The organism is Flavihumibacter stibioxidans (assembly GCF_014332695.1).
GTDB classification, from domain to species: Bacteria; Bacteroidota; Bacteroidia; order Chitinophagales; family Chitinophagaceae; genus Flavihumibacter; species Flavihumibacter stibioxidans.
Genome location: NZ_MBUA01000012.1, coordinates 922,927 through 980,597, shown reverse-complemented (window position 1 = coordinate 980,597; position 57,671 = coordinate 922,927). Strand labels below are relative to the sequence as shown.

Sequence of the window (57,671 nt, the reverse complement as noted above, 5' to 3'; positions counted from 1 at the left end):
GGTTTTCAGTGAAAAACTCGTGACTGAACCGTAGTTTTTGAGAGCCTGCATCCCATATACAGCGACATTCCCAATTCTTGTGTACATGGCCGGATAATACCAGGTCTGCCGCCCGCGGACTGTTCTCCACTCCGGTGATCATCTTCAGGAAATTTAACTGTCCGTTGCGCATCACGCCATAATCCAGCAGGTCGCCACCGTTTCCTTCATGAAACCAGAAACTATTCGTGCGGGACCATCCCGGGTGAACATTCCTGGTGAGGTCAATTGCCCCGGTAGACGATGTTGCAAAAGCGTTGGGATCTATCCTGAACAGGTATTTACGCATTTCGTTCGCATAGGGTGCAGGGTTGGCGCTGCGCACATATTCGCGTAGGAACCAGGAAAAGTCGTTGTGTTTGGGATTGATAACCGGAGCGTGCATGCCAATGATGACCAGTCCGTTTTTCTGTAAAGCCCGGCTTACCATGCTTAATTCCTGCCCGTTGAATCCCTCGGCATCCGGGGAACCGCTGGCGAAATTGTCGGTGGCTTCGCCCTTGCGCCCCAGTTTATACAGGATAACATCCGTATCGCTTTCCAGTGGCTCCGCATCCCATTTGCCATCGATCATGATTACCTGGTGTTCACCCAGTTCCACGGTATAAGATGTTTCCCTGCAGATATGCCGGAAATAATGATCCAGGTTTCCTTTATTGTTGTCGCGGTCAGGCGCAATCATGGCATAGGCCTGGTCGCGATCCACCTTTGCACCGGGTAATCCCAGGTGCTGGCGGGTTGTGATATCAGCTTCACTTTTCGTCAGGTTCATGGAACTATATTGTTCCATCGTTTTATCGGAAGCCGCAGGAATATCGATGGTAAAGAGGGGGTAATAAGGATCCACCCGGTAATCGTGGTTGCCCAGGCTGGTGAGGATAGGAACAGTCAGCTCCTGGTTGTCTACCTGGTCTGGCTTGCCGGTGAGGCCCCGCACGATGTTTTCGAAATAAACAAAATTGTCCTGGTGGTAACCCCGTCCCGCTTCAAAACAGTAGTCCACAACATCACCGGTCAGCATGATGAAATCGAGGTTGCCGGCGCGATGCATCCTGTTGGCATACTGTATGAATTCGCGGAAGTTGTCGTTGAAATTATTGAAATTGCGAACCGCGTCCTCCATGGTCTTATCCCGGAAAAATTTCCGGAACCCATCAACCCTGCGGCTGATATGCGTATCTGTTATGTGCGCAAAACGAAAATCATTCCATTGCTCCCTGAAGTATATCGCATGGGGTGCAATGATATGGGTACGGTTGGGAAACTTCAGGATGATATCATACAACTGTTTATTTTTTACCTGTCCGCCTAGCTGCATGGGACTGCTGTACGTGTGTACATCCGGCAGGCTTGCTACCTCTTTTACTTTGGTGAAGTCGAAGCTGATGGGTATTTCGGCCGTGCCTGCCGTTTCTTTCAGGAATATGCGTCCGTTAAAAAGGGTTTCCAGCAAATGACCGGCAATATTAGGATTGATAAGTGCGCGGAAAAAGTTGAACCTGATGACATCATTGTCCGGAAACTGTCCTGCGTTTATCATCCAGGGATGACCCAATAGCGGAAACTGGAATCTCATTTCCAATACCTGTCCATGACTTTTATCCCCTACATACAGGAGGCCGTATTCGAAGAAAGACACCATACCCTGCGGCAATAAAACGGGATCAGCGATTGGATAACCCATGATGCTTTTTTCCTCGCCCAACTGCTGGTATTTTTTGTAAATGTCGCCGTACACCACTACTCCGCCATGTGTCCAGTAAATAGCGCCCCATTCAAAACGACTGACGCGGCATCGGTAATTTTTGGAATCCATCTCATCCGTAAGCGGGAAGCCAAGTGGCCGGTTTCCTGTTGCCGGGTTAATTTCATGTCCGCCCAGGGATAAATATTTTGTGCGGATGCCTCCATGCACTTCATGGGCAGCATTACCCATGACAGCGTGATAATAAATGGTGGCGTTACTGAATTGTTGTTGCCGGCCTCCGTAGCCGCAATCTGTTTCATTGGTGATTTGGTTACCAAGGTCGAAGCCAGCATGCTGCAACTGCTGCACCTTGGTTTGAATAGGTGTAGGCATTTGGATAAGGTTTGAGAAAAGGAATTTACGAAATATTCGAATGGCCTGCCATACCCTCTTAGTGGTATAGGTAGGGTGTCTGACATGTTTGACATGTTTGAACCTGAAAAGGGGTTTAAAAACGGTTTTCCCTTTTAGGTTTTGATAGTAATATGCTTTGAAATATTCAAATATGGAAATCAGGCAGATACAGAGCAGGATTTATGAAATCCGCGGCCAAAAGGTTATGCTGGATTTTGATCTGGCGGAATTGTATGGTGTGGAAACAAAACGATTGAATGAACAGGTTCGTAGGAATCTGGATAGGTTTCCCCCTGATTTTATGTTTGTTATGACTTTAGAGGAGTGGGAATCGAACTGGTCGCAATTTGCGACCGGTTCCAAAAAATCGGTATTGACAGGGCGACATAGGAATAAGAGTTACCTCCCATATGCTTTCACCGAACATGGAGTAACAATGTTAGCCAGTGTATTGCGAAGTCAGAAAGCTATTCAAATGAGTATTGAGGTTGTTAGAGCTTTTATTTCTTTGAAGCAAATTGTAATGGATATTAGCAGGTTCTCAGACCAACTAATTCAGATTAAAGAAGAGTTTGCAAAAAGAATTAATGAACATGATATCCAGTTAGCTCATATTTATGAAGCAATCGAAAATATGCTCGAAGAAAAAGCCAACCAAATTGTTTGGGAAAACAGGGAAAGAATTGGTTTCGCTGTAAAAATTTGATTCAATTTGTCTCTGATTTGGATCAAACACACCACCATCAATCAATCACCTCATACAGCGTCTGCTCGGCTGATTTATTCTTCAATGAAAACAGGCCGATTCTTTTGCAATTGAACGACTGTTTTATCTTCTCATAACAATCTTCATTGATAACAACCTGTCCGTTTCCTGCGGCGCTCTGCAGGCGCTGTGCAGTATTGACCGTATCGCCAATAACGGTATAGTCTAAACGTTTCAGCGTGGCAGAGCCAATATTTCCCGAAATCATTTCGCCACTGTTTATTCCAATCGATACTTTGGGGAAAAAACCATGTTCAGAGGGGAGGGCATTAATCCTGTCCCGAATAGCCAGGCAGGCTTCAATAGCACGATCCAGGTGAAAATCGCCCTTGAATACGGCCATCACACAGTCGCCCATGAATTTATCGATCACGCCTTTCTGCGCAATCACTTCTTTTACGATCAGGTCGAAATACTGGTTCAGCATTTTAACCACCGTGTCTGGTATTTCTTTTTCACTGATGGCGGTGAAGCTGCAGATATCAATAAAGGCTACGGATCCTTCTACGGTTTCATTGGCCGTTAAAGAATTTTCATATTCCCTGGTGCCCATAAAATTCAGCACATTGGCATCCACATACATTTTAAGGATATTATTTTCTTTGATGGCCTGGAGGGTTTCTTTTAGTTGCTGCACATAACGGATGGTTTTCTCCATGGTTAATTCCAGGTCTTCAAAGTTCACCGGCTTGGTTATGAAATCAAAAGCGCCACGGTTCATGGCTGTCCGGATATTGTCCATATCGCCATAGGCTGAAACAATCACCGATTTTATCAGGGGACTGGATTCGCCCAGTTTATTCAACAGGGTAAGTCCATCCATTTCCGGCATATTGATGTCGCTTAGCAGGATCTCAATATCCGGGTGCTGCCTGATTTTTTCCAATGCTTCGTTTCCATTGGCGGCAAAAACAAATTCATAACGCTGGTCCCTTATTTTCTGGCGGAATTTTTGTTTGATCAGTGTTTCCAGGTCTGCCTCGTCATCGGCCACTAATATTTTTACCATTAGTTGATTGTTTTTAGTTTTTCCCTTAATTGGTTAAAGTCCACCGGTTTGGTTAAAAAATCGTCTGCACCGAGTTCTTTCGCAGTATTGAAATTTTCAGCATCGCCATAGGCCGTTATCATCATCACCAGGGGAGGTGGTTTATGATATTTCTGTTTGATATGGTCCAGCAGTTCCAATCCGCTCATGCCGGGCATGTTGATATCAGATAATATAAGAACCGCTTCCTGCTCATGTGCATTCAAATACGTTAATGCCTCCTCTCCGGAAAAAGCAAATACAAACTGCATTTCCCCGCTTTTGATTTCTTTTCTAAAGCGTTGTTCAAATAAAACCTGCACATCTGTTTCGTCGTCTACTACCAGAATTTTCATTGGTTTACTTTTTAAGCGGGCAAGCTGATGATGAAGGTGGCACCTTCATTTTCTTTGGTTTCTACTTTCAATTCACCGCCATGTCCTTTGGTAACTATATCATAGCTCATACTTAAGCCTAATCCTGTTCCCTGTCCGGTTGGTTTGGTGGTGAAGAAGGGCTGAAAGATTTTCTCTATAACTTTTTTTGGGATGCCATTTCCATTATCGGTTACACTTATCATTACTTTCCCCTCCTTTCTTTTGGTGCTGACTGTAACAGCCGGCTCGTAAACTGCTGAGGTTGTTGCGGTCAGAGTCTTCTTCTTTTCATTTACTGCATAAAAAGCATTGGTGATTAAATTTAAAATCACCCTGCCCATATCCTGCGGCAGAATATTAATATTGCCGATGCTGTCATCAAAATCTGTTTTCATGGCGGCATTGAATGATTTGTCTTTTGCCCTCAGGCCATGATAGGCCAATCGCAGGTATTCGTCGGCTAAAGCATTGATATTGGTGGGTTCTTTGATGCCGCTTCCACTGCGACTGTGTTGCAGCATTCCTTTTACTATGCCATCTGCCCGTTTGCCGTGATGGTTTATTTTTTCCAGGTTTTGTACGAGGTCGTTGGCGATTGCTTTTACTTCGTCCTTATTTCCCTTATCCATTTCTTCCACCATTTCTTTTACCAATTCCGCACTCACTTCTGAAAAATTATTCACGAAGTTTAATGGGTTCTGTATTTCATGGGCAATGCCGGCGGTGAGTTCCCCCAGTGAAGCCATTTTTTCGGATTGTACCAGTTGCGACTGGGTTGATTTTAAGTTATCAAGGGTGGCTTCCAGGATTTTATTAGCTTTTTGTTTCTGCCTGTTGTTTTGATACAGGATTAAACCGATTATCAGGAAAACTCCGATGGCAGCCAGCAGCAGGTTTGTTCTGATCTTATTCTGATAGTTGATTTTTTCGGCAGCGATATCGCGCTGCCGCTGGTCTTCCTCAAAGGTCATCATCTGCAATTGCTGGTTGGCCCTTGTATTGTTTAAGGAATCGTTTGCCGCCTTGTAAATTTTCAGGTATTTTATCGTGCTATCGGCATTACTGTTTTCATAAATATCTGTGAGTAGTTTGGAAGGTTTTATGGCCAGGTAACTAAATACGCTGTTGTGCACTACGTCTATTGCTTTTTTTGCATAAAGGATGCAGGAGTCTGTTTGCCTGGATCTTTGAAAATGTTCTGCAAATGCCTGGTAAGCCATTGCCCTGTACCGGACCGAGTGATTTTCATCTGCTGAATTAATTGCCTTGTTGTAATATTCCAAAGCCTTTGGATTATCACCCATTTTACTGTATGCGCCTGCAATATTTGAAAAAATATAGCTCGACTGTGTGGCAAAACCTCTCAGGGCTACTGTTTTTTCATAGGCTAGTTTGCCATAAAACAGGGAAGAGTCCAATTGATTGGTTGCCAGGAAAACCGCGGCAAGGTTCATCATTGGCCAGACTTCCAGAATTTTAACTTTACCGGCACTGGCATTTTGTTTGGCGGCCGTATATAGATTGAGGGCTTTTTCATTTTCTCCCCGATCCTTATAAATATGCCCGATTTGGTTTTGGGCCCAGGAAAGAACAGATATATTCCTGCTTTTTTCTGCCAGTACAATGGCTTTATGATGATAATCCAGGCCCTTTATATGATCACCCGATAAACGATATCCCTGTCCCGCCAGACTATACGCGTTTGATTCTGCGATAATGTCCTTAGATTTTTGGGCAATAAGCAATAGTTTTTGAAAAGTTTCCAGAATCAGTAAAGGGTATCCTTCCACTCTTGTATCATAGATATCCAGGATTAATTCAAACCGTTTGGCAGGATCCTTTTCTGCCTCAACTAATTGCAGAATTGAATCGACTTCCTGCCTGGTTGATTGAATGATCTCATCCTGGCCAAAGCCTGAAAAAAAACATAACAGGAAACAAATATGGATACCCAGTTTTTTCATGGCGGTTATAAGGTATTTAATTGAATGATAAACTCACTTCCTTCTCCCTCCTTTGTTTCCACCCTCAATTCTCCGCCATGTGCTTTTACAATATCATAACTCAGACTCAATCCCAGGCCCGTTCCCTGCCCGGTTGGTTTGGTGGTGAAGAAGGGCTGAAAGATTTTGTCCAGTATTTTGGGAGGAATGCCATTGCCGTTGTCGGTGATGGTTATAAAAACATGATCGCCTTCTTTTTTCGTGCTTACTGAAACAGTTGGATGATATCCTGTGATATTTTCCTTCTTTTTTTCACCCACTACATAAAACGCATTGGTAATTAAATTCAGAATAACCCGGCCAATATCCTGTGGAATAATGCTGATTTTACCAATACTGTTATCATAATCCGTTTTTAAGGTGGCATTAAAACTTTTGTCCTTTGCCCTCAATCCGTGATATGCCAATCGCAGGTACTCATCCGCCAGTGCATTAATATCAGTTGGTTCTTTTTGACCACTGCTGCTGCGGCTGTGTAACAACATCCCCTTCACAATGCCATCTGCCCGTTTGCCATGATGGTTTATTTTTTCCAGGTTCTGTTTTACATCTTTCAGCAATTCTTTTACTTCCCCATAATTTCCTTTTTCTGCTTCCTCCATCATTTCATCCAGTAACTCATTGCTTACTTCTGAAAAATTATTGACGAAGTTTAAAGGGTTCTGGATTTCATGGGCAATGCCAGCGGTGAGTTCACCCAGCGATGCCATTTTTTCGGCCTGGATCAGTTGCTTCTGTGTAATCTGTAATTCACTCAGGGCGTCTTCAGCCCTTTTCTTTTCAGTTTGCAGTTTTAGCAGGTCCTCTTCTGCCTGTAAGGCCTGTGCTTCTGCTTTTTGCAGATCAAGGAATCTTGTATAGGTCTGTTCGAAAACCTTGGCGAAGCGAATAAAAATGTCATGTGCCCCGGGAGCCGGTTCATACGTAATGAAAAGTATATAGCCATATCTGAAATAGGCTACATGGTCAATTTGTGAAGCAGGAAAGGGTAAGCCCTTTTTTTTCATGATGAGCAATTGATCGCCTACACCGGGCAGGCTGCATAAATACTCGTAGTGGGCGGGACATTCATTTTCCCCGATTTCATTGATCAGCAGTGTTTCTCCTCTTTGGCCGGCTTCGTAATAACGAAGAAATATGCCTTCTCTCGGGGTTCTGTATCTGTTAAATACGCCTTCGCCATTACTACCCCATTCGGTTGAGTACTGTTGGTTGTCATCATAAATATTAAATGCGCAAAACCAGGTGGCCACTCCCAGAATCTGCACCTGCTTAACCAATTCAAGGGAGAGATCGGCCAGTTCTTCACTGTTGCGCATGGCCATAGATCTGGCTCTTACTCTTTCAAGCGCCAGTTCAATCCGGGCATTTCTTGCCTGTTCTTCCACTTTTTGCAGATCGAGAAACCGGGTATAAGTCTGTTCAAATAACCTGGCGAAACGAATAAAAATGTCATAGGATTCCTGGCAATGTTTGTAGGTGATAAACATAAGATAACCCTGGGAAAAGAAAGTGCAATGCATAATTTGGAAAGAAGGCGCTGAAAGTCCCTTTGATTCCGCATCATCCAGGATCTTCCTGAAGGTGGGAATAGAAGCCATGTACTTGTAATGGGCTATGAGTTCCTTACCAGACTGTTCCTCCATAAATATGGTTTCCCCCCGCTGTTCTGCATTATAGATACGTTGAAAGATATCCTTTGAACTGTCGGTTTTGAAAGGCGGCTGAAGCCGGTCCATGCCACTCATCCAGGCTGTAGCGGCTTTGCGGTCCTCGTCCCAAATATTAAATCCGCAGCCCATCAGGTTAACATCCAGGGCAGCAATCTGCTGGAACATAACGGCGGCGGACTCCTGCAATTCCTCGCTTCGCTGCATGGCCATTGTGCGGGAGCGAACCCGTTCCAAAGCCGCTTCTATCTGCGATTCCCGGGCCATGGCTTCGGCCGTTTTGATATCCACATATTTTTTATAAGCCAGGTCAAATGTGTTTTTGAAACGTTCCAGTACATACAATTTTTCAGCAGTGATGGCACGGTATGTTGAAATGCCAATGCCGCTTTCCCCTACTGAATAATTATAATAATGCAGGGACTTAATATGGTTAAGCCGCGGGTCATCGTATTCCTTGTTGGCTATCCTGAAGGCTTTCCAGTCCTTCAGTTCCTTTCCGGATATGACGATTTCTGAAAATGAATCTTTTTCCTTCCGGATGTCTTTGATGAACTTTTCAATGAGCTGATTTCCACTGTAAGGGATGCTGGATAAACTTTCCCCGGTAGCATCGGAATAATCGTAGTTCAGAAAATAATTCCGGTCATCAAAAAAAGTATGGATCATGGTATTCCTGCATTCATCAAATCCCAGTAACCGCAACTCAGTATAAAGCTGTTTGCATATACCCATCAGGTCGTTGGGTGTTTTCATGCCCATGGCCACGGTCCTTACCCTTTCGAGTGAAGCTTCAATCTCCAGTTCACGGGTCTTGTTTTCCAATTCGGCAGTGCGGCGTTTTACTGCTTCTTTTAATTCAAGATTCTCTTTTGTTATCTGGGTGAAGGCAAAGGTTTCTCCTTCTTCCGTTTTTGAATCAGGATAGGAACCGTGCTGGTGAAGGATTTTCCATCCGCTGCTTGTTTTTTCCAACAGGGACGACAATCTCAGTTTTGCATAAAAGACCCAGCTTTCTCCGGGTTTAATATACATGTCGCCAAATTCATGAACCATGATATAAGGGTCGTAAACGATGAGCTGCGTTTTCTTTTGTCGCAATTCTGCCATGCCCTTCAACTGGTGAGCCACCTTGTTGGAGTAGTCTGTTATTTCTTTTTTGTTATTCCATATCTCTTCCCGGGTGGTACCGATATTTTTGTATTCCCTGTGTAAAAAGGAGGCCCATTGTTTCAGGTCACCCTTCAGGTAGCTATCCCAGTAGGTGTCCATTACCTGTTTTATTTCGGATTCCAGTTTTTTGGTCAGTTTCATACCTTGGGGTTAACTGCTGATGGCAATAGTTAAATAGCGAAAAGCGACAGGATGCCTTTCAATAGGTATGGTTGATGTCAATATTATTTGTAATATAAGCTACAATTCTAAGTTTTAATCTGCAATGACCATTGTTTCGGGAACAGCAGTGCAAAAAATTACGGTGGTAGTTAAGAGAGGGGGCACCTTCTTATCCACCACCGTAGCCACGGCAGATGCTTCGGGCAGCTTTTCCAAATCTGCACCGGTAGTTATTTATCCTAACACCCGGGCCTTACTACATTCACCAGGTTTTTGCCGTCGAATTTGAATAGTCCGTATCCTTCCGTTCCAAACCAGAGATGCCCGGATTTGTCTTCATAGATATTCCTGATGGCGGTGCGGATCGGAACGGCTTTTTCTTTCCGGGGTTCCTGGTACATGGGCAGGGTGGTAAATGCCTCCTGGTCGAATCTCGCCAGTCCGGATCTGGTTCCGGCCCAGAGCCTGCCTTTACTGTCGATATGCAGGGTCAGCACTTCATTATCCGGCAATCCGTTTTCACGGGTAAAATTGGTAAAGCCATTGGCATTGCGGCGCGATACCCCGCCATTGGTAGCCATCCATACCTGTCCGGCTGCATCCTGGACAATGGTTCGTACCGAATTTCCGGCCAGGCCGTTTTCGGTCCGGATGGAATGGTAATCCCGGCCATCAAAAAACACCACGCCTTCTTCACCGGTGGCAATCCAGAGATGCCCGGATTTGTCCTCCAGCACCTGTTGCACGGAGGTACTGATCTGGAGATTTTCCGGTCCCTGGTTCTGGCTTTGGAGGAAGGCCTGCGGGCCGGGCCATAGCCGGATGGTTCCGGACGGCAGGGTGGCCTGGGTTTTTTGGAGCGGCAGGCTGTCGGTGCCGGCAGCGGAAGAAGTAACCGGTTCGGTGACGGCTCCATCAAGGCTGATAAGCCAAATCAGTAAAAGCAAATGTGTGGTCATGGGAGGAAGTTTTAAATGATAAAAAAGAAGTTGACACCAAATTAAAACTTGCCTTTCCCTTTCTGGTAAAACCCTTGTAAAATGGTTGTAAACAGTTTGTAAATTGATGATTTTACGCCGTGGTGGTCTGCCTTTACAGTTATATTTGGGTCATGAAATGGAAGCTGTATCTGCCTTTTCTGGTGATTGTTCCGGTAGTTGTCCTGGCGGCTTTTATTAGCAGCCGGCCAGCGGAGCCGGAATTTGAATCGGCGCGGGAGATGATCGTGTTGCGAAAAATTGCCCACGAAGTGCTGCGGTCGGCAGGCGACAGCATTTCCAGGATACCTTCTATTCAACGGATATCCGATACGGAATTCCGGATTCCATTTGAGCGTCGTTTCACCTTTGAGCCCGACTCGCTGGTGAAGACCATCCACCAGGTGATGCATGCCAATGCCCTGGGCGACAGGTATATTGTAAATGTGCTGGAGCCATCCACCGGAGAAGTGGTGTTTGGATATGCCATGCTGGGGGCAGGGCAGGACGATATCGTACCCTGCCTGGGCCGGGAACAACAGGCAAGAAACTACACCATTGTGATTACGCTGGCAAAGGGGAAAGCATTCCCAACCAATTGGATGCTTTGGGTGACAGGGAGTTTGGTGGCAGCTATATTGTTCTACTTGTTCTGGATGAATAGCAGGAGACCAGGGGCTGGTTCAGGGAACATTCCTCTTGTTTCTGAAGAAGTTGGGAGGGAAGAACCGGGAGTAGTTGAGCCGGATGCAGCGGAGCCCGGTGTTTCTGAAGCTGGTGTTTCTGGGCCGGACGGAAAAGGTGTGCCGATTGGGTTATACCGGTTTATGCCGGAGGAGCGGATGCTGTATTTTGAAGAGGAAAAAACAGAGTTGACCGCCAAGGAAGCACGTTTGCTGGGGATTTTTATCCGGCAGCTCAACCAGGTAATTGATCGCAAACAACTTCAGAAAGAAGTGTGGGAAGATGAAGGCATTATTGTTGGCCGCAGCCTGGACATGTTTATATCGCGCATCCGGAAAAAGCTCGACCGTGATCCGGCCTTGAAATTAATCAATATTCATGGCAAGGGGTATAAGCTGGAACTGAACGGAAGCTTATAACCTACCCCTTTGCAAATAGATGGCAATCCACCATCTTACCATTGCACAAAACACTACTCATGATCTCCAACTCACAGCATCTTTCTGCCGCCGTATGGGGTTTTGTTATAGGCGATGCGCTGGGCGTACCCGTTGAATTCAACCACCGTGATGCCCTGAAAGACAGGCCGGTTACCGATATGATGGGTTGGGGAACCTATCACCAGCCTCCGGGTACCTGGAGCGATGACAGCTCCATGATGCTTTGTACCCTGGAAAATCTACGGGAACAAGGCAGTATGACAACATTGGCCGATAAGTTTGTTCGCTGGTACCGCGATGCTTACATGACCCCGCACAACGAGGTCTTCGATATCGGGAATACCACCCGTGCAGCCATCCAGCAACTGATCAATGGCACCCCCTGGCAGCAGTCCGGCATCACTGAAGAACGCATCGCCTGCGGAAATGGCACCCTGATGAGATCCCTGCCATTCGCTTTTTTTGATGCCTACATCCAATTACCTGCCGCAGCCGAAAAATACAATCTGCTCTCCCGGGCGGGATCTATCACCCATGCTCACCCGCTGCCCAATACCTGCTGTTTTTTCTATGTGGAACTCCTGGTTGCCCTAAGCAGGGGACTGTCGCCTGAAAAAGCGCTGAACATCTCACGGCAACAGACCCGCGAACTGGTAAGACTGCAGCCCGATTCCGGCGATTCACTGTTACAGAAAATGCATCGCATCCTGGAAGCCGACTTCACCACCATCCCGGAATCCGATATCCGTTCCGGGGGATATGTGATCCATACCCTCGAAGCCGTGCTCTGGTGCTGGCTCCATGGCAAGGGTTTTCGCGATACGATACTGATGGCGGTGAACCTCGGCGATGATACGGATACCGTGGCTGCCCTAACTGGTGGCATAGCCGGGCTCCTTTACGGGGTGGATGAAGAATGGAAGGCAGGAATCGCGAACCCTGCACTGGTAGAGCAGTTACTGAAGTTTTAATACTTAAAACCTTCCGCTATGTATATACTGTATTCCCTTGCCGCCACCCTGGTTTGTATGATCATATACCGGACAGCCCATCGTTCCATTGACTCGATGGTGGCAGGTATTGAACGGCCCTGGCTGAAACGATCCCTCGGTTTTACACTGAAAACGCTGGCCTTGCTCACGACGGTGTCGGTTGCCTTGCTGAGCATATTTGTTTTTGCCATGCTGGCGAATGGAAAGAAAGGCAATAACAAAGGGGCATAAAGCCCCTTTGTTGTAATCACCCGGGAAGATTCCTCTTTTAAAAAATATTCTTAATAGTTATCTGCCGCGATAATTGCTCCCGTTGCTATCAATGCGCCTGCGCCGATTCCGGCCAGTATGGCGGCACCCTTTCTTTTCTTTTTCACCGGCACGGGATCAACGATGACAGGTTTCTGCATAATGGTTGGCCGGATGAGGGTGGTATCGGCAGCGGTCATTTTCCTGAAATTTTTGTAGTTGGCGGGCCATCCGGTAACGGTAACGGTTACCCGACTGCCTTCGGTGTCGATCTGGTAAGCGGGCTCAATCAGTACATCGGCATTACCTGATTTTAGGGCGGCGGCGATGGCTTCCATTTTCATCAGGTCAAGGGATGTGCTGATAGTGCCCGCTTTGGTGCCGCTGACTTTGGTTTCACGTACATCGAGGTCGGCTACTACCGGAAAATGCAAGACCCCGGCACCCACAATATCCAGGGTTTTGGCAGTGCTGGTTTTCTGAAGGCTGCTGCAGGAGAATAAGGTGGTGCAGGTGAGGGCCATGACTATGAGTTTTTTCATTGCTGCGATCGGAGGGTTTTATAACTCCGGATCGCAAGATTAAACCGCAGCCTTGCAGCCTATTTGCAATGAACGGATAAGGGCCTGGACATTCACTTTCGATTTGCAACCGATCAGGGAATCCTGAAGAGGGAGAAAATTTGCCTATAAAATGTGACATGAATCTTAAAAAAATGCCTATAAATTGTGACATATTTATGGTGAAAATGCCCTAATTTTGTGACATGTTTCAAAGAAACGTGTTGGCAGAACTGGATAAATGGCGCCTTTCAGATAAGCGTAAACCACTGGTAATCAGAGGTGCAAGACAGGTAGGAAAGACAACCCTGGTGCATCGCTTCGCAGAAAGGTTTGAGCAGTACATCTACCTGAACCTGGAGTTGTCGGCGGACCGTAAGCCTTTTGAACAGTTTACCACGGTTGACCAATTTTTGGAAGCGGTGTTCTTTCTGAAAAATAGAAGCTACCGGAACCGAAAAAACACGCTCTTATTCATTGACGAGATCCAGGAATTACCTGAGGCAATGAATATGCTGAGGTACCTGTATGAAGAAGCGCCGGACCTGCCCGTTATTGCGGCCGGCAGTTTACTTGAAACTATTTTTAATCAAAAGCTTCATTTCCCGGTGGGGAGGGTGGATTACCTGGTGGTAAGGCCCGCAGGCTTCTCTGAATTCCTGGAAGCATTGGGCGAAGTGCAGGCCCTGGAGCAATGGAACAAACTGCCCCTGGCTGATTTTGCTGTTGAAAGACTTTTTCAGCTATTCCACCAGTATGCGATCATTGGCGGAATGCCGGCTATCGTACAACAATATGCCGATCACCGCGATCTTACCTCGCTGAAGAATCTGTATGAAAGCCTGATTGCCGGCTACCTGGACGATGTGGAAAAATATGCGGGATCACAGAGCCATGTACAGCATATCCGCCATGCTATTCGTGCTTCCTATGCAGAGGCCGGTAAACGCATCAAATTCCATGGCTTCGGAAAATCTGTCTATGGAAGTCGTGAGATGGGGGAGGCTTTACGTACCCTGGAAAAAGCCATGCTGCTGCACCTGGTGTATCCCAATACCAGCGCGGTTCTGCCGCTACTGCCCGATACACGCAAGTCGCCCCGCCTTCAGGTGCTGGATACCGGGCTGTTAAACTATTCCCTGGGGATTCAAAAAGAGATTATCGGCACGGCTGACCTACAGGATGTGTATGGTGGCACCATGATCGAACACCTTGTTGGACAGGAAATGCTATCCACTATGTATGGTGCATTGAGCGGTTTGCATTTCTGGACGCGTGATAAGGCCGGTTCTTCCGCGGAACTGGATTGGCTCTATCCCTGGGAGGGTAAATTAATTCCGGTTGAAGTGAAGTCGGGAGCCACAGGAAAGCTCAGGTCCCTGCATGTTTTTATGGAGGATGCTCCGCACCGGATGGCTGTTCGATTCTATGCTGGTGGCATCCAGATCAATGAAGCAAAGACGATGAGTGGCAAGACCTATTTCCTGCTCAATCTCCCCTATTTTCTGGCAGCAAAGCTGGAGAATTATTTACCCTGGTTTAATGACCAGGTATCAGGAATCACCAACGCCTGAAATTCAACCAGCATACTAAAAGTAGACCCCGATTTCAGGCATAGAACTTAAAGCAGAAACGGCTGGCTGCCCAAATCTTTCCTGTCGCCGTGGAAATCAGCCGGGACGCCACGATTTATATTAAGTGATAAAAATCGCTCCACATCATACCAGGCACTCTGCGCGGAAGGGGAGATAACTGGCAATATCAGATCAAAAGCGTGATCGGTTTGGGGAAGGAGATGCATGACAACGGGTATTTTCAATGCTTCCAGCTTTTCCCTGAGTCGATGCATGGGTTCTTCCGGGGCCAGGATATCCTGCCGGCCATGGATGATCAGGGTAGGCGGAGAGCTGCTGTTTACATAGTTCAGTGGTGAATACTGGGCATAGGTTTCGGGCTTTTCCTCCGGACTTCCACCCAGCATCGGCGCCAGCATACCGGGTTCCACTTCCTTGTCAAAGCCAAGCCGGTGAAAGGAATCGCCCATCCCTTTTCGCAACCATTCCGGCATACCGCCTTCCTTTCCTTTTTTGTTTTTACCCAGTGCCGAACGACTGGTCAGGTGCTGGCAGGTATGGTAGTAGGTGGCGGACAGGTCTGATTGTCCGTATAAAGAAATAACTGCGCTTACACGCAGGTCTGTTCCTTCGAGGTCCGCGGGTCTTAATTGCGCTTGTTCATGTCCGTAAGCTGCCAGCAGGGCGATGTGCGCGCCGGAGGATCCGCCACCAATGGTGATCTTATCCAGGTCAACACCATATTCCGCTGCATGTGCTTTCATCCAGGCAATTGCATGAAAGGCATCTTCTAACATGCCCTTCATATCTGTTTCCGGGAAAAGGCGGTGGGCAAGATCCATGACCAGGTGTCCCTCCGCCGCGAGATGGCGAAAGAATTTCCTTGTTCCATAATCCTTGTCGAGCACGGTCCACGCACTTCCATGCAGGTAGATAAATGCATGTCCGGATTTTTCCACTCCTTTGGGCGGCTGCCAGATATCGCACAGAATGGCACGGCCGGTGGTGGAGATGGTATGACAAACAATGTTTTGCTGCCATTGTGGTTCCGGACTTGATGGCAACCGGAATACATATCTCGCAGGCAGAAATCCTGCTTTAACGGAAGGCGGAATCCGGTTGTACCAATCCTTCCCGAAAGCCTGTTCAAAAGCGGTGGATACATCCGGGCCGCGGGTGATAGAATAGATATGGATCAGGTACAGGAGTGCGCCAATGGTTCCCATCACAAACACTACAGGCGAGTGAAAGAACATACCGGAAACGGCAATCAGTAGTCCGATCAGGAATAATAAAGGTGAAAGGGCCGATACAAATACTTTTATCATCCACAGGAACAGGGTGGTCGGCTGGTGCAATCTCAACAGGGCAAAGCGGACCAGCGCCAGGTGGATGGTGCCGGTCACGATGAATAATATTTCGGTAAAGGAGGTCACGACTTCTGTTCATGCCAAGGTAATAAAGTGCCTGCGGTTAAAAAATGATTTAGGTCCCCCAACCCATGCATTTCGTCAAATAAATCTGACCGATGGTCAAACCGATTTGACCTGCCGCAAGTGCCGGTATAGGTTTGTGGAATAAATATGCATTATGTCTCTCAGTCCATCTGCTTCGTTGACCACCCCAAAACTTCGCATCAGTTATATCGACTGGCTTCGCTTTCTGGCCATCCTGGGCGTATTGCTTTACCACAGTGGGCGCCCCTTTATTGTCGAGGATCCCTGGCATATCAACGACCCGGTAAAAAGTGACCTGCTCACCGAATTCAATTTTTTCCTGAGCCGCTTCAGGATGCCCCTCTTGTTTTTCATCTCCGGCGCCGTTACCTGGCTCATGATGCAAAACCGCACCGCTGGGGGCTTTGTGAAACTCCGCCTGAAAAGGTTGTTCATCCCATTGCTGGCAGGCGTGTTACTGGTCATCCCTCCCCAGGTATATTTCGAACGCCTCCACCAGGGATATACCGGTTCCTTCCTGGATTTTTATCCCACCATTTTCAGTTCCGGTCCCTATCCCGAAGGCAATTTCAGTTGGCACCATCTCTGGTTCATCGCCTATCTCTTTGTATATGATATCCTGCTTGCGCCTTTCTTCGGCTGGTGCCGCAAACCCGCTGCAACCGCTTTTATCAGGCGACTTGGTTCACTGTCCAAGGGATACCGCGTGTACTGGCTGATGCTTCCTTCGGTTTTGATCTATTCTTTTTTTGTGGTGAAATATCCTTCTACCAATGACCTCATACACGACCCGTTGTATTTTTTCTATTGGATGCTTTTCCTGCTGGCGGGTTATCTCTGCCTGCTGCAACCCGCGCTGATGGAAAGCCTGGAGCGAAACCGAAGACTCTCGTTGTCCCTGGCTTTCCTGCTACTGCTCCTGATCAATGGCCTTCGATGGAACGATTACAACTGGTTTGATGGAACCTATCCCATAGATTCGTGGCAGACCTATATCTATCTCGCCCGCGAGCCACTGCACACCTGGCTCTGGGTATTCGCAATAGTGGGCTACGGAAAAAAATACCTGGATCGCCCGCATCCCGCGCTCAACTATATCAACCAGTCGCTTTATCCATTTTATATCCTGCACCAGACTATTATTGTGATCATCGCTTATTATGTGGTGCAGATCTCTGATCCGGTTAGCTTGAAATGGATATTTATTGTGCTGACAACTTTTACAGTGTCTATGCTGACCTTTCATCTGTTCATCCGGCCATTCTATATTACCAGACTGCTTTTCGGCATGAAGAAAAAGGCCGGGAAAACTATAGTACCTTAACAATAATTTTTTTAACAGCGCATTTTCCGGCAATCATGATCAGAGTTGCACATTTCAGACAGGCATTGAAATTGCCCTGGACCGCCAGGCGCGCATTCTTTGTGGTCTCTTTCGGCCTGCTCGTGTATGTTTTTTTCCGCCTGCTCAATGATGTGATCACCGGCACCAAATTCTGGTTGCGTGCCATCGAAACGAACGCCGCTGAAATCATTGGCTGTGCGCTGATCAGTTTCGTGTTTGAATGGGTGGTGAATAGTTTCCTGCTGGCAGCTGAGAAAGAGGATTTTTCAGGTAGCAATAAACCCAGGAATCTCTTTATTTTCCTGGTCGTATGCCTGCAACTGGTGGTGGTGCTCTTCATTTTCCCTCTTGCGGAATTTACCGATGATGGATTACAATGGTACGATGTGATCATCCTGAGTTTTGTGCCGCAGAGTGCCTGGCTGATTTATTTCTTTGTACGGCTGAGCCAGTTGCAAAGCAGGAAGACGCATGAAAAACATCTGCTGGTGGAACAGATCAGTAAAGACAAACTTACTGCTGAACTGGATTACCTGAAAGCGCAATTCCATCCGCATTTTTTGTTCAATGCTTTGAATACGGTGTATTTCCAGATACACGAGGATAATGTGGCGGCCCGGCAAACCATCGAGAACCTGGCTGCACTGCTGCGTTACCAGTTATATGACCAGGAGGATAGGGTTCCTTTGCAGGAGGAGTTTAATCACCTCGATAATTATATTGCCCTGCAGCGGCAGCGATCCAGTGAAGCATTGCAGCTGGATGTCAGTTGGCCGGCAGTTGCTGATGGTGTGAATGGTGCAACCATCTATCCCCTGCTGCTGCTTCCCCTGGTAGAAAATGCCTTCAAGTTTACCGGCGGGGATCAGTGGATCAGGATTCGATCTGAGCTGCACCAACACCAATTGCGCGTGCAGGTGGAGAATTCCATTCCTTCCATTGCGCATGACCGTGAGAAGGGCGGAATTGGGCTGGTGAACCTGCGCAAACGGCTCGATCTGCTCTATCCGGGCCGCTATTCCCTGAACATGGAGAAGAGTAATCATTCTTACTCCGCCAACCTGCAAATCGATCTATGAAAATATCCTGTATCATAACCGACGATGAACCATTGGCGCGGAAGGGGCTGAGCAGCTATGTGGGAAGGATCGATTTTTTGGAACTGGTGGCCGAATGTGGTGATGCGGTTTCGCTGAACAATGCGTTGGCTGCTGCAACGGTGAACCTGGTTTTCCTGGATATTGAAATGCCTTATATCAGTGGCATCGAACTGCTGACATCCCTGGCCAATCCGCCGAAAATTATTTTTACTACTGCCTATGAAAAATACGCACTCAGGGGGTACGAGCTGGATGTGCTCGATTACCTGCTGAAGCCGATTTCATTTGACCGGTTCCTGCGGTCAGCGAACAAGGCCTATGAATATTTTGCGGAGCGAAAGCAACTGTCGGATGCCGAACCATTTTTCATAAAAACCGAGGGGCGTTACCTCAGGCTTGACTGGAAAGATATTGTGTTGATTGAGGCCATGGAGAATTATATGTGTATCCATGCCGCCGGAGAAAAACACCTGGTGCACATCACTATGAAACAGTTGCTGGAAAGAATGCCTTCCAGCTTTTTGCAGGTACATAAATCAAGCATTATCAATATGGATCGGGTCACTGGCATCCAGGGCAATATCATCGAGCTGGGCGGCCTGCAGGCCGCGATCTCCCGTGGTCTGAAGGATTCGGTGATGGAAAAAATCCTGCAAAACCGATTATAGGCGTCTGACGCGCGTCTGACGTACGTCAGACGCACGTCAGACGCGTTTGGTCCGGCTCACCCAATCCGGAGCATCGTTTATTTCTTGCCGCAGGGAAAGATTTATTTGTGCTGGAGTTTTTTCCCAAACCGGTTGTTTAAGGATAAATGATCATGAATATGAATGCTGCTAAATTCATTAATAACACTACTCCATACACTATATTACTTCTGCCGCTGCTTAACGAGAGCATCACGGTGAACACGGATAATCCCAACAGGATGATGGATTTAATATCCAGTCCCAGTATGATTTTCATGTCATAAATGCTGGAGACCACCGCCACGCAGGGAATGGTCAACCCGATACTGGTCAGTGCGGATCCCAGGGCCAGGTTCAGACTTGACTGGAGTTTGTTTTTCCTGGCAGCGATAATGGCTGCAAGGCCTTCAGGTAATAAAATAATGGCAGCGATGATCACCCCCACGAGTGTTTTTGGGAGGTTGTAACTGGTAACTATAGTTTCGATAGTAGGAGAAAGGGTTTTCGCCAGCAGAACGACAATACCCAGACTGGCGACCAGGAATACCAGGCTGATGTAAAATACCCCATTGGAGATCTTTCCGGAATGTTCATTTTTCTCTTCACCTTCGGAAAGAAAGTATTCCCTGTGCCTGGTTGTTTGTGCGAACAAAAAGAAAGAATAGATAATTAAACAGGTTATGGAAACAAAAATCAGCTGGGGAGTGGTGTAAAATGGTCCCTCTATGCTTTTTGTGAATGTTGGAAATACCAGGGTAAAGATCACGATGGAAACAAGTGATACCAGCGCGATGGTGACTGAATGTTTGGAGAAGGTTTGTTCATGGTGTTTTAATCCGCCGATAAAAAGACATGCTCCCACAATTCCGTTCAGGATGAGCATGGTGGCGGAGTACACCGTATCTCTTGCCAGTGAAACGGAATCATCGCCCCCCGACACCATTAAGGAGATGATGATCGACACCTCTATAACGGTGATGGATATGGCCAGGATGATTGTTCCAAAAGGTTCGCCCACCCGGTGGGCGATAATCTCAGAGTGATGTACAGAGGACATAACACTAAGGATCAGCAGAATGCTGGCCACGATCTGAAAAATATCGCTGGTCTGTATAAGTCCGGAAAAATACAGCAACCAGGCGAGTGCCGGGATGATGGACGTCCATTGAATAAGTAATCTCATGAATCGGTGTTTCTGCAGCAGAATGGAAGTATTCTGTCTTTATAGATACAAAAAAACGCCGGAAATGTTCCTAACGCGTCAGACGCGCGTCAGACGCGAAAATTTTGCATTGATCCCGGCAAAATGGTAAATTGAAGGTATACACTATGCGCACATCTATAATTTTCCTGGCATGCCTGTTTTCCTTTAACGGCGGCCTTCCCCTTGCGGCACAGATGCAACCTGCCCCCAAAAGACTGGAGGGCGATGGCCCCTGGCAGCAATTGATCATCCGCGGCGTTACACTGATCAACGGTACTTTATCCCCCCCGATAGGGCCGGTGGATATTGTGGTGGAAGGAAACCGGATCAGGGAGATCAGGTCCGTGGGTGAACCGGGCGCTATCTACCCGGCCAGCCGCCGTCCACAACTTAAAGCCGGCGGCAAGGAATTGCAGGCAGAGGGCATGTACCTGCTGCCAGGATTTGTTGACACCCACGCGCATATCGGTGGTGTACAGGCGCCGAATGCAGAATACGTGTTCAAGCTCTGGATGGCCCATGGGGTTACCACGATTCTTGATCCAGGCAGTTCCAATGGGCTGAGCTGGACTCTCGAGCACAAACGGAAAAGCGAGCGCAACGAGATTACTGCCCCCCGGATCCGGGCGTACACATCTTTCGGCCAGGGCGCTAAATCGCCCATCAGCACGCCGGAGGAGGCTGTTGAATGGACCAGGCAGAATGCCAAAAATGGTGCCGACGGGATCAAGTTCTTTGGTTCCGCTCCCGCCATCATGGAAGCAGCCCTGAAGGAAAACAGACAACTGGGATTGCGGTCAAAAATGCACCACAGCCAAACTATGGTGGGCCGCTGGAACGCTTTGCAAAGCGCCCGCGCCGGCCTTACTTCCATGGAACACTGGTATGGCCTGCCCGAAGCTTTGTTCAGCGATCGCACCGTTCAGGATTATCCCCTCAATTATAATTACAACAATGAATTTGATCGCTTTTCCGAGGCGGGCAGGTTGTGGAAGCAGGCCGCAGCCCCTTATTCCGACCACTGGAACAAGGTGATGGATGAAATGATCAGGCTGGATTTTACCATTAGTCCCACCCTGGTAATTTATTCCGCCAACCGCGACCTGATGCGGGCAAGAAGGGCAGAGTGGCACGACAAATATACCCTGCCCGTGCTGTGGGATTTTTATGCACCAGGTCCCGGTAAACATGGATCCTACTGGTTTTCGTGGGGAACCGAGCAGGAGATTGAGTGGAAGAAGAATTATACCCTCTGGATGACTTTCCTGCGCGAATATAAAAACCGCGGCGGAAGGGTAACGGTGGGCACGGATGCCGGATTTATTTACCAGCTCTATGGCTTTGCCTACCCGACCGAACTGGAGTTGTTGCGGGAAGCGGGTTTCCATCCCCTGGAAGTGATCAAGGCTGCTACGCTTAACGGTGCTGAGGCACTGGGAATGGACAAGGAAATCGGCACCGTGGAAGTGGGGAAGCTGGCCGATTTTGTGGTGATTGAACAGAACCCACTGATGAATTTCCAGCTCCTGTATGGTACCGGCGCCATCGCACTGGATGACAAACACGAGCCCGTTCGCCTCGGTGGCGTAAAATATACCATCAAGGACGGCATCGTTTACGACGCGAAGAAATTACTCGCCGATGTAGAACAGATTGTGAAGCAAGAGAAGGAGCGAACCAATTATAAAATGGTGCAACCCGGAATTAAAAAATAATCAGCTCAACAGTGCCGGCTGCGCAACAGCATCAACCCGGCTGGCTTTATAATTTTATTACCTTATAACTCTTACGTTCACCCGCACCCTGGCTTATTTCCAACTGGTATAAGCCGGAGGGTACTTCCTGTACATCGAGGTGTAACAAGCCACTGGTGCCAGGAAAATTCCAGTTTTTGATAATCCTGCCCTGGAGGTCAACCAGGCGGATACCTGTTGAACCCGTTCGGTGCAACGGCATTTGCACCGTCAGGGTGCTGCCTACCGGGTTGGGATAAACGCTGATGGCAGCAGTTCCCTCCAATGCCACCCGGCGAACCGGACTATAGGTATAACGGTGATCGATATCCACCATCCTCAACCTGTAATAAATAGTATTTCCTGCGGCCAGGTTGATGGCGTTCAGATCTGAATAGCGATAGTTCTGGTCGCCCGTAACATTCAGCGCAGGAACCTGGCCCACAGGTAAAAATTTATGTCCATCAACACTGCGTTCAATTTCGAAATGGCTCACCCCTGTTTCAGCGGTAGTGCGCCAGTTCAGCACCACATTCTGTTGCAGCCTGGCAGCCTGGAAAGACAATAAGCGAAGAGGCAGCGGAGCAAGGCTGCCGTGTACGATAAACCCACTGAATCCGGTTACATCCACACTCACTTCCCAACGGTTGAAGGTGCTGTTCCAGATAATGTCGGAATCGGCTGGATCCAATATAACTGGTGCACCTGTATAAGTGGAAGGCAGTCCCGTTCCATCGTTACTGCTGCCGGGATGTTTTTCAATCCGAAGGTTGGCAATACCCGGGGCATCGGCGGCACCGGAAGGCATTTTGGCATAACTGTTCGGGGCGGCATTATAGGCATCAAATTCCGCCTGGGTAAAAAATATTGTGTTACGCGTCCGGTTGCGGCTGCAGCATTTACGGCGGGTGTGATTTCATAATGCCTGGCTACGTATGGAAGTCCGGCATAGGTGGGAACAATTGGTTCAATCCAAACTTTCGCATCTACCACACCGCTGACGGGGCTGGCGCCGTTAGGTAATAAAGCGCCTAAGAGTCCGCAGGTGGCACTGCGCAGCATGGTTGCGCCAGCACCGCTGATGTTGACCGTTGCCTGTTCTGCTGCCGTTGGAAGTTGCACAACAGGACATTCCTCCGGAAAGTAAACGGCAAAATCCCTTACGCTGGCGTTGTCGGGAATAGTACAGCCATTGGACAGGGGCAGTCCGCAGGGAATGGTCATAAAGCGCAGCCGCAGCCAGGCGCCCTTCACCGGTGGATTGGCGGGAGTGGTAAAGCTATTGGTGGAGGTACCCTGCACGCAGCCGGCAGAGAAATACACAGATTCATTGGCATCTGAAAAATCGCCATCGTTGTTGTAGTCGATAAACAACTGAACGTTGTTGGTAATACCAGCGGCACTGTATCCAGTATTGGAAATAAAACTATAGTTCGTGGCCGGTTGGAGCCGGGTATTGTTGGTGCAGGCCAGGTCTTCGAAGTACCTACCTATGTAATAAGTATTAGTACTGTATTGTATATCCCTCAGGGAAAAAGAAAATAAAGCACTCATTGTTCCATTACCTGCGGTGTTTTGAGAGCAGGCAACTCCCGGGGCATCCGCAACAAATATCTCCTTGGTCTTACTGCTGGTTCCATTGGCATTGGATACAGTGAGGGTAATGGTTTTAGTACCGCTGGTGCTGTAGCTGACAACAGGGTTGGCATTGGTTGAACTGGCCGGATTTCCACCCGGGAAGCTCCAACTGTAACTGAGGTTTTCCCCCACACTGGCATTGGTGAAATTGATGCTGTTGCCGGTGCAGATGTTGCTGGAGGACATATTGAAGAGGGCAATGGTGGGTGCCGGAACGCAGCCAGACAGGCAGGTAACGAATGGGTCGCCCAGGTAGTTGTTCATGGAGGTCAGGCTGGCCGGACTGAAAGATGTTGCATAACCGGTGGGACTGGTGCTTGGGGCCATGATATAAGGAGCACCTGAAGCATCATGGTTGGCACTCAGGTTGTGGCCGGTTTCGTGCGCTGCCACTACGGCCTGCGCCATGCTGGAAGAATAGACATCCTCCAATAACTGGTGCTTGAACCGGGCATTGCAAACAGTACCTACCCAGGCCAGCCCGATGGTGCCATAGGAATAATTGCCGGATCCGGTTGGAGATTCCATGCCGATATCCCTGGCAGTCCATACCTGCCCGAGGTCATAACTGAATCCGAAATTACCCGCAAAGCCCCAGGTGCTGAAGTTATTGAGAATAATGCCGGCATCAGGGCCGCTGTATGTCGGGGAATAGGGGTCTGAAGCCGTGTTGGTTGAAATGTATTGCCCCTTGATGGAAAACCCAAGATACTGGCTGCCAATCTGGGCATCGCCGTATAAGCCCACCATCATGTAAAGCACGCTGATATTGTGCTCTTCAACCGCTTGCACGGAACCATATTTGTCGACCATGGAGGCATCGGAGGCGATGGCCATTTCTATCATTTTGCAGGTGCCGGTAGCTGTTCCCAAAGTCTCCATCTGGCTGGTAGCAGGGGCAGTAGAAGTCAGGTCTCTTTGATCGGCTTCGGTTACCGCACACATAACCCCTGATTGTGGGATCACGTCCTTTGCTTCGTACAGTACATAGGTAGTGGGATTAGCTTTTTTATCGAAGTACCGTAGTGGTTCCATGTAGTATTCTTTCCCGTTCCCTTTGATAAACCCATATATGGTTTTGTCAGAGATCGTGAGGTAAACGCTGCTGCTTTCGTCGCCAGCGAGTTTGCCGGAATAGGTTTTAATATCCGGCTTCGCAGATTTTTGCCTGCCTCCCGGGTTTCCCAACACCAGTTGGTAATCGCTACTGAAAATATCCTGTTCATTCAGCGACAGAGCTAGTTGTTCGAATCCAGGGAAATCCAGTACCAGGTTAACCGTTCCCTTTCCCCCGGCTTTCGCATGCCGGGCTATCTCTCCCATATTGATGTTGAACAAAGTATACTTTCTGAAAACTTTCGTCAGGGAAACGGCCTTATCATTATCAACTTTACTGCCGCTGAACTTTTGCTGGGCAAAGGACTGAACAGGGAAAAACAACATTCCTTGTATTACAAATGTCAGTATGCCTGCATACAAACGAGTCTTTGCATGAAAAGTCCTGGTGGTCATTAGTTTTGAAGCTTGAGTTGGGATTGCGAATGCGCCAAATTAACAAATTATCCCATCTGTTCCTCACCCGTCTGACGTGCGTCTGACGTACGTCAGACGCACGTCAGACGCGTATAAGGATTACCCCGGGAAACTTATCTTCCCCATCGACACATTCGGAATGCCATTCCTGCCCTTACCGAAATGGATGCTGCCGCCGTAAATACTTTCATTGGCCAGTACGGCAAAGAGAACGGCTTCCTTGGCATCGGGATTGATACCCAGGCTGGCCGTACTTTCGAATGGACAGCCGGGTAATAAATCGCGCAGGTGCTGCATCAGCAAAGGGTTGTGCATGCCTCCCCCGCTCGCAAAAAACCTGAAACCCGATTTATCCTTTATAACCGTTTGAATTGCTTCCGCGATGGTCTCGGCAGAAAAACGGTTCAGGGTTGCCATGGTGTCTTCCACCGTTAGTTCGGTTGCACCACACCGTTGCATGGCTGCTTCCAGGTAAGCCAGGTTAAATAATTCGGGACCAGTCGTTTTAGGGAAGGGTTGATGGAAAAACGGATGGTCCTTTAACGCGGCCAGTAATCCCGCATGAATAACACCCCTGCCCGCTATGGCTGCCCCCTCATCAAAATAGGAGCCCGGGAAATGTTTCCGGGTTAAAGCATCCATCAGGGTATTGCCCGTGCCGGTATCGCTGCAAAAAACTTCATCGGCATTCAGGTTTCCCGGCAAATAAGTGAAGTTGGCAATCCCGCCGATATTCAGCATGATGCGGTTCTCATCCCTTTTTGAAAAGATCAGGAAATCGCCGTAAGCCGCAAGGGGAGCGCCTTCCCCGCCGGAGGCAACATGTTTTTGCCGGAAATCGCTCAGGGTAATGATGCCCGTTTCCACCGCCATATGGTCCCCATCACCGAGTTGCAGGGTGGCATTGCTGAATTTTTCTATTCCATGCAGGCTTTTGGGGGCGTGAAAAATAGTCTGCCCATGGCTGGCAATCAAATCAATGGTAACAGCCGGTCGCTTCCATTTTTCCAGGCATTGTAAAATGATGGCCGCATGTTGCCGGGCTATCCAGCCATTCAGGAGGCAAAGCTTTTGCAGGTCAACCATTTTTTTGGAAAAGATGGAGGCAATTTCCTCCTTGTAATCGCTGCCATAAGGTACCGTTTCAAATTCCAGCAATTCAATGCGGGTATCCATGCCCGTTCCACTGAAGCGGCACAGGGCCACATCCAGTCCGTCTATGGAAGTGCCGGACATTAATCCAATGATCAAACGACTGGGTTTGCCTGCGATTTCAAATAAATGGTTGAGCTGGGTATTCATACTGTTTAAACATTAAAATGCCTGAATATGCTGGTATTTAAGGAATCTGCCTGAAAATATGCAATTATTTGCAGTATTATGCCAATTATCCTCGTAAATTGGTGGTGCTTTAGATTTCGAGCCGCATTTCCGGTCTGCTTTCATTCTGTTTCAACTGATAAAAACAGTTGTAAAATATTAATAATGTGTAAACAAGGAACTGTGGAAGGAATCTAACTGCTGAAAATCTATTGCTAAACACAAAACGCTGCAACATGAAAAAAAGGCTTTCGTGCAAAGGAAGGAATGCCCGTTGGTTTCCACTCCTTGTATTATTTCAACTCTTAAGTGTGGCGGTCCTGGCCCAGGTCCGCATTTCCGGTAAAGTGAGTTCGGCCGCCGGTGAACTCCTGCCGTCCATTAGTGTCCAGGTGGTGAATACCAGCTTTGGCACATCAACCAATACAGAAGGGAAATATGCCTTCGAAGCTGACCTGAAGAACGGGTCCTACACCGTCCTGTTTTCCGGAGTGGGCTTTAAGCCGGTGGAGAAAAAGATCAGCGTAGGTACCGAGCGCAGCTTCAGTTTCGACATACAACTTCAGCCGGATGTGCTGGGCCTGAATGAAGTGATTGTTACCGGTACCAATGTGGCCACTTCCAAGAAGAAACTTGGTAATACGGTGGCTACGGTTTCTGCCCGCGACATCCAGTTCAGTGCGGCTACCGGCATCGACGGAGCCCTGCAGGGAAAGGTTGCCGGTGCACAGATCACCCAGAACTCGGGTAACCCTGCGGGTGGTATCAGCGTACGTTTGAGGGGACCAAGTACCATCGTGGGCTCTTCCGATCCGCTTTATATCGTGGACGGGGTAATTGTTAACAACGACTCCCGTCAATTGATCGACCTGGGTGGGTATGCGCAAAACCGACTGGTGGACATCAACCCCAATGATATCGAACGCATAGAAGTGATCAAGGGCGCCGCGGCTGCTGCGATCTACGGATCAAGGGCGAACAACGGTGTGGTGCAGATCTTCACCAAAAAAGGAAAGACCGGTGCTCCGCAGGTGTCCTTCTCCACACAGCTCAAAACGAACAGTGTGAGGAAGACCCTGGACTACAATGAATATCCTTTCCGTTTCAATAACAACGTCGCCACCGATCTTACCCAGAGTCCGGTTACCCGCTACGATTACCAGGATAAAATTTTCCGCACCGGTTTTGGAACAGACAATAACCTCTCTGTGAGCGGCGGTACGGAAGCCACTAAATATTATGTGGGTTTATCGAACACCTACAACGAAGGCATCGTTGACCAAACCAGCTTCAGCCGGAATGGTATCCGCCTGAATGTTTCCCAGAAACTGAACAAGATCATGACCCTTACCGCCGGTGCCAACTATGCACTGAGCAGCAGTAAGGAGATTCCCAATGGCGGACTGGTAGAGGCTTATGGTGCATTGACCGGCTTCATTTTCAGCAACAACTTTATCAATCCGGAAAAAGATCCTGTATCGGGTATCTATCCCTCCACGGCGCCGATCGCCATTCTGCGTCGTACCAATCCGCTGGAAGCCATCAACCGTTTTGATTTCGCCCAGCGTGTGAGCCGCTTCACCGGAAACACCCAGCTTAATATCAAACCCATCACAGGCCTGAACATCGATTTCATTTTCGGCCTGGATAACTATACACAAACCAGTACGGCTTATATTCCACCAAAGAATACCACCCCCAGTTATGATGGTGGTTTGTCGAGGCGTGGTGATGCCAGCGTGCTGCAAACCAATACCGACCTGAACATCAGCTATCGTAAAAATGTAACCGACTGGCTTGAATCAACTACCGGTTTGGGTGGTACCATGCAGTACGATCGTACCTATCTCTTCAGTGCCAGCGCGCAGCAGCTGGGTGCTTTTGGTGAAACGATCAACAACGGAACCATTGTTGCCGGCGAACTGAGGGAAGAGCGCAGCATCATGGGTGCCTTCCTGCAACAGACATTCGGACTCTACAACAAACTGTACATCACAGGTGCCGCAAGGGTGGATGCCTCTTCTGTGTATGGCATCGACAACCGCTGGCAGTTCTTCCCGAAAGTGAGTGGATCCTATATCCTGTCTGAAGAAAAATTCTGGCAGGATTCCAGACTGAGCGATATCATTTCTTCTTTCAAATTAAGAGCAGCCTGGGGTCAGTCGGGTAACCTTACCGCCATTGGTGTGAATGACCGTTATACCGTATATACTCCCGGTGCCTACCAGGGTATCACCGGTTATTATCCATCCACCCGTTTGGGTAATATAAATGTTAAGCCCGAGCGCCAGATCGAACTGGAACTGGGTGCAGACATGAGTTTCTTCAACGACCGTCTCAGCCTGGAGTTCACCTACTTCAACAAGGATGTGAAGGACCTGATCCTCGATCGTACGCTTGCTCCCAGCACAGGTTATAATGTTCGCTACCTCAACGTAGGTACCATGACCAACAAGGGATTTGAATTCATGATCAAAGCAGTTCCTGTTGAACGCAAAAACTTCAGCTGGGTTAGTACCATCAGCTACCTGAACAATGAGAATACGGTAGATGGCGTGGAAGGCAGTGGTGTATTGCCTTTCGCAGGTGGTTTCGGCCAGGTGGCTGCGGTGAACGGCTCTCCGCTCGGCGCTTTCTACAGTACTTTCTTTGCGAGAAATGCAGATGGATCTTTGCTGCTTACGCCACAGGGATTTCCCCAGCGGGAAAGAGGTGTTCAGGGAAAGAATGGCAATTCAACGATTGGTCGTGATGCCAACGGGCAGCCCACCGGTGCTATCCTGAGCAAGGTGATCGGTAATCCCAACCCCAAACATGTGTTCTCCTTTATCAATGATTTCAACTACAAAAAGTTCAACTTCAAAATGCAGTGGGATGGAATGGTTGGATTTGATGTCTTCAACTTCACCAGAAGGGTGGGTGACAATGCCAACTATGGTGGCCTGAAAGGATACGAGGCTGAACTGAAGGGAGAAGTTCCCAAAGGAACCAGCGCAGCCCTCTTCTCTATTTTCGAAAACTGGATTGAAAAGGGTGACTTTGTTAAACTGCGTGAGTTATCAGTGTCCTACCTGCTGACGCCGCGCATGGGCAAACTGCGTGATGTGAGATTCACATTATCTGGTCGTAACCTCCTGTCCATTGACAACTACAGCGGGTATGATCCGGAAGTTAACGCGGCAGGCCAGTCCAATGCGGTTCGTGGCTTTGACTTTGTGGAAGTGCCGCTGCCACGCACGATCCTGGTTGGAGTTAATGTGAATTTTTAATGCAGCATCAAAAAAAATTACAATGAAAAAGTTATCAATATTATTAATGCTTTGTTCAGCGACTGTTTTATTCAACAGTTGCAAACTGGAATACGTGAACCCGAATGGTCCCACTGACGAAGAGGTATTGAATTCAAGGGAAGGTCTGATTTCCCTCTGTGTGGGTATGAAGCTGACCTACGCCACTTCCGGCATGCAGGCTTTGATCACTGCACCCGGCACCACCACCCGTGAACTGAAGGGTGTTACCACTTTCACGAATATCCTGGAACTGGAAGCAGGCGGTACTGCCCTGCCGACTTTCAACGGAAACGTAAATGGTTTGTGGAGCAATATGCTTCGCGTGATGGGCATGGCCGAGAACCTGATCAGCAAAGCGCCTTCGGTGCTTGAGGCAGATGCAGCCACTAAATCCGGTGTGCTCGCTTTTGGAAATTTATTCAAGGCGATGTCAATTGGCGGACTCGCTACTGCCTTCGAGCAGTTTCCTATTCAGACGAATGTGGCTGGTACGGCAACTTTTGTGCCCAGGGCCGAAGGTTTGGAGGAAGCGGTTCGTTTGCTGGATGAAGCGGCTGCAGCCATCGCGGCCAATGCACCTTCTGCAGAATTCAACAGCCGCGTGCTGGCGGGTGATTTCAGCCTGCTGAATGTTATCAATGCTTACCGTGCCCGCTACAATATGATGCTGGGTAACTATTCTGCTGCACTCACGGCTGCCAATGCAGTGGATCTTTCCGTTGCTTCGGTTTTTCGTTATACGGAACAGAATCCCAACCCTATTTACAACCAGGTTCAGGTTGCTTCCAACTTTAAGGCAAGGGAAAACTTTGGTTTGCCTGCCGGCCTGGTGGAAGCCGGAGATGCACGGTTGAACTTCTTTCTGGCAGATCCGACTGTGGTAGTTAACGGTGAGAACCTGAAAACACTGAAAGGTTTCTTTGATGTGATCACCGAATCCATTCCAGTGTATGTTCCTGATGAACTGCGGTTGATTAAAGCGGAAGCGATCCTTCGTGGAAATGGTAACCTGAACGATGCATTAACCGAGATCAATGCCGTGCGTACACAGGCTGCAGGCGACCCTGTTGGCATCAACGCCAACCTGCCTGCTTACAGCGGACCCATCACAAAAGATGACCTGCTGCTGGAAGTATATAAGCAGCGTGGTGCTGAATTATTCCTGCAGGGACTTCGTCTGGAGGACAGCCGTCGTTTTGGTCGTCCCGCACCGCCGACCAATGTGAATCCCGTTCCTGTTGATTATGAGCGGACCAGGAATTTTTATCCTTACCCTGACCAGGAGCGTTTGAGCAATCCAAACACTCCGCAGGATCCCGTTATATAATTGGAAAAAGGAGATCCGCTTCGGGTCTCCTTTTTTCTCACTGAGCTTTCTTGAATGATCCATAAATTTTATTTGAAGTGAATCCGGAAGAATCACCATCGTTTATAAAGATTACTGAACAGGTATCGTTACACAGGAACCTCGAAAAAATGCAGGTGGGGGAAATTTTAGAGCGCATCAACCGGGAGGACGAAACCGTTCCTGCTGCCGTAAGAAAAGCCATGCCGTCCATTGAGGCATTTGTAGAAGCTTGTACGGATAAGATCCTGTCAGGCGGACGTCTCTTTTATCTTGGTGCAGGCACCAGTGGCCGGCTCGGGGTTTTGGACGCCTCTGAATGTCCGCCCACTTTTGGTGTTCCTGCGGGTTTGATCGTAGGACTGATAGCGGGCGGCGATACAGCTTTGCGGAATGCGGTGGAGAATGCAGAGGACAACCGGGAACAGGGCTGGAAAGATCTGCAGGCCTATTCCATTAACTCCAATGATGTTGTGTTGGGAATTGCTGCCAGCGGTACGACCCCCTATGTGATCGGGGCGCTTCAGGCCTGTAATAACGCCGGTATTTTGACGGGAAGTCTTTCCTGTAACCCGGGCAGTCCGCTCAGCCAGGCGGCAGCCTTTCCTATTGAAGTAGTGGTGGGACCAGAGTTCCTGACCGGGAGTACCCGAATGAAAAGCGGCACCGCACAGAAACTGGTGTTGAATATGATTTCCACCTCACTCATGATTGTGCTGGGAAGGGTGGAGGATAACAGGATGGTACATATGCAACTGAACAACGACAAGCTGGTGGACCGCGGTGTGCGGATGATCATGGATAAAACGGGACTCGCCGATTATGATAAGGCCAAAGAATTATTGGTGCAATATGGGTCGGTAAAGAAGGCCCTGTTGTCGGAATAAACCCGGAAACTATTTTGATGCTGGCGTTGCATTTGCGGCGCCAGCTTTTTTTTGCATATCCGGTGTGCCGCCTGCAGTTGTCCTACCTGCCGATCTGTTCAGTACATCCATCCGGTAGTCCAGCGGCGAAATGCCCGCCTGCTTTTTAAAGAAGCGTGTAAAATAGGCAGGATCATCAAAGCCAAGGTCATAACCGATTTCCTTGATGCTTTTTATGTTATGGTACAATTCTCTTTTGGCCTCCAGTATGATGCGGTCTGCGATCAGTTCGCCTGCAGTTTTGCCTGAATATTTTTTTGAAAGACTGTTCAGGGTTCTTGCCTGGATTATTAATCTGCCGGCATAACTCTCCACGCTATGTTCTTTCCGGAAATGTTTCTCTATTTCAGATTTATATTTCTGGAATAATGAAAAGTTTAAGTCTGCGCTTACCTGTTCCTGTGAAAAAGTGATTCGTTTCAACCTGCTGATATGTGTCAAAAGTATTTTCAGGTAAGCAAGCAATATTTTCTCTTTATCCTGCTCTTCCGTGTTAAACTCGGTTTCCATTTTAATCAAAATATCCTGGATGGTTGAATGAATGGAAGCGTTAAGTTTCAGGACAGGTTCAGATTGAATATTATCAAACAGATTTGTTTTAATAAGGTACTCCTCCATGTCTTTCGCATCTGAAAATAAAGCAGTCAGAAATTTGATCACATAGCCTTCCGCTTTTTCTTTCGGATAGATGCGGTGCATTTGCCCGGGTGACAGTAGAAAAAGCACCGATCCGTTATAAGGGTAGTTAACCGTATCGATAATATGATTGCCGTTCCCTTTTTTAAGCCATACTATTTCATAGTAATCCTGCCGGTGGTTTTCTTCAATCTCTGCGATGGTGCAGGCTTCCTCAGTGAAGGAACTTATCTTGATATTCCTGATGTCTTTATCGGAGCAGTAATCTGCAATGTTCAGAACAGGTGCTTCCTTTTTTTTCATGCCTGAAAAGGTACCGGTATTTTCTGAAAGGTGTCGGAATAGTACAAGTAAATCGTTATTCTGTCTATTTACCGCCCTCCTGTTTCCATTCAATTTTGTGGTGTAATCATTAAAAAATACAAAATGCCAATTGTAAGAATTGATGTAACCCGTGATGGTGTTACCAAAGAGCAAAAACAGCAGTTGATAAAAGGAGTAACACAACTGTTGAAGGATGTATTGAATAAGGAGTTTCACCTGACCCATGTAGTTATTCAGGAGATCGATACGGATAACTGGGGCTTGGGGGGCGAGCAGACAACAGAAATACGTAAACAACAAAGCAAACAATGACCATGAGTAAAAAAACCATCATCGTAACAGGGGCATCTACCGGTATCGGGAAGGCTATTGCAAAACTCTTTCTTGATAAAGGGTATAATGTAGTAATGAATTCCGCCACGGAAGAAAAGCTTGAAAAGACATTTGCAGAATTTGGTTCACCGGCCAATGTAAAATTGGTGCCGGGGGATGTCAGCAGGAAATCGGTTTGTGAAGAAATTGTTGCTACGGCCATTAAGTATTTCGGATCGGTAGATGTGCTGGTGAACAATGCCGGGGTGTTCGCCCCCAAACCCTTCCTTTTTGTGGAAGAGACCGACCTGGATAAATATTTTGGGGTGAACCTGAAGGGAACCTTCTTCACTACACAGTTCGCCATTAAGGAGATGTTGAATTATAATGGCGGCTCTGTCATAAATATTGGTACCGTGTTGGTGGATCATGCCATTGCAGGTTTCCCGGCAACAGCCCCGGTGGTCAGCAAGGGAGGTGTTCATGCGCTTACCCGGCAACTGGCCGCTGAGTTCGGTAAGCAGAATATTCGTGTGAACACTATTGCGCCGGGCATTATCCGCAGCCCATTGCAGGGTAAAATCGGGATAGAAGATGCGGATGGCCTTGCGGGACTTCATTTGTTAAACCGTGTCGGCGAACCATCTGATATCGCTGAAATGGTTTATGCACTCGCAAGCAGCAATTTCATAACCGGAGAGGTTTTCAATGTGGATGGCGGACATGTGGCCGGCCATAGCTTTCAATAATCGATAATTATCAAAAGAAAATATCATGAATCGTACGTTATTTTATTATTTGCTGGTTTTATTCACCATGCCTGGTATGATCAGTGTAGCTCAAAAAAACAAAAAGGCAAAGGTCTTATTTGTGTTAACATCCCACAATACGTTGGGTAACACCGGAAGGCCTACGGGATTTTGGATCGAGGAATTCGCCACACCATATTACTACTTTGCCGATAGGGGTGTGGATGTAGTTGTAGCCACGCCGAAAGGCGGTCCGGCTCCCATTGATCCTAAAAGTAATGAGCCTGCTTTTCAGACTGAGGCCACAAAACGATACTTTAAGGATCCTGCCACCCAGAAGGTGTTGAGCAGCACCGTCAAGCTTTCAACAGTGGAAGAAAATGATTTTGATGCGGTGTTTTACCCGGGTGGTCACGGGCCAATGTGGGATCTGGCAAATGATAAAAATTCAATCAGGCTTATTCAGGCCTTCTACGGTCACAACAAACCAGTCGCGTTTGTATGTCACGGGCCAGCTGCCCTTGTTAATGTGAAAGACAGATCCGGCAATTATCTTATCAGCGGAAAGCGGCTTACCAGTTTTTGTAATACCGAAGAAGAGGCGGTTCAGTTATCCGGCGTGGTACCGTTTCCATTGGAATCGAGATTAAAAGAAAGAGGCGCTATTTATGTGAAAGCTGCCGACTGGAGTTCTTTTGCACTGGAAGATGGCAACTTCATTACCGGGCAGAACCCACAGTCCTCTGAACTGGTTGCTGAAAAGTTATACGCCAGGATAAAGAATAAATAACCCTGTCCTATATGGTATAATACCCTGGTGAAAGGAGCGGACGCAGTTAAGCCAACCGATCCAGCGCTTTGCCCACCCGCTCCTTTATTTCTTCCTTAAGGCTTGCCGGTTCGATGTCAAGGATCTTATCCAGGTTGCCCATGATGAACTGCAGCAATTCATGAGAACGATATACTTTAATCCGGACCCTCAATTCAATGTCATTGTGAACGAGCACTTTTTGCGAGGTATGGATAGGTTGCGATAAAATATACGGCGCCTGTTCCGGCTGGAAACTGAGGACCACCTCCTCGGGTTCCTGGTAATGCATCTGCGTGATACCGAAGCAATAACGGAAATAGTCAGCCGAACTGAAGCCGGCATCCTGGTGAAAATGTTTTTGGGAGGGGCGGACAGACTTGATCCTGTCCAACCCGTAAACGATCACGGCATCGGAACGGTCTGAATGTCCTATGAGGTACCACCTGTTGCGGTATTCCTTCAGCAAATAACCTGACACAAGATGTTGTTTGGGGGTGCCGCCATAGGACTGGTATTCTATATCAAGTGGCTTCTTTTCAATGATGGCTTTCAGCAGCACTTCCAGCCATTCCGTGCCGGGTGCAAGTGCGCCGGTTTCCATCTGGATGATCTCCGTCTCATCCTTGCCCAGGGCCTTTCCGATGCGGTAACCTTCGATCACTTTGTTCACTGCGTGCAGGAACTGCTCATAGAGTCCCGTACCCCGCAATTGTTGCAGCATGGCAGGCGCCAGGTCCATGGCTTCAATCTCCTCATAGGTCAGCGGAAACTCGCGGATGGAAAAGCCCTCCTGTTCATACTCATACCCCCCACGCGCCTTGTTGAACCGGATAGGCGCACCATAGAGTTCCTTCATCGCCCGCAGGTCCTTGTTCACCATCGAATCCGAAATGGGTTGCCCCAGTTTCTCACTAATCTTTTTGATAAGGTCGGGCAGCCTGGGATATCTGTTCATGTTATTGGTCAGGCAGTCATCAATAACCCGGTAACGGGCAAGGGCATTCTTATTCGCCGGCATAAGGTATCCAATGCTTTTGGTGGAGACCTAAGTTAACTGAAAATGATCGCAGACCCGTAGAAAATGCAGGAATTACTGTAAGACGTCCGCCAAAGGGATAATCTCAAAATTCCGGTTGTATTGCATCATCAACTCCAATAAGGCCGTATGACCCGCACCAAAGATTACCAGGATGGATTCTTCCTTTCCATCCAGGTTCTTCAGGATATTTTCATAGATCATCATGTTTCTCCGCCACCATTCGCTGCTGAGATAAGTACCCACATGTTGATCCTTATTGCCGGCCTGCAGAAATTCGAGGTAGGCACTCACCTGGAACCCTTTCGCTTCTTTTGAATTTTGCTGTACCAGGATCTGGCTGATGGTTTTTTCCTGCAGGCTTTTGTTGAATGATTGCTGTATGCTGTCGATCGATTTTTGTATGAAGTCCAGGAAGGCAAACTGGTTGGCCGCCTTTGCTGAATTGATGAGACTGTCAAAAGGGAAATCACTGTCCCTGTAATCAACACCGGTTATGGTCGGCAGGTTCAACTCCTTCGCCAGCCGGAAACCAATCTGTTCCTCTTCCCCTGCTTTCAGTTGGTATTTACCCAGTTTGTATTGCTGAACCAGGCTGTCCAGTTTCCCCTGTCCGGCGGGTGTCCGCTCCACGAAAATTTTTGACGGACTGAATTTTTTCAACTGCTTCACTATCTGCAGTACTTCTTCCTGCCTTTTAGCCGATAGGATATTTGCGTTTTCAAATTTGGCTACATCCAGTCCCGGGTTGTCAAAATGAAAGCAGCCCAGCAGGATCACTTTGGTCTTTTTTGTTTGGGCTTGTGCTGAAACAGCCAATGCCAGCAAACTGCAGGCAATGAATAGAATCTTTTTCATTTTACGTTATGATTTTTTGGGAAGGTGATATCCTTTTTCACCAAATGGCATCAATTCCTCCAGGAACATCGCCTCCAGTTTTTTTACCTCCTGGTTATAATTGATGGTTTCGCCTTCCTTTTCTTCTATTTCCGATAGGATTTCAAATGCGAATTTGTTTTCCCCGAACTCCTTCCAGTCTGCCTGCAAGGCTGCATTCCGGTGACTCCCGAAATTCAGTTCCATCCTGTTCCTGTTACAAATAGCATCCAGGTTAAGTCCACTGCCCACCAGAATTTTTCCGTTGACTGTATTCCTGATCTGGAAAACTCCCATTTTTGTTTTCTTCTGTTTGTACTCCTCTTTCAGATCTTTTTGTGCTTTCATGTGCTATGCTTCAAATTAATGTTCATTCTCCTGCTGCACTGACCTACCGGGAGGGTAAGACGTTGCATCAATCAGTTTGGTTACACCCGTCGGCTGAACACTGTTCACCCGACGGGTGAACAGTGTTCAGCCGACGGGGTGCCGGTAGATATTGCGTCAAGCTGGTTGGTTACAACCAAACATGTCAACTTTCGCTGGGTTGTACTTCATTATTGCCTAATATTGCGGCGACAAATATTGCTATGTTGACTGTAAATTTTACCACTTATAGCCAAACTATAAGGGCTTTTGCTGTTGTCGGATTATTGGCATCCAGCCTACTGCCTTCTCAACCTCTTTTCGCCCAGGATAAAAACACAGACCTTGACCCGGTTACCATAACCGCTTCGCTGAATCCTGTGCAAACCTCGCGTACCGGCCGCAATGTTTTCGTTATCAAAGGCGATCGCTTTGCTCAACTGCCTGTCCATTCCGTTGATGAACTGCTGCGGTACCTGCCCGGTGTGGAAATGCAAATGCGCGGTCCGGCTGGCAGCCAGGGCGATATCGTGATGCGCGGCGGCACTTTCCAGCAGGTATTGGTACTGCTCGATGGTATGCGGCTCAACGATCCGAATACGGGCCATTTCTCGGGCTATATTCCCATCGCCCCTGCAGAGATCGACCGGATCGAGATCCTCAAAGGTGCTTCCTCCGCCACTTATGGCTCAGAGGCTGTGGGTGGGGTGATTCATATCATTACCCGGACTTATGCCGCAAGAAAAGATTCTCCTGAAACCCTTGCCGTTCAGGCCAATGGAGCGCTGGGAGCCTACGGGTTCGCCTCCCTGAACGCTGGAACATTCCTCAAAAAGGGCAATAATATTTTCAGTGCCGGCATCCTGTCCAACCATTCCGACGGGCAATTACAGCGCGGCACCCGCGGTTTTTTCCATAACAATACCGTTTCCCTTTCCGCAAGCCGGTTCCTGTCCGAAAAGTGGAAACTCAGTGCCCGCGCTGCTTTTGACCAGCGTGATTTTGGTGCACAGAACTTCTATACCAGTTTTGTTTCCGATACGGCGAAAGAAAAACTATCCGGCACCTGGGCGCAAATGCAGGTGCAGCGTACCGGCCGGAGGGATCGCCTGACGGTGGACCTGGGTTATAAGAACATGCTCGACCGCTTTACCTATAATTCCGGTTCCATCCCAAACAGCAGCCGCAGCGAACTGATTCAGGTCCTTGTCAGGGACGAGATCCGGTTGCGGGAGCATACCGCACTTACAGCGGGTGTCCAACTGATCAATAAAAAGATTGCCTCCAACGATCGCGGTCATCACAACCTGTTACAGGCCGGTGCATTTGTGGTATTGAACCAACAGGTAGGGGAAAAGTTTTCGGTTAATCCCGCCCTGCGGGTTGAGTGGAATGAAAGCTCCAAATGGGAGCTGATTCCGCAGGTGAACCTGTCTTACCGGGAGGGCGACTTCCAGTTCCGCGCCAGTGCCGGCAGGACCATCCGGGATGCGGATTTTACCGAACGCTACAATAATTACAACAAGTCACTGGTAACGGGAGGCCGCATCGGTAATCCTGCACTGAACCCCGAATCATCCTTCAGTTATGAAGCGGGCGCGGATTATTTCCTGAACAATCACCTGAAACTGTCGGGAACATTCTTCCAACGCTTTCATGAGCAGTTGATCGACTGGGTGAATACTCCATATGCCAACATGCCCAGGAAAGAAAACCTTTCCCCCACAGGCAATTATGCCCTGGCGAAGAATATTTCCAAGGTAAATACAAGAGGCGTGGAAGGAGATATCCAGTTCAATCAGAAAACGGGAGACCAGCAGCAAATCTGGGCCAGCGCCGGTTTCACCTGGATAGAGTCTGCAGGCACCGAGGCAACGCCATCCCTTTACATTTCATCCCATGCACGAATTTTAACCAACCTGAACCTGCAGTATGGTTACAGGAACCTTACCCTCAGTACGGCAGCAATTTATAAGTATCGCACTGCCCAGGAAGCGAAAGCCATTGGGGCGAGAATGGAGCCTGGTTATTTTGTCCTGAACGGAAAGCTACAATATGCCATCTGGAAACAGCAGCTCGGTATCTTTGTTCAGGTCGATAATATCTTCGACCAATCCTACCAGGACCTGCTGGGTTCGGTTATGCCCGGCCGTTGGGTGATGGGGGGAATCAGTTTCCGCCGGTAAAAAGCTGCCGGTTATTGTCTCCATTCATCCTGGGGAGATGGCAGTACCAGCAGCGGGATCTTTGTATGGTAGCTCATCTGCCTGGACATACTTGGGTGGAAGAACCTGTTCCAGAATGTTTTATGGTAGGTAACCATGATCAGGATATCAATATCGTTTTCATCAATATGCCTTTCCATGGTTTCACTAAAATCTATTCCGTACAGTTGAACAGTGGTCAGGTCGGCCTCGCTGTATTTCTTTTTGAGGGCGGTTTCGTAATTGGGCATGGTGCGGGTGTGGTCAAGGAATACATGCGGACTATCATCGTCCTCATCTGTAAAGATGGCCACCTGCACCCTGGCACCAAATAGTGCTGCCATTGAAAAAATGGGATCCAGAATGGTGGGTTCTTCCTCAAAATGATTGGTGGCAAACAGTATATGGGCAGGCTTTTTCCATTTATACTCCCGGGGGATTACAAACACGGGGATTTCGGTCTTTCCGATCTCCGCGCCGGTTTTGGTGCTCCAGAACCTGTTCCTGCTTTCTCCGGCGCCCATCGTGCCCATGATGATGAGATCAAATTTTTCTTCCTCTGTGGCCTGCCGGATGGCCTTGCCCAGGTTTTCTACAATGACCATTGTTTTCACTGGAATGCCATGCTCCTTCCCGATGGATATTTTCAGGTCATGCAATTTCATTCTTACCTCATCCAGCTGCAACTGGTTGAATTCCTTATTGACACCCATATAATCTGTATAGACGCTGCCCTTGAGTTCAAATGCATGCAGCAGGGTGATTTCCATTGGAATCGTTTTGGACGACTGGATGGCAAAATCAACCGCGTTGCTGGCGCAGGCAGAGAAATCGGTGGGGACCAGAACCTTTTTCATAATGTTCGCCAGGCTGTTTTCCGGCTATGGCAAAGTTGCGTAATGAAACCCTGACGAATTATGATTTATGTCAATGTGAAGGCTGAGCTGCCTCTCATTTGCCCTTAGCTGCTGGTAACCGGAACCCCACCCTTTGTTTGTTTTGGCGGCTGCGGCTGCGACGGTTTTCTCTTATCCCTATCTATGATTTTGATTACGGAGCGCACGATATCCACCACCGGTGCCCCGATGCCCAGTCGCTGTGCATTGGTGTTGGCGGGCGCTATGACCATGCTGGCGGGATCAAATACAATATAATTTCCGGTGCGGACTGCAAGCCCCGTGCTGTCTGCAAGTACCGCACTGTCAGCGGATACTGTACTGTCAACGAATACCGCACTGTCAGTAGGTACTTTGCTGCCTGGCACATAAACCTGGATCTTTGTTTTTTTGTAGCTGTCGGGGTAATACCTGACATAATATCCTTCTTCATGCTGGTACCACTGGTTGAGTTTGAACCCGGGGCGCCTGATTTCAGAGGGAACCTTTAATACGGCCAGTTTTTCATAGGCTTCATAGGAATGAATACCCAGGTCGAACAGTTTCTGGAAATCATTGAAGCCACCACCAGACGGAAGCATGTTGGCCACTGTTTTTGCCATCCCAACCACTCCGCCGTTTAACTCGAAAACCTGTTTGGAGGAAAGCAATTGCCAGCCGGCGGATTGAACTTCCGGTGCCAGTTTATTGAATGATGTACGGCTTACTACTGCCCATAATAACAACTGGATATTCCGCTGGTCGAGCTGCGATTCCTTTTGCGAATTGCGCAGGATCGTTTCGATGATTTCCTTCCTTGGACCCGTAAGCGGAGCCTGGAAATAGGCATCATTCCGGGAAGGATCTGGTGTTCCGGGCTGCAGGCAATAGGTTTTGAAATCGGCTTCATAAAATCCCGGGGACAAAACAAAAGCGCCGTCTTCCGTACGTGGCTGGTCCATCATGGAGACAGGGATGGAATCTGCCGGCACAACATGGTGAACAATATAATCGGGATCAGTCCCTTTTGTGGTATGATTCCGCGGACCGGATGCGCAATCCGACAGGAGGGCCGCTATAAGAATGCTGCTGAGTAGATGTTTTCTCATGGGGTACGTTTTTAGGGTGCAACAATTCCTGAACAAAATGGAAAAACTTATCCTGCTTTACAACGAAATGCCCGGTAAACTATTGTTAATATAATTTCCTGAAACAGGATGGTGGCGATTTCTGCCAGAAGCGATAAAAAAAAAGGAGGCTGTCCTTTTGAGACAGCCTCTTTTATTTCTTTAGTTTTTCTTACTCTTTTTCTTCTTCTTTTTGACCGGCTCAGCTTCTTTCTGACTCAGGTCCTTAATGCGGATATTCCGGAAATAGAGCGTATCGCCATGACCGAGAAAACCGATATGCCCCGTGGTACGTTTCAGTCCGGGGTGATCGCGGTGGTCGAGGGTGCCGTTGGCGGAAACCTCAGCGAGGTCACCTTCTGTTATAACGGTGCCGTTCAGGGTCACTTTGATCTTGTTGCCCTTGAGTTCTATCTCCTCCTCGTTCCACTCACCCATTGGTTTCAGGAAGCCGCGTTTGGCGGTAATTACACCGTATACGGAACCGTGGTACTGGTAGGGCTGCAGGTTTTTGTAGATATCGGCATCGTTGTCGAGGATCTGTACTTCCATTCCTTCATAGGCGGCATCGCCTTCAAGTGGTGCGCGGAGTCCAACGCCGTTGTTGGCGCCCGGGGTCAGTTTGAATTCGAAACGATACACGAAATCGCTGTACTGGTCTTTCGTATAAAGGTTACCGTTACCACCCCTTTTCGGGTAAACGGCCAGGTTGCCATCTTCGATGATATAGGCTGATTTATTGCCTGTCCATTCATTCAGGCTGGTGCCGTCAAAGAGGACTTTGAATCCTGCTTCTTTTTCAGCCGGGGTCAGTACATAAGGCTCGGGACTTTTGATTTCACGGAGGTAGATGTCTCGATAGGCCACATAAGTGCCATGGGCCTGCAGTTCGATCTGCTCTTCGCGGGATAGTGGCAGGGCGCGGTCCCAGTAATTCTCCAGGGGCACTTTGTCGACAACCAGCTGGCCGTTGAGATACACGGTCACCTGGTCGCCTTCCATGATGATCCGGAACTGGTTCCAGTCGCCAATGGCATTGTCGGCCAACACCAGCGGCTTGCTGGGATTTTTCTGGTTGTTGTAGAGGCCACCCGATCCTACTTCGGCACCCACATCCCTGCGGGTGGTATCCCAGATCTGTACCTGCGGTGTACCACGCAGGTAGATACCGGCATCGCCGTCTTTGGAAATTTTCCAGTCGATATAGAGTTCGAAATCGCGGTATTTTTTTTCTGTGCAAAGGTTATCTCCATGACCATTAAAGACCAGCAGTCCATTCTCCACAGACCATCCTTTTCTCATGGCTTCATCTGCCTTTGCCTGTTCTTTTTCCAGCGTGGCAGCATCCATCTTTGCCCGGGTGATGGGGTTACCTACCAGGCCCTTCCAGCCACCCAGGTCATTGCCATTAAACAGCGGTTCGAAATCACCGTCCTTTGACAGGGTGGCCATGTGCTTGCGTACAGCAGCTTTCTGGTATTCGCTCTCACCTCCTGAAACGGCGGCCATAGCCTGTTCCAGCAATTGGTGCACTTTCGCGCCCCTGAGCTGGTTGTTTGCCAGGCAGCTGTTCATGATGGCATTGGCGGCAGCACCTTTAAGGGAAGGGTTTTGCAGGAAGCCGGCGGTATATAACAGGGATGGATAGGTGGAGATCCTGCCCAGGGCGTTCAGCAGGGCCGATTGCTGGCGGACATCTGTAGCCAGGGGCATCATATCACGGATCATGAGGTATTTGTTCTCGGCACTGGCTTTGCTGTTTCCTACCTGGCGGGTAAAGGCATTTACGATGGCAGAACCCAGTGCGCCGGGACCTGCTTTTTTCCCCAGGTTGAAGAGGGTAGTAAGGGCGGCGCCATCTTTCCAGCCACCCATGGCTTCCACCATGGCCAGTTGGGAAGCCGGGGCTGCCGATTCAAATCCGCCGGCCAGTTCTGCCAGGAGCGCAGGCGATCCGAGTCCGGCCATCACGCGGTAATACCTGGGCTGCTGTTCTGCGGTTGCGGAACGGTAGGCGCTGAGCAGGCGGGCACTTTGGTCTGCCGGGTCTTTGATGCCTTTCAATGCGCTGATCAGGATATCCTGGCGGTTGGACAGGTCGGCACCGGTAGCCCCGCCTGCCAGCAGCGGAAACAATTGCGGCAAATGGTCAGGGGCCACCATGTTTGGCAGGGCGGCTGCGGTGGCGGTTTTCAGGGCGGGTATTTCGCTGTTGAGCAGGGGCAGCAAATTAATGGTTTGCCCGGCTGCGGCTCTTTCACCCAGCACCTCGATCATAGCGGCTTTGCCTTCATTGGAAGCGCTACCCATGGCCGCCGAGGCCAGTTCCACTGCGGCCTTGCTATCCGCCAGCAACAGGGCATTGCGGATGGACCTTGCTTCATTGGCATCTGCAGATTTTAACAGGGTGGCCAGAACAGGCAGGGCCTTATCACCCGCCAGCTGAACCGCCGCGTTCATCACACTGCTGCGGATGGCAGGATCTTTGGAACCCAGCAATTGCAGGGCGGGGGCGGCTGCAGCTTTGATCCCTTTTGCTGCCAGTGCATTGGTGAGTTCTGCCTTGACAACGGGTGACAGGGAAGGCATGGCTTTTAACCAGCTTCCTGCATTGCTTTCTGTGATCAGCGGGCCGGCAAAACGCAGGGCTGCCTGGCGATAGGCGATGTTCTTATCCTTCAGGGCATACAGCAATACCTGCTGGGCGCCGGGTTCATATTTTTCTGTCAGCAGTTTCAGCAATGCGATGCGGGTGCCCGTTTGTTCGCTTGCCTGCAGGCCTGCCAGCAAACCACTGATCTTTTTGGTGGTGGCGCTGTTGGCGTTCTGTTTGCCCAGCCAGTGGAGGTAGGCTGCGGTGGCCTCGCTGTTGGTATATCGGTAACCCGACTGCCTGGCTGCATTGGCCAGCAGGCTTTCTGAATCGGGATCGGCCATGGACGCCAGGGCATATAATCCGGCTTTCTGCAGGGATGCATCGGCCGGGTTATTCTTCACCAGCGCCCTGATGTCTGCGGCAGCAGGCTGGTATCCCGCATACCCCAGGGCCTGCACGATGGCCAGCCTGGCGGGGCCGGAAGAGGAACCAAGCGCTGCGTGCAGTTCCTGGTGGGCTTCGGGTGTTCCTATGGCAGCCAGGGCCCTGCTAACGGCGTCGGCTAAGCGATCATTATGAATGTATGGCTTCAGGTAGGCAATCGCGTCATTTTTTGCCACCTGTTGCAACTGGAAGATGACGAACTGTTGTTCCACGGGGTCGGCAATTTGCGAAAGCGATTTACCATAACCGTTAGTGGCCATGCTTCTCCAGTTTTCGCGGCCGGGTTGGGTGGCGTAAAAACTGAAACCGCTGATGGCATAGTGCAGGCGGCTTTTATCGCCGGACTGGTTGAGTTGTTTGACCAGTTCGGTGAGACCTGCCTCACCGAGATCTGCTACAGCCATGGCATTCTGGATGAGCTGGGCGGAATCATCCGCCGGGGCTTTGGCCAGCAGGTCGGCAATTTTGGTCGGTATGGTCCGGTTCTGGTCGGTTTGTGCAGATGCTACGCCATAAAGCGCGCCTGCAAGTATGAGGGAGAGAATTGTTTTTTTCATGTTAAGCTTGTCGGAAGTTGAATGAATGTCGGTCCTGAGGTTCCTGTTTTATTTCTGGCGAAACTTTAAATATTCCAGGGTCCGCGCATGGGCGGGTTCAGTAACCGGTTGGCGCCTTCATCGTTGAGGAAGACCTGTTGCACCGGGTCAAAGCGGAGTGACCGGCCAAGTTGAAGGGCGATCTTGCCGATGTTGACGATGGTGCAGGAACGGTGGCCGTTCTCTTCATTGAGCGCAAATTTTTTCCTTCCTTTCACGGCATCCACGAAATTGGTGGTTACGGGTGCTGGGTCGGGGAATTCGGCCAGCTTTTTCTCGATATCAGGAATGGTGCACTGGAATCCCTTGTAGAGTTTACCCTGGGGACCTTCGATATAAGCGGCGTCAGTCAGGCTGCCGTCGCCATCGAGCACGATCTGGCATCCGTCCGCATAGGTATAGGTGATCCGGCGCCAGGTGCCAACGGCATCATCGTGTTGCTGCGGGGCATCCACTTCCACCAGAACGGGGGAGTCATCGTCCTTGCCAAGGAAATACTGGATCGGATCAATGTAGTGCTGTCCCATATCGCCCAGTCCGCCACCATCATAATCCCAGTATCCGCGGAAGGTCGTGTGTACGCGGTGAGAGCTGTAAGGCTTGTAGGGTGCGGGTCCCAGCCACATTTCGTAGTCCAGTTCCTGTGGAACTGGCTCGGCCGGAAGGTCTGTTTTCCCTACCCAGTAAAACTTCCAGTCGAACCCGGTGTGCCTGCTAACGGTCACCTTCAGGGGCCATCCGAGCAATCCGCTGTCCACCAGTTTTTTGATGGGCTTCACGGTGGTGTTCATGCCATAAAAATTATCCTCGAAGCGGAACCAGGTATTGAGTCGGAAGATGCGGCCATGTTGTTTAACGGCCTCGACTACACGCTTTCCCTCGCCGATCGTGCGGGTCATGGGCTTTTCGCACCAGATGTCTTTGCCGGCACGGGCGGCATCGGCGGCCATGATGCCATGCCAGTGTGGAGGGGTGGCGATGTGAACGATATCCACTTCCGGCAGCGTGATCAGCTCGCGGTAATCGCGGAAGGTCTTAACTCCTTTTCCTCCACCGAGTGCATTCAGTGCGAGCTGGATATGACGGGTATCCACATCGCAAACTGCAACAGTGCGGGTGCCGGCGTATTCAAAATGACCGCGGCCCATGGAGCCTACACCGATGACCCCTTTGGTGAGGGTGTCGCTGGGTGCAAGAAATCCCCTGCCTAATACATGGCGGGGTACAATCGTAAAGGCGGCAATGGTTCCGACCGTGTTCCGGAGGAACTTTCGGCGGGAATTGGTTGTTTTGTTGGACATATAGCAGGAATGATTTTGCGCAGGTAATTTAGCGCATAAATGACAGTTTTACCCCGGTAGCGCCCGGAATCCTTTAATGAGGGGAACAAATGGTTAAATATGAGGAATAACAACAACCCGGTCAGCCTCCCATAAACCGGTACCCGACGCCCGACTCGGTTACCAGGTACTTCGGATCATTCGGATCGTCCTCGATTTTCTTGCGCAGCTGTGCGATAAATACCCGCAGGTATTGTGACTGGTTGATGAAACCCGGCCCCCAAATGGTGCGCAGCAAGAATGAATGTGTCAGTACCTTTCCTTCGTTTCGCGCCAGCAAGGCCAGCAGGCTGTATTCGGTGGTGGTGAGTTTCACCAGCTCGGAACCTTTTCTCACCGTACGTTCCTCAAGGTTTACCGACAGGTCACCAAAATTCAGCACAGTATCCTGTTCTTCGGTGACCACGGTGCGCAGTGCTGCCCGCATTCGCGCCAGCAGCTCGCCGGTCCGAAAGGGTTTCGACAGGTAATCATTGGCGCCATTGTCCAGGGCCCGGATGACCTCCTCCTCCGATTTGTGTACGCTTAAAATGATGATGGGATTGGTGTACCATTTGCGCAACTCCTTCAGGACATACTGCCCGTCCTGGTCGGGCAGGCCCAGGTCCAGCAGGATCAGGTCCGGTGGATGATTCTCCGCCATGATCAATCCGTCCTTTGCTTTTTTAGCAAGGTTCACTGCATAATTGTTGGTCTGCAGGGTAATCTCCAGCAGGGTCCGCAGGGCCGGTTCATCTTCTATTACCAGGATTTGCGCTTTACTCATGTTCGATAATTGAGGGCGAAGAATCGGCGGGTAAAAGAACAATAAAACGGGCTCCTCCGGATGGCCTGTTCTCCAGCATTACTGTTCCTCCCATGGCTTCGGTAAATCCTTTTACGATGGATAATCCCAGGCCCGTGCCTGTTATGCCGGTATCCTTAAGGCGGTAAAACTTGTCAAACACCCTGGGAATAGCGGTTTCCGGAAAACCCGGACCATTGTCCTCCACCACCAGCTTTAAACCGTTGTCTGTATGCGATGCATAAACGAAAACAAGACTTCCCGGCGGCGTATGAACGAGGGCGTTATTCACCAGGTTGTAGAGCACCTGCTCCAGCATGCCTTTATCGAGCCGGAATAATGGCAGGTTCGGCCCGATCTGTTTTTCAATGCGGTGAAGGCTGGCAGAGGGATCAAACTGGCGCAGGATGTGGTGGATGAGCTCCCCGATATCCGTCCAGTCTTTCCTCGGCTGCAAAAAACCAGATTCCAGTCTCGATATATTGAGCAGGTTCTCCACCTGTTGGTTCAGCCGGAATGCTGCGCCACCGATTTCCTGCAGCAATTTGACCCGGTTGGCCGCACTGAGCTTGTCGTCGTTCTCCTGGAGGTTGTCTGTGGCGCCGATGATGGTGGCAATGGGCGTGCGCAGTTCATGCGAAAGGGAATTCAGAATGGTATTGTAGAGTGTAACCTCCCTGGTTTTTTCCTCCTGTTGTCGCGCCAGTGATTCCATGCCCCTGATCCTGGCCGTTAGTACCGCACTGAAGAGGGCGATGATGAAATACATGGCCAGCAATACCAGGTCTTCCGCTTTTTTAACCACATAGGTGAAGCGGGGCGGAATGAAGAAAATGTCCCAGATCAATGCACTCAATGCCGCTGCCAGCAAAACCGGCCGGATGTCGAAACTCACCGCTGCCAGCGACACCGTTACCAATAATAACAAAGCCACCACATGATAGTCGAGGATATCGGAAAACAGGAAACAGATGCCCGCCACCAGCAGTACCGCCGATAAGCTGTACACATATTGTTTCGGCTTGCTGAGCCGGTAAAAATGAAATCCTGACATCATCACCAAAATTACCGGGTGCTTATAAAGATTTTATAAAGATTTTCAGGAACTTACCCGGGTATAACGCCTTTCATGTTGTGCCGGATTAAATTTGGCGTTTAATTACTGAACATGTCATCTCACCAAAAGGTAAACCTGGCCGGACTATTAATAGCTCTTGGAATCATTTATGGTGACATTGGGACTTCCCCGCTCTATGTATTGAACGCCATCACCAGCGGAAAAGTCATTACCGAAGAATTAATTGTAGGTGCACTGTCCTGTATAATCTGGACATTGACACTGCAAACCACCATTAAATATGTGATCCTTACGCTGCAGGCCGATAACCGGGGTGAAGGAGGTGTATTTTCCCTGTACGCGCTGGTGAGGCGGCGGCGCAAATGGCTGGTGATTCCGGCCATGATCGGTGGTGCCGCCCTGCTGGCGGATGGTATGATCACACCACCCATATCGGTTACTTCGGCCATTGAAGGTCTGAAGCAGGTTCCCGCTTTTTCGGATATCAGTCAGGTTACCATTGTGTACATTGTTCTAGGGATACTGTCCCTGCTGTTTTTTATCCAGCAGTTCGGGACGGCATTTATCGGCAGGTCCTTTGGCCCGGTGATGACCCTCTGGTTCATTATGCTGGCATTGCTGGGCGTGTTTCATATTGCGGATGACCTCAGTGTTTTTAAGGCCATCAATCCGTATTATGCCATTCACCTGCTGGCCACCTATCCCAATGGTTTTTATATCCTGGGCGGTGTTTTCCTCTGTACCACAGGTGCGGAAGCGCTTTATTCCGACCTGGGTCATTGCGGCAAATGGAATATCCGGTATAGCTGGATTTTCGTAAAGACCTGTTTGATATTGAATTACCTGGGACAGGGAGCCTGGTTGCTGGAAAATTACAGTGGCCAGAAAATTACTGCCGGCCTGCTGGAAACCGGGTTCAATCCCTTTTACGGCGTAATGCCGCATTGGTTTCTCTATTTTGGGATCGCTATCGCCACGGCTGCTGCCATCATCGCAAGCCAGGCCCTGATTTCGGGCTCCTTCACGCTGATCAGTGAAGCGATGCGACTGAACCTCTGGCCCAAGTTCAAAATCAATTATCCGACGGAAGCAAGGGGACAACTGTTTATTCCGGCCATCAATACCATGCTTTTCCTGGGTTGTATCGGCATCGTATTGTATTTCAAAAAAGCTTCCAATATGGAGGCTGCCTATGGTTTGGCGATTACCCTTTGTATGATTGCGACCTCCATTCTCTTTGCGAATTTCCTGGTACTGCGAAGGACCAGGCCCGTCCTGATCTACCTCTACCTGGCTGTGTACCTGAGTATTGAACTGTCCTTCCTTTGGGCCAATATGGAGAAGTTTACCCACGGAGGATATGTAACCCTGATCATGGGCGGACTGCTGTTTTTCGTCATGTACGATTGGTTCCGTGCAAGGCGGATCAAAAACCGTTATGTGGAGTTTGTAAAGCTGGACCAGTATGTTCCCAAGATCCAGGAACTGAGCAATGATAAATCGGTTCCCAAATATGCCACCCACCTCGTTTACCTGACCAGTGCGGATATAGTGAAAGAGATTGAACACAAGATCATGTATTCGATCCTTTTCAAGAAGCCGAAGCGCGCGGATATTTACTGGTTTGTTCATGTGGATACGCTGGATGACCCGTATACATCTGAATATTCAGTAACACATATCATTCCGAATGATATCATAAGGGTTGATTTTCGGTTAGGCTTCCGCGTTCAGCCGCGTATAGACCTCTTGTTTAGGAAAGTGGTGGAAGACCTGGTGGCCAACCGGGAAGTGAATGTGACCAGCCGGTATGAAAGTCTGGGCAGGAATAATATTGCCGGGGATTTCCAGTTCATTGTGATGGAAAAATACCTCAGTCAGGATAATGAACTGTCATTTATGGAAAAGCTGGTGATGCGGTTTCATTTCTTCCTGAAAAGGATCAGCCTGTCTGAAGAAAAAAGTTTTGGCCTGGATCCCGGAAAGGTGGTGATTGAAAAGTTTCCGCTGATAGTATCACCGGTGGAAATCAAGGTGAGCAGGGTTCACCATGAATGAACCATGCCGGTGGAAATTGTTATTTTTGCCGGATGATTCATGAACAGCTCTTACTGGTCATTGCTTTATTCTTCCTGATGGCGATGCTTTACCTGCTGAGCCAGCGATTTAATATTTCCTATCCGATCTTCCTTGTAATGGGTGGACTGGCCATTTCGTTTATCCCGGCTATCCCGAATATTATCATCAATCCAGATCTTGTTTTCCTGATTTTCCTGCCACCCCTGTTGTTCGAGGCGGCATGGCATACCTCCTGGAACAATTTCTGGAAATGGAAAAGGCCGATACTGTTGATGGGGTTCGGCCTGGTATTCTGTACTTCACTGGCCATCGCTTATTTATCTGCCAGTATCATACCCGGATTTACGCTGGCACTGGGTTTTCTGCTCGGGGGAATCATCTCCCCTCCTGATGCGGTGGCGGCCACTTCGGTGCTGAAAGGAATGGATATGCCGCGACGCGGAATGGCTATCCTGGAGGGCGAGAGCCTGGTGAACGATGCGGCTTCCCTGACGGTGTTCCGGTTTGCCTTGGCGGCGGTATTGACCGGCGAGTTCGTTTTTCAGAAAGCAGCCACGGATTTTTTAGTGCTTGCCGTGATGGGTGTATTTATCGGCCTGGTGATAGGGCATATCCTTTACCTGGTGCTTCGCTTCTGGGCAAAATCCTCCAGCATCACCACACCAATTACACTGATTGCTCCCTACCTGATGTATATCATCGCGGAAGAGTTTCATTGGTCGGGCGTATTGTCGGTAGTCAGTGGCGGACTGCTCCTGTCTTACCGTTCCAAAGATTACCTCAATTACCACACCCGAATGCAGACCAAGGAAGTGTGGGAAACGGTAGGTTTTTTGCTGAACGGATTTGTGTTCATCCTGATCGGGCTTGAACTACCGGTAATTGTTGGCGGACTTGGAGATTATTCAATTAGTGAGGCCATCTGGTATTCACTGATTATTTGTGCGGTAATCATCGTGATCAGGATCGCACTGGTCTACCTGATGGACGCCATTTCAGGCTGGTTTGGTGCAGACACTTCGGTCAGGGATAAGAACGCCCGCAAATTGGATTTCATCATTGGCTGGGCGGGAATGCGCGGAGTAGTTTCACTGGCATCTGCACTGGCTGTTCCGTTGGTGATGAACAATGGCGAAGCCTTTCCCCACAGGAACCTGATACTCTTCATCACCTTTGTGGTTATTCTCGTTACCCTGGTGATTCAGGGGTTGACCCTGCCCCTGATTTTGCGTACGATGAAAATGAAAGAAGAGGAAGATGTCATTCCGCCGGAGGATCAGATCGATGCCATCCGTCTTCAACTGACCCGTGAAGCGCTGGCTTATCTCAGGAACAAATACCCGGATGAACAGGATCCCAGGGATGCGATTGGACATATCCGTGAACTGATGGAACGTAAGATTAACCTTATTGAACAGGATATACAGGAGCAGGCCGACAGTGAGACCATGGCTTCTCAAAAAGTTCGTCATAAGGAGGTCATGCTGGAGCTGGTGGGGCTGCGAAGGAACGGGCTCCAGAAACTTAGGGAGGCCAAAGCCTATGATGATGAGGTGCTGCGAGATATGGAATACAATCTCGACCTGGAGGAAGCCCGCCTAAGCAGGTACTGAGTTTTTGTGTACCCGTCTGACGTGCGTCTGACGTACGTCAGACGCACGTCAGACGGGTAGCCTGAAATTTTGTAAATTCGGCTATGAGTCTCGTTCCAAAAGCCATCCTGTTTGCAGCCCGGCACCACCAGTATCAATTGAGAAAAGGAACCCGTGTTCCTTATATGGCACACCTGATGAATGTGTGTAGAATCCTCGTGGAAAAAGATTGCAGGGATGAGATTGTCGCAGCCGGCATCCTGCATGATGTAGTGGAAGATACGCCTGTTACGATCCAGGAAGTGGAATCAGAATTCGGCCCCGTTGTAGCCGAACTGGTTCGTGGTGCCACGGAACTGGACAAACTGGAGAAGAAAGCCATCGAAAAAGAGGCTACCTGGAAAGCCCGCAAGAAACAAACCATCCATTTCCTGGAGCACGAAGCGAGTCTTGATCAGCTAAGGGTTTCGGCTGCTGACAAACTTGATAACCTCCGAAATATTTACGATGACCAGAAAAGAATTGGAAAAAAGGTCTGGGAACGTTTCAGCGCCCCGCGAAATAAGCAGAACTGGTATTTCGGGGAAATTGCCCGGATCATCCAGTTAAAAGGGAAAACTGACCTTGTACTGGCTGAACTGGGAAAGGACCTGAAGAAACTTCACCGGAGGGTTTTTTAGTTGTTCACGGCCGCTTCAATCTGCCTCTTTATCCCGGCATACTTTATTGTGTTTGTCCGGGCAGGGATTCCGAAAAGGAAAGTGCCGTACATCCGGTGGTATAGTTGCTGGCTCCTGCAAAACCTCCCTGCGATTATGTATCATTTATTTCCGGTTAAACAGACGGCCGTCAAACTGAAAGTGTTCCACAGCCTGGATGGAGATTTTTTCCATCAGCGGGTGCCTGGGATTCAACAGGTAATTGTAGTCGCCCTGCACTACAGCCGATGGCACCTGCATCACCAGGTGACTGGCTTCCCGGAGGAAGCGGTCGCCCAGTTCCCGGGTGGACCGGAAATACGGTTGTGCCTGCCAGTTAGCAGGCAGTTGTGAGGGGTTTAATTGATGGATGGGAATATGATCCGGAATATAGAGACTTACCAGGTAATAATCGGTTGGCAATATGTGCAGCGGCAGATGCACGGCCACCTCAACGGTGCAAAGCGCCCTGTTGCCTGCCGTATATAGGGCGGGAAGGCCCTGGCTGTTCCAGCGCCCGCCGGCCTTTTCTGCCCCTGCGCCAGAGAGATCCCGGGCGTAAGCCTTTTTGGAAAGCCGGTAAACTATCATGCCAGTACGCCGTGTTCGATGCGGGTGAGTTCGTCTTTGATCAGGCTGATGCCAAAGCCGGTATCCAGAAGGGATTTGGGAACAACGCCACCCAGGGCCAGGCTGGGGGTTTGCATCCAAAGGTCAAAATTGGCAGCAGATCCGAAAACTTCGGCACCCTGGAGGTACAACAGGTGCACTTCGAGTACCCGCTCGGAACTGACAGGGTCGAGTGATTTTTTTTCGTTGCGCAGCCTCTGAAGCGTGCGGTCTGAAACATGCAGCATATGCGCCCATTCGGCAAGGCTGAAGGAATAGCTGTCCATCAGCTTTTTAAAATGCTGGAAACTCAGCCCCCTACGTACGGATTCGATGAGTTGTAAGAGGCCGGTATCAGTGCCGGACAGGTAGGCGATTTCTGGCTCCTGCAATTTTTTGGAACTTGCCATAACTTATCCTTTGTACAAATTTACGACATTTGTCTCATTTTATACGACAATATACGTCCATTTTTTATTTCCCCTTTTCTTAATTTGCACCAATGTCATCTTTTCCACCGGTCCTTTCTTCTGCGGTTACTACCAGCCCTGTAATTGAACTCACGGAGGACGTGAAGCAGGACCTGCTGGCCGATGCGGAGGAAACGGGGCAGGTCATCGTGCATGGTCGCTTTACCTGCCGCGCGAGCTGGGAACTGGTCAGGGTCTGGAAAACCACTTACCTGATTGACCGGTCCTCCGGACACCGGAGCCAGCTCCTGTTTGCCGAGAACATCTGTATGGCCCCCATGTGGACGGCATTGGAAATGGGGGAAACCCTTCGCTTCACCCTTATTTTTGAAGCCCTGCCCAGGGGGTGCAATGTTTTTGATTTCGCTGAGATCATTCCTGAGCCTGGTGGCTTCCTGGTAGAAAACATCCGCCGGAACCGGCAGGATATTTATACGATAGATCTCTCTGCCCTGTAATATTGAGGGGACTCAAATATTTTTTATGGAACCAAGAATCGAAAGACTGGAAGATCGAAAACTGGTGGGTAAAAAAAGGACCATGACCCTTTCAGATAACCAGACAGGTATTTTGTGGCAGTCATTTATGCCTTACCGGAAGTTAATTACCAACAGCATTGGAACATGGCTTTATTCCCTGCAGGTTTATGACCCGGCACAGGAACTCCCCTTGTTCAATCCTGGCATTCGTTTCGAAAAATGGGCAGCAATAGAAGCGGAAGATATAAACATTCTGCCGGAGGGCATGGAGGGATATGAGCTGAAAGGCGGACTGTATGCGGTTTTCATTCATCATGGACCTGCGCACGAATTCGCAAAAACCTTCGGGTATATTTTCGGATCCTGGTTGCCTGCTTCGGATTATGAACTGGATGAGCGCCCGCATTTTGAGCGCCTTCCGGAGGGCTATAGTCCGGTTGATCCCAACGCATGGGAGGAAATCTGGATACCCATCCGCCCCAAAAACAATCGCGTTTAGTTTGGGTGTTGACAATGCCGGGCACCTGGGTGGGCTGGCAACCGGACTAATAATCGGTTATGCCATTGCGTTAGCAGAAGGGAAGCGGCCTGCTGAGGTGGATGTACTGGGTGATTAATTGGCGTTATTGTATTTGTTCCGGTAGGCCACCGGGTTGAGTCCCGTTATCTTTTTAAACACTGTCCGGAATGCCTTGGTGTCGGTGTATCCTACATCGTACATCACTTCATTGATATTCTTGCGTGTGGCTTCGAAGCTGCGTTTGGCCGCTTCGATCTTCACCCGCTGGATATATTCGGCAACAGTATTTCCGGTTGCGGAGCGGAACCTGCGTTCGAGACTCCGGCGACTGACTGCCACCAGCGCAGCCAGCTGGTCAACGGATAATTTATCCTGGTAATTGGATTCGATGAAATCCTGTGTACGGCGCACTTCTTCATCCTTGTGATCCTTCTGCCCGTTGAAGAGTGCAAAGACGGATTGGCTGTTGCGGTCAATGTCGATGGCGAAATATTTGGCCGCCAGGATGGCCGTATCGCGATCAGCATATTTTTCCAGCAGGTAGAGTAACAGGTTCCAGTAGGAGTTGGCACCACCGCTGGAATAGATCCCACCTTCATCTGTAACGATCTGTCCGTCCATGATGGTAACCTCCGGAAAGCGTTCGCGGAATTCATTGTAATATGCCCAGTGGGTGGAGCATTTTTTTCCGTTCAGTAATCCGGTCGAAGCCAGCAAAAAAGCGCCAACACAAAGGGAAGCTATTTCTGCACCCTTGCCGTGCTGTTCAAGTATCCAGGGAATAGCTTCCCGGTTGCTGTCGATGGCTTCTTTCATATCGCCGAACAGGGCGGGAATGATGATGAGGTCCGTGTGCTCAACTTCTTCGAGCAGCTTGTCTGTATGTACGGAGAAAACCCCATCCAGCAACCTGATATCCCGATTCTGGCCCACCAATTGCACGTCAAAAAGCGGCTCCCTGCCCGAGCCCTGCAGGAAGAGGTTGGCGGTAGTGAACATATAACGCGGGTCTGCAACGGCCTCCATCACCGCATGCTCAGGGACCAATATGGATATTGTTTTCATAGATTAAAGCTAAACATAATATGCGACGGAATCAACCCCGCAAATCGTCGGGTTTACGCCGCCTGGATTCCGGTAAAACAGCAGAATTTTATTGGGTAATGTGGCAGCGCATGAATCAACTGATCTCTTACCTCACCTTTAATGGCAATTGCCGGGAAGCTATGTTGTTTTACCAGCAGTGCCTGGGTGGTGAACTGCACCTGCAAACCCTTGGGGATGTTCCCGTGGCGGAAAAACTCCCGGCTGATTTCAGGCATTTCATCCTGCATGCCTCCCTGGTGAAGGATGGCCTGGTGCTGATGGGAACCGATATGGTTGGTGATGACGGACTCGTGAAAGGCAATGCCGTATCCATATTGCTGGAGTGCAGGAGCCGGGAAGAGATGGAAAACTGTTTTGACCGGCTTTCAAAGGGAGGCAAAGCCACCCATGCGATTGAACAAACCCATTGGGGTGCTTTATTTGGCGGCCTCACCGATCCCTTTGGGTACCACTGGCTGCTGAAGTATTCATCCCATCATTAAGAAACCTCTTTTATGGAAAAGCAATCATTTCGGGTGTTGATCAACGCGTCAAGGGAAAAGGTATGGAACATCCTGTGGGACGACAGTAACTACCGTAAATGGACAACCGCATTTTGTGAGGGATCTTATGCGGAAACAGACTGGCAGGAAGGGAGCAGTGTCCTGTTTCTGTCACCGGGTGGCAATGGCATGGTAAGCCGGATCGTCGCCAAAAGGCCGCCGGAGTATATGTCTTTCCGGCACCTGGGTGAAGTGAAAAATGGTGTGGAAGATACAACCAGTGATAAGGTGAAAGCATGGGCCGGGGCCGAAGAGAACTATACACTTATTGAAAAAGACGGCGACACAGAACTGGTTGTGGAAATGGATATGAATGATGAAATGCGCAACTATTTTATGGATACCTGGCCGAAAGCTTTGGAGAAACTGAAAGAATTGTCGGAGACTCCCTGATTGGAGCCTCCCTGATCAAAGACGCCCTGATTATGGCGAATGAAGCTGGTGGATTGAATCAGGTGACCTATTTTAGTGACTGAATTCTGATCCATGTACAATTCACGCCGGTTATTTCGCCGAAGCTTTTATTCCCTGACTATTTTGGCTGTTGCCGCCTGCCATATCGCCAACGCACAACATGCAGGCAATGAGATCCGGCCAGCCGGCCAGCCTGCATTGCCAAACATTATCTACATCTATGCAGATGATCTCGGCTATGGTGAACTGGGCTGCTACGGACAGAAAAAGATTAAAACTCCCAATCTCGACCGGATGGCCGCAGAGGGAAAACGGTTTACCCAGCATTATGCAGGGGCGCCGGTGTGTGCGCCTTCGAGGGCGATACTGATGACAGGTAAACATGCGGGCCATTCCTTTATCAGGGGCAATTATGAACTGGGGGGATTCGAGGACAGTTCAGAACGCGGCCAGATGCCGCTGCCGGACAAGGCATTTACTGTAGCCCAACTGCTCCGGCAAAGGGGTTATAGGACGGCACTGGTGGGTAAATGGGGACTGGGTATGCATGTCACGGAAGGCAATCCCTGCAACCAGGGTTTCGATTATTATTACGGTTACCTTGACCAGAAGCAGTCGCACAATTTTTATCCG

The 57,671-nt window shown here is 49.1% G+C and carries 49 protein-coding genes (2 of these 49 only partly in view); 24 read left to right on the top strand and 25 right to left on the bottom strand.

Going from position 1 to position 57,671, the window contains the following annotated elements; translation table 11 throughout:
- A protein-coding gene (locus BC349_RS11255) for a metallophosphoesterase (RefSeq protein WP_187256816.1) crosses the window boundary here: on the bottom strand, positions 1-2,119 show its 5' portion. It extends 488 nt beyond the left edge of the window; only the first 2,119 of its 2,607 coding nucleotides appear in the window; it begins with the start codon at positions 2,117-2,119; its stop codon lies beyond the left edge, outside the window.
- 172 nt (positions 2,120-2,291) lie between these two features.
- On the opposite strand from BC349_RS11255, the gene BC349_RS11250 reads away from it, so the two are divergent.
- Positions 2,292-2,846 carry an ORF6N domain-containing protein gene (locus tag BC349_RS11250; protein WP_187256815.1) on the top strand — a complete coding sequence of 185 codons (555 nt, stop codon included), beginning with the start codon at positions 2,292-2,294 and terminating at the stop codon, positions 2,844-2,846.
- A gap of 37 nt (positions 2,847-2,883) precedes the next feature.
- On the opposite strand, the gene BC349_RS11245 is transcribed toward BC349_RS11250, so the two are convergent.
- The 5 genes from BC349_RS11245 to BC349_RS11225 all read right to left on the bottom strand — a co-directional run bounded on the left by BC349_RS11245 (position 2,884) and on the right by BC349_RS11225 (position 10,277).
- The gene (locus BC349_RS11245; protein WP_187256814.1) at positions 2,884-3,915 is read right to left on the bottom strand and encodes an adenylate/guanylate cyclase domain-containing protein; all 1,032 of its coding nucleotides are present in this window, start codon (positions 3,913-3,915) and stop codon (positions 2,884-2,886) included.
- The gene (locus tag BC349_RS11240) at positions 3,915-4,289 is read right to left on the bottom strand and encodes a response regulator (RefSeq protein ID WP_187256813.1); all 375 of its coding nucleotides are present in this window, start codon (positions 4,287-4,289) and stop codon (positions 3,915-3,917) included. Before BC349_RS11240 ends, BC349_RS11245 begins: the two co-directional genes overlap by 1 nt.
- Before the next feature lie 11 nt (positions 4,290-4,300).
- The gene (locus BC349_RS11235) at positions 4,301-6,274 is read right to left on the bottom strand and encodes a tetratricopeptide repeat-containing sensor histidine kinase (protein WP_187256812.1); all 1,974 of its coding nucleotides are present in this window, start codon (positions 6,272-6,274) and stop codon (positions 4,301-4,303) included.
- Positions 6,275-6,279: 5 nt separating this feature from the next.
- Entirely contained in the window at positions 6,280-9,297 is a 3,018-nt protein-coding gene (locus BC349_RS11230; protein ID WP_187256811.1) for an ATP-binding protein, read from the bottom strand.
- A gap of 260 nt (positions 9,298-9,557) precedes the next feature.
- Positions 9,558-10,277: a ligand-binding sensor domain-containing protein gene (locus tag BC349_RS11225; RefSeq protein ID WP_187256810.1), complete on the bottom strand. Its 720-nt coding sequence runs from the start codon at positions 10,275-10,277 to the stop codon at positions 9,558-9,560.
- Between the two features lie 152 nt (positions 10,278-10,429).
- Here BC349_RS11225 and BC349_RS11220 point away from each other — a divergent pair, with 152 nt between their 5' ends.
- The 3 genes from BC349_RS11220 to BC349_RS11210 are packed head-to-tail and all read left to right on the top strand — an operon-like array spanning position 10,430 to position 12,642.
- A complete protein-coding gene (locus BC349_RS11220; protein WP_222840147.1) occupies positions 10,430-11,398 on the top strand; it encodes a winged helix-turn-helix domain-containing protein in 969 nt (322 codons plus the stop codon).
- A 59-nt stretch (positions 11,399-11,457) separates the two neighbouring features.
- A complete protein-coding gene (locus BC349_RS11215; protein ID WP_187256809.1) occupies positions 11,458-12,390 on the top strand; it encodes an ADP-ribosylglycohydrolase family protein in 933 nt (310 codons plus the stop codon).
- Between the two features lie 18 nt (positions 12,391-12,408).
- Complete coding sequence (locus tag BC349_RS11210) at positions 12,409-12,642, top strand: hypothetical protein (RefSeq protein ID WP_187256808.1); 234 nt, start codon at positions 12,409-12,411, stop codon at positions 12,640-12,642.
- A gap of 50 nt (positions 12,643-12,692) precedes the next feature.
- Here BC349_RS11210 and BC349_RS11205 read toward each other — a convergent pair whose 3' ends face one another.
- Positions 12,693-13,202 (bottom strand): hypothetical protein, encoded by a 510-nt coding sequence (locus BC349_RS11205; RefSeq protein ID WP_187256807.1) that lies wholly within the window; start codon positions 13,200-13,202, stop codon positions 12,693-12,695.
- Between the two features lie 224 nt (positions 13,203-13,426).
- On the opposite strand from BC349_RS11205, the gene BC349_RS11200 reads away from it, so the two are divergent.
- Positions 13,427-14,794 carry an ATP-binding protein gene (locus tag BC349_RS11200; protein WP_187256806.1) on the top strand — a complete coding sequence of 456 codons (1,368 nt, stop codon included), beginning with the start codon at positions 13,427-13,429 and terminating at the stop codon, positions 14,792-14,794.
- A 47-nt stretch (positions 14,795-14,841) separates the two neighbouring features.
- Here the strand turns inward: BC349_RS11200 and BC349_RS11195 are convergent, their stop codons facing one another.
- The gene (locus BC349_RS11195; RefSeq protein ID WP_343063682.1) at positions 14,842-16,230 is read right to left on the bottom strand and encodes an alpha/beta hydrolase; all 1,389 of its coding nucleotides are present in this window, start codon (positions 16,228-16,230) and stop codon (positions 14,842-14,844) included.
- 154 nt (positions 16,231-16,384) lie between these two features.
- Between BC349_RS11195 and BC349_RS11190 the strand changes: the two genes are divergently transcribed.
- Genes BC349_RS11190 through BC349_RS11180 form a run of 3 tightly spaced genes read left to right on the top strand, consistent with a single transcriptional unit; the run spans position 16,385 to position 19,364 of the window.
- A complete protein-coding gene (locus BC349_RS11190; protein ID WP_187256805.1) occupies positions 16,385-17,575 on the top strand; it encodes an acyltransferase family protein in 1,191 nt (396 codons plus the stop codon).
- A gap of 35 nt (positions 17,576-17,610) precedes the next feature.
- The gene (locus BC349_RS11185; RefSeq protein ID WP_187256804.1) at positions 17,611-18,675 is read left to right on the top strand and encodes a sensor histidine kinase; all 1,065 of its coding nucleotides are present in this window, start codon (positions 17,611-17,613) and stop codon (positions 18,673-18,675) included.
- Complete coding sequence (locus BC349_RS11180; protein ID WP_187256803.1) at positions 18,672-19,364, top strand: LytR/AlgR family response regulator transcription factor; 693 nt, start codon at positions 18,672-18,674, stop codon at positions 19,362-19,364. Before BC349_RS11185 ends, BC349_RS11180 begins: the two co-directional genes overlap by 4 nt.
- Before the next feature lie 136 nt (positions 19,365-19,500).
- Here the strand turns inward: BC349_RS11180 and BC349_RS11175 are convergent, their stop codons facing one another.
- Positions 19,501-20,568: a calcium:cation antiporter gene (locus BC349_RS11175; protein WP_187256802.1), complete on the bottom strand. Its 1,068-nt coding sequence runs from the start codon at positions 20,566-20,568 to the stop codon at positions 19,501-19,503.
- 146 nt (positions 20,569-20,714) lie between these two features.
- Between BC349_RS11175 and BC349_RS11170 the strand changes: the two genes are divergently transcribed.
- Positions 20,715-22,304, top strand: a complete 1,590-nt coding sequence (locus BC349_RS11170; RefSeq protein ID WP_187256801.1) for an amidohydrolase family protein — start codon at positions 20,715-20,717, stop codon at positions 22,302-22,304.
- Positions 22,305-22,350: 46 nt separating this feature from the next.
- Here BC349_RS11170 and BC349_RS11165 read toward each other — a convergent pair whose 3' ends face one another.
- The 3 genes from BC349_RS11165 to BC349_RS11155 all read right to left on the bottom strand — a co-directional run bounded on the left by BC349_RS11165 (position 22,351) and on the right by BC349_RS11155 (position 26,795).
- On the bottom strand, positions 22,351-23,013 hold the full coding sequence (locus BC349_RS11165) for a T9SS type A sorting domain-containing protein (RefSeq protein ID WP_187256800.1): 663 nt from the start codon (positions 23,011-23,013) through the stop codon (positions 22,351-22,353).
- Positions 22,956-25,472, bottom strand: a complete 2,517-nt coding sequence (locus BC349_RS11160) for a M12 family metallo-peptidase (protein ID WP_187256799.1) — start codon at positions 25,470-25,472, stop codon at positions 22,956-22,958. Before BC349_RS11160 ends, BC349_RS11165 begins: the two co-directional genes overlap by 58 nt.
- A 120-nt stretch (positions 25,473-25,592) precedes the next feature.
- Positions 25,593-26,795 carry an anhydro-N-acetylmuramic acid kinase gene (locus BC349_RS11155; protein ID WP_187256798.1) on the bottom strand — a complete coding sequence of 401 codons (1,203 nt, stop codon included), beginning with the start codon at positions 26,793-26,795 and terminating at the stop codon, positions 25,593-25,595.
- A 254-nt stretch (positions 26,796-27,049) separates the two neighbouring features.
- Here BC349_RS11155 and BC349_RS11150 point away from each other — a divergent pair, with 254 nt between their 5' ends.
- From BC349_RS11150 to murQ, 3 genes are all read left to right on the top strand, one after another.
- Positions 27,050-30,082, top strand: coding sequence for a SusC/RagA family TonB-linked outer membrane protein (locus BC349_RS11150; RefSeq protein ID WP_187256797.1), 3,033 nt, complete (start codon positions 27,050-27,052; stop codon positions 30,080-30,082).
- A 22-nt stretch (positions 30,083-30,104) separates the two neighbouring features.
- Positions 30,105-31,430, top strand: coding sequence for a RagB/SusD family nutrient uptake outer membrane protein (locus BC349_RS11145; protein ID WP_187256796.1), 1,326 nt, complete (start codon positions 30,105-30,107; stop codon positions 31,428-31,430).
- Positions 31,431-31,507: 77 nt separating this feature from the next.
- Complete coding sequence (murQ, locus tag BC349_RS11140) at positions 31,508-32,335, top strand: N-acetylmuramic acid 6-phosphate etherase (RefSeq protein WP_343063681.1); 828 nt, start codon at positions 31,508-31,510, stop codon at positions 32,333-32,335.
- A 9-nt stretch (positions 32,336-32,344) separates the two neighbouring features.
- Here the strand turns inward: murQ and BC349_RS11135 are convergent, their stop codons facing one another.
- Positions 32,345-33,313 (bottom strand): helix-turn-helix domain-containing protein, encoded by a 969-nt coding sequence (locus BC349_RS11135; RefSeq protein ID WP_187256795.1) that lies wholly within the window; start codon positions 33,311-33,313, stop codon positions 32,345-32,347.
- A gap of 123 nt (positions 33,314-33,436) precedes the next feature.
- Between BC349_RS11135 and BC349_RS11130 the strand changes: the two genes are divergently transcribed.
- Genes BC349_RS11130 through BC349_RS11120 form a run of 3 tightly spaced genes read left to right on the top strand, consistent with a single transcriptional unit; the run spans position 33,437 to position 35,185 of the window.
- Positions 33,437-33,646, top strand: coding sequence for a tautomerase family protein (locus BC349_RS11130; RefSeq protein WP_187256794.1), 210 nt, complete (start codon positions 33,437-33,439; stop codon positions 33,644-33,646).
- Positions 33,647-33,648: 2 nt separating this feature from the next.
- Positions 33,649-34,395, top strand: coding sequence for an SDR family NAD(P)-dependent oxidoreductase (locus BC349_RS11125; RefSeq protein ID WP_187256793.1), 747 nt, complete (start codon positions 33,649-33,651; stop codon positions 34,393-34,395).
- Positions 34,396-34,420: 25 nt separating this feature from the next.
- Positions 34,421-35,185, top strand: coding sequence for a type 1 glutamine amidotransferase domain-containing protein (locus BC349_RS11120; protein ID WP_187256792.1), 765 nt, complete (start codon positions 34,421-34,423; stop codon positions 35,183-35,185).
- A 46-nt stretch (positions 35,186-35,231) separates the two neighbouring features.
- Here the strand turns inward: BC349_RS11120 and BC349_RS11115 are convergent, their stop codons facing one another.
- The 3 genes from BC349_RS11115 to BC349_RS11105 form a co-directional block, all read right to left on the bottom strand.
- On the bottom strand, positions 35,232-36,224 hold the full coding sequence (locus BC349_RS11115) for a helix-turn-helix transcriptional regulator (RefSeq protein ID WP_187256791.1): 993 nt from the start codon (positions 36,222-36,224) through the stop codon (positions 35,232-35,234).
- Positions 36,225-36,296: 72 nt separating this feature from the next.
- The gene (locus BC349_RS11110) at positions 36,297-37,100 is read right to left on the bottom strand and encodes a DUF5694 domain-containing protein (RefSeq protein WP_187256790.1); all 804 of its coding nucleotides are present in this window, start codon (positions 37,098-37,100) and stop codon (positions 36,297-36,299) included.
- Between the two features lie 6 nt (positions 37,101-37,106).
- Entirely contained in the window at positions 37,107-37,466 is a 360-nt protein-coding gene (locus tag BC349_RS11105) for a GIY-YIG nuclease family protein (RefSeq protein ID WP_187256789.1), read from the bottom strand.
- Between the two features lie 242 nt (positions 37,467-37,708).
- On the opposite strand from BC349_RS11105, the gene BC349_RS11100 reads away from it, so the two are divergent.
- Positions 37,709-39,670, top strand: coding sequence for a TonB-dependent receptor plug domain-containing protein (locus BC349_RS11100; RefSeq protein ID WP_187256788.1), 1,962 nt, complete (start codon positions 37,709-37,711; stop codon positions 39,668-39,670).
- Between the two features lie 11 nt (positions 39,671-39,681).
- Here the strand turns inward: BC349_RS11100 and BC349_RS11095 are convergent, their stop codons facing one another.
- The 6 genes from BC349_RS11095 to BC349_RS11070 form a co-directional block, all read right to left on the bottom strand.
- The gene (locus tag BC349_RS11095) at positions 39,682-40,545 is read right to left on the bottom strand and encodes a universal stress protein (RefSeq protein ID WP_187256787.1); all 864 of its coding nucleotides are present in this window, start codon (positions 40,543-40,545) and stop codon (positions 39,682-39,684) included.
- A gap of 104 nt (positions 40,546-40,649) precedes the next feature.
- Entirely contained in the window at positions 40,650-41,672 is a 1,023-nt protein-coding gene (locus tag BC349_RS11090; protein ID WP_187256786.1) for a hypothetical protein, read from the bottom strand.
- Between the two features lie 180 nt (positions 41,673-41,852).
- Positions 41,853-45,287 carry a 3-keto-disaccharide hydrolase gene (locus BC349_RS11085; protein WP_187256785.1) on the bottom strand — a complete coding sequence of 1,145 codons (3,435 nt, stop codon included), beginning with the start codon at positions 45,285-45,287 and terminating at the stop codon, positions 41,853-41,855.
- Positions 45,288-45,352: 65 nt separating this feature from the next.
- Positions 45,353-46,627, bottom strand: a complete 1,275-nt coding sequence (locus BC349_RS11080) for a Gfo/Idh/MocA family oxidoreductase (RefSeq protein WP_187256784.1) — start codon at positions 46,625-46,627, stop codon at positions 45,353-45,355.
- 121 nt (positions 46,628-46,748) lie between these two features.
- On the bottom strand, positions 46,749-47,432 hold the full coding sequence (locus tag BC349_RS11075) for a response regulator (protein WP_187256783.1): 684 nt from the start codon (positions 47,430-47,432) through the stop codon (positions 46,749-46,751).
- Entirely contained in the window at positions 47,425-48,507 is a 1,083-nt protein-coding gene (locus BC349_RS11070; RefSeq protein ID WP_222840146.1) for a sensor histidine kinase, read from the bottom strand. The genes BC349_RS11075 and BC349_RS11070 overlap by 8 nt, the downstream gene beginning before the upstream one ends.
- Positions 48,508-48,618: 111 nt before the next feature.
- Here BC349_RS11070 and BC349_RS11065 point away from each other — a divergent pair, with 111 nt between their 5' ends.
- From BC349_RS11065 to BC349_RS11055, 3 genes are all read left to right on the top strand, one after another.
- Complete coding sequence (locus BC349_RS11065) at positions 48,619-50,586, top strand: KUP/HAK/KT family potassium transporter (RefSeq protein ID WP_187256782.1); 1,968 nt, start codon at positions 48,619-48,621, stop codon at positions 50,584-50,586.
- 32 nt (positions 50,587-50,618) lie between these two features.
- Positions 50,619-52,220, top strand: a complete 1,602-nt coding sequence (locus BC349_RS11060) for a Na+/H+ antiporter (RefSeq protein WP_187256781.1) — start codon at positions 50,619-50,621, stop codon at positions 52,218-52,220.
- Between the two features lie 83 nt (positions 52,221-52,303).
- Positions 52,304-52,879, top strand: coding sequence for an HD domain-containing protein (locus BC349_RS11055; protein ID WP_187256780.1), 576 nt, complete (start codon positions 52,304-52,306; stop codon positions 52,877-52,879).
- A 144-nt stretch (positions 52,880-53,023) separates the two neighbouring features.
- On the opposite strand, the gene BC349_RS11050 is transcribed toward BC349_RS11055, so the two are convergent.
- On the bottom strand, positions 53,024-53,488 hold the full coding sequence (locus BC349_RS11050; RefSeq protein WP_187256779.1) for an RES family NAD+ phosphorylase: 465 nt from the start codon (positions 53,486-53,488) through the stop codon (positions 53,024-53,026).
- Complete coding sequence (parS, locus tag BC349_RS11045) at positions 53,485-53,916, bottom strand: type II RES/Xre toxin-antitoxin system antitoxin (protein ID WP_187256778.1); 432 nt, start codon at positions 53,914-53,916, stop codon at positions 53,485-53,487. The genes BC349_RS11050 and parS overlap by 4 nt, the downstream gene beginning before the upstream one ends.
- A gap of 92 nt (positions 53,917-54,008) precedes the next feature.
- Here parS and BC349_RS11040 point away from each other — a divergent pair, with 92 nt between their 5' ends.
- Together BC349_RS11040 and BC349_RS11035 are read left to right on the top strand one after the other, a co-directional pair.
- On the top strand, positions 54,009-54,434 hold the full coding sequence (locus BC349_RS11040; protein WP_187256777.1) for a hypothetical protein: 426 nt from the start codon (positions 54,009-54,011) through the stop codon (positions 54,432-54,434).
- Between the two features lie 25 nt (positions 54,435-54,459).
- Complete coding sequence (locus BC349_RS11035) at positions 54,460-54,954, top strand: GyrI-like domain-containing protein (protein ID WP_187256776.1); 495 nt, start codon at positions 54,460-54,462, stop codon at positions 54,952-54,954.
- A 114-nt stretch (positions 54,955-55,068) separates the two neighbouring features.
- Here the strand turns inward: BC349_RS11035 and BC349_RS11030 are convergent, their stop codons facing one another.
- The gene (locus BC349_RS11030) at positions 55,069-56,040 is read right to left on the bottom strand and encodes a GlxA family transcriptional regulator (RefSeq protein WP_187256775.1); all 972 of its coding nucleotides are present in this window, start codon (positions 56,038-56,040) and stop codon (positions 55,069-55,071) included.
- Between the two features lie 110 nt (positions 56,041-56,150).
- Here BC349_RS11030 and BC349_RS11025 point away from each other — a divergent pair, with 110 nt between their 5' ends.
- The 3 genes from BC349_RS11025 to BC349_RS11015 form a co-directional block, all read left to right on the top strand.
- Positions 56,151-56,564, top strand: a complete 414-nt coding sequence (locus tag BC349_RS11025; RefSeq protein WP_187256774.1) for a VOC family protein — start codon at positions 56,151-56,153, stop codon at positions 56,562-56,564.
- Between the two features lie 12 nt (positions 56,565-56,576).
- On the top strand, positions 56,577-57,017 hold the full coding sequence (locus BC349_RS11020) for an SRPBCC family protein (RefSeq protein ID WP_187256773.1): 441 nt from the start codon (positions 56,577-56,579) through the stop codon (positions 57,015-57,017).
- Positions 57,018-57,110: 93 nt separating this feature from the next.
- Positions 57,111-57,671, top strand: the beginning of a protein-coding gene (locus BC349_RS11015; protein WP_187256772.1) for an arylsulfatase. 966 nt of this gene lie beyond the right edge of the window; 561 of the gene's 1,527 nt are visible here — the first part of the coding sequence; the start codon lies at positions 57,111-57,113; its stop codon lies off the right edge, out of view.

Excerpts from the sequence above, each read along its gene's own strand:
- BC349_RS11250 (WP_187256815.1), top strand. The coding sequence starts at position 2,292 with ATGGAAATCAGGCAGATACAGAGCAGGATTTATGAAATCCGCGGCCAA.
- BC349_RS11245 (WP_187256814.1), bottom strand. The coding sequence starts at position 3,915 with ATGGTAAAAATATTAGTGGCCGATGACGAGGCAGACCTGGAAACACTG.
- BC349_RS11240 (WP_187256813.1), bottom strand. The coding sequence starts at position 4,289 with ATGAAAATTCTGGTAGTAGACGACGAAACAGATGTGCAGGTTTTATTT.
- BC349_RS11235 (WP_187256812.1), bottom strand. The coding sequence starts at position 6,274 with ATGAAAAAACTGGGTATCCATATTTGTTTCCTGTTATGTTTTTTTTCA.
- BC349_RS11230 (WP_187256811.1), bottom strand. The coding sequence starts at position 9,297 with ATGAAACTGACCAAAAAACTGGAATCCGAAATAAAACAGGTAATGGAC.
- BC349_RS11225 (WP_187256810.1), bottom strand. The coding sequence starts at position 10,277 with ATGACCACACATTTGCTTTTACTGATTTGGCTTATCAGCCTTGATGGA.
- BC349_RS11220 (WP_222840147.1), top strand. The coding sequence starts at position 10,430 with ATGAAATGGAAGCTGTATCTGCCTTTTCTGGTGATTGTTCCGGTAGTT.
- BC349_RS11215 (WP_187256809.1), top strand. The coding sequence starts at position 11,458 with ATGATCTCCAACTCACAGCATCTTTCTGCCGCCGTATGGGGTTTTGTT.
- BC349_RS11210 (WP_187256808.1), top strand. The coding sequence starts at position 12,409 with ATGTATATACTGTATTCCCTTGCCGCCACCCTGGTTTGTATGATCATA.
- BC349_RS11205 (WP_187256807.1), bottom strand. The coding sequence starts at position 13,202 with ATGAAAAAACTCATAGTCATGGCCCTCACCTGCACCACCTTATTCTCC.
- BC349_RS11200 (WP_187256806.1), top strand. The coding sequence starts at position 13,427 with ATGTTTCAAAGAAACGTGTTGGCAGAACTGGATAAATGGCGCCTTTCA.
- BC349_RS11190 (WP_187256805.1), top strand. The coding sequence starts at position 16,385 with ATGTCTCTCAGTCCATCTGCTTCGTTGACCACCCCAAAACTTCGCATC.
- BC349_RS11185 (WP_187256804.1), top strand. The coding sequence starts at position 17,611 with ATGATCAGAGTTGCACATTTCAGACAGGCATTGAAATTGCCCTGGACC.
- BC349_RS11180 (WP_187256803.1), top strand. The coding sequence starts at position 18,672 with ATGAAAATATCCTGTATCATAACCGACGATGAACCATTGGCGCGGAAG.
- BC349_RS11175 (WP_187256802.1), bottom strand. The coding sequence starts at position 20,568 with ATGAGATTACTTATTCAATGGACGTCCATCATCCCGGCACTCGCCTGG.
- BC349_RS11170 (WP_187256801.1), top strand. The coding sequence starts at position 20,715 with ATGCGCACATCTATAATTTTCCTGGCATGCCTGTTTTCCTTTAACGGC.
- BC349_RS11160 (WP_187256799.1), bottom strand. The coding sequence starts at position 25,472 with ATGACCACCAGGACTTTTCATGCAAAGACTCGTTTGTATGCAGGCATA.
- BC349_RS11155 (WP_187256798.1), bottom strand. The coding sequence starts at position 26,795 with ATGAATACCCAGCTCAACCATTTATTTGAAATCGCAGGCAAACCCAGT.
- BC349_RS11150 (WP_187256797.1), top strand. The coding sequence starts at position 27,050 with ATGAAAAAAAGGCTTTCGTGCAAAGGAAGGAATGCCCGTTGGTTTCCA.
- BC349_RS11145 (WP_187256796.1), top strand. The coding sequence starts at position 30,105 with ATGAAAAAGTTATCAATATTATTAATGCTTTGTTCAGCGACTGTTTTA.
- BC349_RS11135 (WP_187256795.1), bottom strand. The coding sequence starts at position 33,313 with ATGAAAAAAAAGGAAGCACCTGTTCTGAACATTGCAGATTACTGCTCC.
- BC349_RS11130 (WP_187256794.1), top strand. The coding sequence starts at position 33,437 with ATGCCAATTGTAAGAATTGATGTAACCCGTGATGGTGTTACCAAAGAG.
- BC349_RS11125 (WP_187256793.1), top strand. The coding sequence starts at position 33,649 with ATGAGTAAAAAAACCATCATCGTAACAGGGGCATCTACCGGTATCGGG.
- BC349_RS11120 (WP_187256792.1), top strand. The coding sequence starts at position 34,421 with ATGAATCGTACGTTATTTTATTATTTGCTGGTTTTATTCACCATGCCT.
- BC349_RS11115 (WP_187256791.1), bottom strand. The coding sequence starts at position 36,224 with ATGCCGGCGAATAAGAATGCCCTTGCCCGTTACCGGGTTATTGATGAC.
- BC349_RS11110 (WP_187256790.1), bottom strand. The coding sequence starts at position 37,100 with ATGAAAAAGATTCTATTCATTGCCTGCAGTTTGCTGGCATTGGCTGTT.
- BC349_RS11105 (WP_187256789.1), bottom strand. The coding sequence starts at position 37,466 with ATGAAAGCACAAAAAGATCTGAAAGAGGAGTACAAACAGAAGAAAACA.
- BC349_RS11100 (WP_187256788.1), top strand. The coding sequence starts at position 37,709 with ATGTTGACTGTAAATTTTACCACTTATAGCCAAACTATAAGGGCTTTT.
- BC349_RS11095 (WP_187256787.1), bottom strand. The coding sequence starts at position 40,545 with ATGAAAAAGGTTCTGGTCCCCACCGATTTCTCTGCCTGCGCCAGCAAC.
- BC349_RS11090 (WP_187256786.1), bottom strand. The coding sequence starts at position 41,672 with ATGAGAAAACATCTACTCAGCAGCATTCTTATAGCGGCCCTCCTGTCG.
- BC349_RS11085 (WP_187256785.1), bottom strand. The coding sequence starts at position 45,287 with ATGAAAAAAACAATTCTCTCCCTCATACTTGCAGGCGCGCTTTATGGC.
- BC349_RS11080 (WP_187256784.1), bottom strand. The coding sequence starts at position 46,627 with ATGTCCAACAAAACAACCAATTCCCGCCGAAAGTTCCTCCGGAACACG.
- BC349_RS11075 (WP_187256783.1), bottom strand. The coding sequence starts at position 47,432 with ATGAGTAAAGCGCAAATCCTGGTAATAGAAGATGAACCGGCCCTGCGG.
- BC349_RS11070 (WP_222840146.1), bottom strand. The coding sequence starts at position 48,507 with ATGATGTCAGGATTTCATTTTTACCGGCTCAGCAAGCCGAAACAATAT.
- BC349_RS11065 (WP_187256782.1), top strand. The coding sequence starts at position 48,619 with ATGTCATCTCACCAAAAGGTAAACCTGGCCGGACTATTAATAGCTCTT.
- BC349_RS11060 (WP_187256781.1), top strand. The coding sequence starts at position 50,619 with ATGATTCATGAACAGCTCTTACTGGTCATTGCTTTATTCTTCCTGATG.
- BC349_RS11055 (WP_187256780.1), top strand. The coding sequence starts at position 52,304 with ATGAGTCTCGTTCCAAAAGCCATCCTGTTTGCAGCCCGGCACCACCAG.
- BC349_RS11050 (WP_187256779.1), bottom strand. The coding sequence starts at position 53,488 with ATGATAGTTTACCGGCTTTCCAAAAAGGCTTACGCCCGGGATCTCTCT.
- parS (WP_187256778.1), bottom strand. The coding sequence starts at position 53,916 with ATGGCAAGTTCCAAAAAATTGCAGGAGCCAGAAATCGCCTACCTGTCC.
- BC349_RS11040 (WP_187256777.1), top strand. The coding sequence starts at position 54,009 with ATGTCATCTTTTCCACCGGTCCTTTCTTCTGCGGTTACTACCAGCCCT.
- BC349_RS11035 (WP_187256776.1), top strand. The coding sequence starts at position 54,460 with ATGGAACCAAGAATCGAAAGACTGGAAGATCGAAAACTGGTGGGTAAA.
- BC349_RS11030 (WP_187256775.1), bottom strand. The coding sequence starts at position 56,040 with ATGAAAACAATATCCATATTGGTCCCTGAGCATGCGGTGATGGAGGCC.
- BC349_RS11025 (WP_187256774.1), top strand. The coding sequence starts at position 56,151 with ATGAATCAACTGATCTCTTACCTCACCTTTAATGGCAATTGCCGGGAA.
- BC349_RS11020 (WP_187256773.1), top strand. The coding sequence starts at position 56,577 with ATGGAAAAGCAATCATTTCGGGTGTTGATCAACGCGTCAAGGGAAAAG.